Origin of the sequence: Massilia sp. BSC265, assembly GCF_000740675.1 — a bacterium.
In the GTDB taxonomy this organism is placed as follows: Bacteria; Pseudomonadota; Gammaproteobacteria; order Burkholderiales; family Burkholderiaceae_D; genus Telluria.
In genome coordinates, this window is sequence record NZ_JPXI01000002.1 from 1 (window position 1) to 56,759 (window position 56,759).

The following is a 56,759-nucleotide window of genomic DNA, read 5'->3' on the forward strand; positions in this document are numbered from 1 at the left end:
GTCGATGTCGACACCGATGACGAGAGCCCCACGATGCTTCCTTTAGCGAGGACGGACCAGCTGGAATGCGCGGCCCAGGTAAGTGACGGCGCCGAAGCCGCTCCACACGTGCACCAGGCGGGTGAACGGGAAGATGACGAACAGCGAGATGCCCATGAACAGGTGCAGCTTGAACACCAGCGGCGCATCGATGATGAAGCCGGCGGCGTCGCCACGGAAGGTGACGATGTGCTGGGCCCAGGTCATCAGGAGCACCATCATGTGGCCGTCCATGTGGCCGGCAGAGACAAAAATCGACGACAGGCCCAGCAGCAGGGTGCCGAGGATCCACAGCAGGACGATCTTGTCCTTGAAGGTGGTGGCGCGGCGCAGGCGGTCGTTGGCGATGCGGCGTGCCAGCAGCATCAGGATGCCGACCAGGCACAGGGTGCCCATGATGCCGCCCGCGACCATCGCGAACAGCTGCTTGGCGCCGTGCGGCACGCCGAGGGTGTCCCAGACCCAGACGGGAGTCAGCAGGCCGACTGCGTGGCCGAAGAACAGGCCGATGATACCGACGTGGAACAGGGGGCTGCCCCAGCGCAGGCTGCCGCGGTGCAGCACCTGGGTGGACTCGGACTTCCAGGTGTATTGCTCGCGGTCGAAGCGGATCAGGCTGCCGAGCAGGAAGATCGCGAGCGCGATGTAGGGATAGATCCCGAAGGTGAATTGGTGCAGGTAGTTCATGATGGTCTCCAATGCGTGCCAGGCGCGGCCGAACCCGTCGCTTCAGGCTGCGGCGCGCGCCGCGCGGTGCGTGCCTTGCGGGTAAAAATTGATCGGTTGCGGGCCGTTCGAGGCCGGCTTGAGCAGCGGTTCGACGCCGTCCACGCCCGGCCCGAAGGTTTCCAGTGCCTCGTCCATGTCCTTGACCGGCGGCTCGGAGAGCTCCTCGGCCTGCACAGGCGACAGGCTTTCGAGCGCGTCGAACACGCCGGCATAGATGCTGCCGTTGGCGGCCAGCTTGCGGCCGATATGGGCCAGCACGTGGACCGCGTCGCCCAGCAGGCGCCCGGCCGCTTCCTCGCTGTCGAGCTGGGACAGGAACTCGAGGAACAGCGGCACGTAATCCGGCAGCTCGTCCGGGCACATCTCCAGGCCGTGCTTCTTGTACTCTTCCATCAGGTCGACCATGGCCTGGCCGCGGTCGCGTGACTCGCCGTGGATGTGCTCGAACAGGTGCAGCGAGTGCGAGGGCGTACGGTCGAAGGTCTGGACGTACTCCTGCTGCAGCGTGATCAGGTCGTTCTCGGCCAGGTGGGCCAGCAGCGAAGCCACGCGGGCGCGCATCGGCACGGTCAAGCCGGCTTCGAGCTCGGGCAGGGCGGCGACCAGGTCCGGTTCCGGGTAGGTCAGCAGCGCCGATAGAATTTGGTAGTGTTGCATGTCGATTCCTCGTTTTCCTTGGCCCGCCCCCGTGGCCGGGGGCGGGTGGGACGCGTCAAGCGTCCGCGATCTCTTTCTTCTTGCGCGACTTCGGCATCGAGACGAAGTGCACAGAGCCCTGTTTCTTCTTTCCGAACAGGGAGGCGTCGCTGACGCCGTCCGAGCAGCCATTGCCGAAGGAGAAGCCGCACGAGCCCTTCTCGTTGAAGCTGTCCTCGACCATCTCCTTGTGGCTGCTCGGGATCACGAAGCGGTCTTCATAGTTGGCGATGGCCATGATGTGGTACATGTCCTCGACCACCGCTTTGGACAGGCCCACCTGGCGCAGCACGTCGAGGTTCTCGACACCGTCGACCGACTTCGAACGCATGTAGGCGCGCATGGCCAGCATGCGGTCCAGCGCATGGACCACCGGGGCTTCCTTGCCGGCGGTAAGCAGGTTGGCCAGGTAGCGCACCGGGATGCGCAGGCTGCTCGTGTCCGGGATGATGCCGTTCATGCCCATCTTGCCGCTTTCGGCTGCCGCCTGGATCGGCGACAGCGGCGGGATGTACCACACCATTGGCAGCGTGCGGTATTCCGGATGCAGCGGGAAGGCGATCTTCCAGTCGACCGCCATCTTGTAGACGGGCGAGCGCTTGGCCGATTCCAGCCACGAATCCGGAATGCCCTGGCGGCGCGCTTCCTCGATGACCTTGGGGTCATGCGGGTCGAGGAACAGGCCGAGCTGGGCTTCGTACAGGTCCTGCTCGTCGGCGACCGACGCGGCGGCCTCGATCTTGTCCGCGTCGTACAGCAGCACGCCCAGGTAGCGGATCCGGCCCACGCAGGTTTCCGAGCACACGGTCGGCTGGCCGGCCTCGATGCGCGGGTAGCAGAAGGTGCACTTCTCGGCCTTGCCCGAAGACCAGTTGTAGTAGATCTTCTTGTACGGGCAGCCCGAGATGCACATGCGCCAGCCACGGCACTTGTCCTGGTCGATCAGCACGATGCCGTCGTCTTCCCGCTTGTACACCGAGCCGGACGGGCAGGAGGCCACGCAGGCCGGGTTCAGGCAGTGCTCGCACAGGCGGGGCAGGTACATCATGAAGGTGTTCTCGAAGGTCGAGTACATCTCTTTCTGCACGTTGTCGAACAGCTTGTCCTTGCTGCGCTTGGCGAATTCGCCACCCAGGTCGTCCTCCCAGTTCGGGCCCCATTCGATCTTGTCCATCTTCTTGCCGGTCAGGACCGAGACCGGCCTGGCGGTCGGCGGCGTCTCCGACAACGGCGCGTTCTGCAGGCGCTCGTAGTCGTAGGTGAACGGCTCGTAGTACTCGTCGATGGCCGGCAGGTTCGGGTTGGCGAAGATGTTGGCCAGGATCTTCAGGCGCGAGCCCTGGCGCGGTTCGATCTTGCCGTCAGCCTTGCGTCTCCAGCCGCCGTTCCACTTGTCCTGGTTTTCCCACTCCTTCGGGTAGCCGATGCCCGGCTTGGTCTCGACGTTGTTGAACCATGCGTACTCGACGCCGTCGCGGCTGGTCCAGACGTTCTTGCAGGTCACCGAGCAGGTGTGGCAGCCGATGCACTTGTCCAGGTTCAGGACCATGCCGATTTGTGCTCTGATTTTCATTTCAATTCCTCATTCATCCTGACGGGCGCTTCTAGGTACCTGGCGCCGCGTTACGCATTCTTCGGTGCCGGCGTCAAGGCCAGCGCGGGTTCGCGCGCATCGATCGGCGCCTTCGGCTGCATGGCCGGTTTGCCTGGCGCCGGGGTCGGGCCGCGCGTGATCTCGTCGCTGTTCGGACGCGATTCGTCGCGCGCGCCTTCCATCCACTGCACGTCGCGCATCTTGCGCACCACCACGAACTCGTCGCGGTTCGAACCGACCGTGCCGTAGTAGTTGAAGCCGTACGACAGCTGGGCGTAGCCGCCGATCATGTGGGTCGGCTTGGTCACGGCGCGGGTCACCGAGTTGTGGATGCCGCCGCGCTTCTTCGACATCTCCGCGCCCGGCACGTTGACGATTTTTTCCTGTGCGTGGTACATGATCGTCATGCCCTCCGGCACGCGCTGGCTCACGACCGCACGGGCGGTCAAGGTGCCGTTGACGTTGAAGACCTCGATCCAGTCGTTGTCCTCGATGCCGGCCGCTTTTGCGTCGATCTCCGACAGCCACACGTGCGGGCCGCCGCGCGACAGCGTGAGCATGCGCAGGTTGTCCGAGTAGGTCGAGTGGATGCCCCATTTCTGGTGCGGGGTAATCCAGTTCAGCGCCAGCTCCTTGTTGCCGTTCGGGCGCTTGTCCATGATCGCCTCGGTGGTCTTGGTGTTGATCGCCGCCTTGTACACGCACAGTCCCTCGCCGAAGTCGCGCATCCAGGCGTGGTCCTGGTAGAACTGCTGGCGGCCGGTCAGGGTGCGCCAGGGGATCAGTTCGTGCACGTTGGTGTAGCAGGCGTTGTAGCTGACCTCTTCGCTCTCCAGGCCCGACCAGGTCGGCGAGGAGATGATCTTGCGTGGCTGGGCCTGCACGTCACGGAAGCGGATGCTGTCGTGCTCGCGCGGGATCGCCAGGTGCGTGTGGTCGCGTCCGGTGATCTTGGACAGCGCATCCCAGGCCTTCACCGCCACGTGGCCGTTCGTCTCCGGCGCCAGCGTGAGGATCATCTCGGCGGCGTCGATTGCCGTGTCCAGGCGCGGTTGGCCCTGCGACACGCCTTCTTCCAGGACGGTGCGGTTGATGCCGCGCAGGACGTCGACTTCGTGCCCGGTCTTCCAGCCGATGCCCTTGCCGCCGTTGCCGACCTTCTCGAGCAGGGGACCCACCGAGGTGAACTTCTTGTGGATGTCGCGGTAGTTGCGCTCGACGACCGTCATGCTCGGCATCGTCTTGCCGGGGATCGGTTCGCATTCGCCGGCGCGCCAGTCCTTCGGATCGAACGGCTGGCCCAGTTCGCCCGGGGTGTCGTGCATCAGGGGAGTGAGCACGAGGTCCTTGCGGGTGCCCAGGTGCGCGCCACCGATTTCCGAGAACTTGGCCGCGATGCCCTTGTAGATCTCCCAGTCCGACTTCGATTCCCACAGCGGTTGCACGGCTTCCGACAGCGGATGGATGAACGGGTGCATGTCCGAGGTGTTCAGGTCATCCTTTTCGTACCAGGTCGCGGTCGGCAGCACGATGTCGCCGTACAGGCAGGTGGTCGACATGCGGAAGTCGAGCACCACCAGCAGGTCGAGCTTGCCCTCGGCGGCCGGACGCACCTTGACGTCACGCGGCTTGATGCAGTCGGTCTCGTCGCTCATCAGGGCGTTCTGGGTGCCGAGCAGGTACTTCAGGAAGTACTCGTGGCCCTTGCCCGAGCTGCCCAGGATGTTCGAACGCCATACGAACATGTTGCGCGGGAAGTTCGCCGGGTTGTCCGGGTCGTCGCAGGAGAAATTCAGCTTGCCGGCCTTGATCTGCTCGACGGCATACGCGGCCGGATCCATGCCCGCGTTTTCCGCCGCGCGGGTGACTTCCAGCGGATTGGTCTCGAGCTGCGGCGCCGACGGCAGCCAGCCCATGCGTTCGGACTTGGCGTTGTAGTCGATCAGGGCCATCTCTTCCAGTTTGCCGTCCGCCGTCGGGCACAGGATTTCCGAGGTGTGCAGCTTCTCGTGGCGCCACTGGCTGGTATGGGCATAGAAGAAGGAAGTCGAGTTCATCTGGCGCGAAGGACGGTTCCAGTCCAGCGCGAAAGCCAGCGGGGTCCAGCCGGTCTGCGGGCGCAGCTTTTCCTGGCCCACGTAGTGCGACCAGCCGCCGCCGCTCTGCCCGATGCAGCCGCACATCATCAGCATGTTGATGATGCCGCGGTAGGTCATGTCCATGTGGTACCAGTGGTTCAGCGCCGCGCCGACGATGACCATCGACTTGCCGCGGGTGCGGTCGGCGTTGTCGGCGAACTCGCGCGCCACGGTGATCACGTCCTGCGCCTTGACGCCGGTGTGCTTGACCTGCCAGGCCGGGGTGTAGGGGACGTCGTCTTCATAGCTCTTGGCCGCGTTCGGGCAAATGCCGCGGTCAACGCCATAGTTGGCCATCGACAGGTCGAACACGGTCGTGACCAGGGCTTCGGTGCCGTCGGCCAGGGTGATTTTCTTCACCGGGACGTTGCGCAGCAACAGGTCGTCGGCATCCTTGCCACCGAAGTAGGGGAAACCGACCGGCACGATGCCGTCGTTGCCGTCGATGAGCGACAGCTGCGGATCGATCGGGTTGCGCGTCGCACCTTCCTTCTGCTCGAGGTTCCACTTGCCCGACTCGCCCCAGCGGAAACCGATCGAGCCGCTCGGCGCGACGATCTTGCCGGTGCTTTGGTCGAGCACCAGGGTCTTCCACTCGGGGTTGTTGGCTTCATTCAGGTTGTCGGCCAGGTGCGAGGCGCGCAGGAAGTAGTCCGGCACCAGGGTGCCGTCGCGTTCCTTGAGCATCACCAGCATCGGGAAGTCGGTGTACTGCTTGGCGTACTCGTTGAAATAGGCTGACTTGCCGGTCGCGTGGTACTCCTTCATGATCACATGGCCCATGGCCATGGCCAGCGCGGCGTCGGTACCCTGCTTGGGTGCGAGCCAGATGTCGCCGAACTTGGCCATCTCGCCGAAGTCGGAGGACACTGCCACGGTCTTGGTGCCCTTGTAGCGCACCTCGGTGTAGAAGTGGGCGTCAGGGGTGCGGGTCATCGGGACGTTCGAGCCCCACACCATCAGGTAGGTCGAGTTGTACCAGTCGGCCGATTCCGGCACGTCGGTCTGCTCGCCCCATACCTGCGGGCTGGCCGGCGGCAGGTCGCAATACCAGTCGTAGAAGCTCATGGCCACGCCGCCGATCAGGCTCAGGTAGCGGGTGCCGGCGGCGTAGCTGACCATCGACATGGCGGGAATCGGCGAGAAGCCGATGATGCGGTCCGGGCCGTACTTGCCGATCGTGTAGGCGTTGGCGGCGGCGATCATCTCGTTGACCTCGTCCCACTTGGCGCGCACGAAGCCGCCCTGGCCGCGGATGGACTTGTAGCTGGCGGCGCGCGCCGGATCCTGGGTGATGTACTCCCAGGCGCCGATCGGATCGCGCGTGACGCGCGCCTCGCGCCACATCTGCATCAGGCGGCCGCGCACCATCGGGTGCTTGACGCGCTGCGCCGAGTAGACGTACCACGAATAGCTGGCGCCACGCGGGCAGCCGCGCGGCTCATGGTTCGGCAGGTCCGGGCGTGTGCGCGGATAGTCGGTCTGCTGGGTTTCCCAGGTGATCAGGCCGTTCTTGACATAGACCTTCCAGCTGCAGGAGCCGGTGCAGTTCACGCCGTGGGTCGAACGCACGATCTTGTCGTGCTGCCAGCGCTGGCGGTAGGCGTTTTCCCAGGTGCGGTCCTCAACGACCACCTCACCGTGGCCGTTCGAGAACGTTTGCTTGGCTTTGCCGAAAAATTTCAGTCGGTCCAGAAAGTGACTCATGGTTTCTCCATCGACGCGCCGGCGGCGCGCTTCGCTTGTGTGGTTTAACTGCTGCCAGTCTACGGACCGGCTCGTCCATTGAGTATTCGTAAGAAGTCGGTCCTGCGCCGGATTAGGGACTAGTGCGCCTACTCCTTTCGAACTAGCGCTCTGCATCGGTCCGCAAAGCACGAAGGCCGCTGCCCGGTTCACAGGCAGCGGCCTTCGCCGCGGCGCGCCGGGCGAGCCGGTGCGCCATTCCTCCGATCGTGCGATCAGCAGGGCATTTCCGCGCCCTTGCGCGAGTAGAACCACCAGGTCACGGCGATGCAGCTCACGTAGAAGCCGATGAAGCACCACAGGGCGGCGTCGGCGCTGCCTGTCAGGGCGATCGAGGTGCCGTAGCTCTTCGGGATGAAGAAGGCGCCGTAGGCGGCGATGGCCGAGGTGAAACCGAGCACGGCGGCAGCTTCCTTGTTGGCGCTGGCGACAGCCTGGGCTTTCACGGCTTCCGGCTGGTTGGCGGCGGCGCGCTGGTGCAGGGTGAGGAAGATCACGGGGATCATCCGGAAGGTCGACGCATTGCCCACGCCGGTGCAGGCGAACAGCACCAGGAACATGCCGAAGAAGCCGGCGAAGTTGCCGGGATTACCCGCGCCCGGCAGGAAGTGCAGCACGCCCAGCACGGCGCCGATCATGGCGGCGAAGGTCCAGACGGTCACGCGGGCGCCGCCGAGCTTGTCCGAGATCCAGCCTCCGGCCACGCGCGCCAGGGCGCTGACCAGGGGGCCGACGAAGGCGTACTGCAGCGGATTCACCTCCGGGAACAGGGTGCTGGTGAGCAGCGGGAAGGCTGCCGAGTAGCCGATGAAGGAACCGAAGGTGCCGATGTACAGCCAGCACATCAGCCAGTTATGCTTGCGCTTGAAGATCACGGCCTGCTCCGAGAACGAAGCCTTGGCCGATGCCAGGTCGTTCATGCCGAACCAGGCGGCCAGCGAGCTCAGGAGGATGAACGGCACCCAGATGAAGCCGGCGTTCTGCAGCCAGACCTGCTTGGTCTGCGCGGCCCCCTGCACGACTTTGTTCCAGGTCTGCGGGTCGCCGCCGAACACGGCGGCGGTGATCACCAGCGGCACCACGAACTGCACCGCCGACACGCCCAGGTTGCCCAGGCCGGCGTTCATGCCCAGTGCGTAGCCTTTCTGCGCCTTCGGGAAGAAGAAGCTGATGTTGGACATCGACGAGGCGAAGTTGCCGCCGCCGAAGCCGCACAGCAGCGACAGGACCAGCATGGTCGGGTAGCTGGTAGTCGGGTCCTGGACGGCGAAACCGATGCCCAGCGCCGGGATCATCAGCGAGGCGGTCGAGATCGCGGTCCACTTGCGGCCGCCGAAGATCGGCACCATGAACGAATAGAAGATGCGCAGGGTGGCGCCGGACAGGCCCGGCACCGCCGCCAGCCAGAACAGCTGGTTGGTGCTGTACTTGAAGCCGATTGCCGGCAGGTTGACGACGACGACGCTCCAGACCATCCAGATCGCGAAGGCCAGCATCAGGGCCGGGATCGAGATCCACAGGTTGCGGTTGGCCGTGGACTTGCCGCGGCTTTGCCAGAAGGCGGGGACCTCGGGCTCCCAGGTTGATATCAGGTAGCTGCTCACAATGTTCTCCTGTGTGCGTTTTCTTAATTGAATGAAAGATTGGTGAAATCAGGCTGCCTTGCGCAGCGTTTTGGCCCGTGCCTTCGGCGCAGCCGGCGCTTTCGGCGCGGTCGACGCCGGCAGCGTGCGCTCGGGCTTGAACGAGAAGTGCATCCAGATCAGGGAGACGCACACCGTGCCGTAGAGCAGCATGAACGAGCTCGAGCGGATGCCGGTCAGGTCGACGATGGCGCCGAACAGGATCGGCAGGATGAAGCCGCCAAGGCCGCCGGCCAGGCCGACGACGCCGGAGACCGCACCGATGTTGTCGCTGAAGTCGTCGGCAATGAAGCGGAACACCGAGGCCTTGCCGATTGCCATGGCCACGCCGACCACGAACAGCAGGGCGGTGAAGGCCACCGGGCCGAGGCCGATCTGCAGGTCCATGACGCCCTCGACGGTCTTGACGCTCATCGTGGTTTGCGGATACGACAGGATGAAGAAGCAGACCCAGCACACCCACATCACCCACCAGGTGACCTTGTAGGCGCCGTACTTGTCGGAGATCCAGCCGCCGAGCGCGCGCAGCACGCCGCCGGGGAGCGAGAAGCAGGCAGCCAGCAGGGCGGCCAGCTTCAGGTCGAAGCCGTATTCGCCGACATAGTATTTGGTCATCCACAGGGCCAGGGCCACGTAACCGCCGAACACGACCGAGTAGTACTGGCAGTAGCGCCAGACGCGCGGGTCCTTCAGCACGCGCATCTGCTGGGCGAAGGATTCGCCGGACGGCGTCTTGTGCGACGGGTCGGAATACGAACCGAACCAGAACAGCAGGGCGGTGGCCACCATGACCAGGGCATACACCTTGGGCAGGAACTGCCAACCGGCGGCCGCGATGATGGCGGGGGCGGCGAACTTGGTCAGGGCCGAGCCCGAATTGCCGGCGCCGAACACGCCCATGGCGAAACCGCGGCGTTCCTTGCCATACCAGCGCGCCACGTAGGGCGTGCCGACCGAGAACGAGCCGCCGGCCAGGCCGACGAACAGGCCGAGCACCAGGAAGTGCCAGTACTCGGTCGCGTAGCTGATCAGGTAGATCGGCAGCGCGCAGGCCATCATCAGGGTGAAGAAGACGATGCGGCCGCCGAAGCGGTCGGTCCAGATGCCGAGCGGCACGCGCGCCAGCGCGCCGGTCAGCACCGGTGTGGCGATCAAGAGACCGAACTCGGTCTCGTTCAGGCCCAGCTTGGCCTTGATGGGGATGCCCAGGACTGCGAACATCATCCAGATCGCAAAGCAGATCGTGAATGCAAAGGTACTGCTGACGAGGACCGCAAACGGTCTCTTATCGGTGCTCATGGTTTTCTCCTGAAACGCACTTTTCGATAGGTGGAAGCGTACGTGGAAGCGGCGTGCCCAACTATTGGCCGGAGGGCGGTTTTCGAGTGGACAAGCGAGCTAGGGCCGCACGCCGGATGGGCTAGGGCAGCTAGTCATAAAGGTGTAGCGGGCCGTCCGGCAGGCGCGCCGCGATCCGTCCGACCTGAGCCGGCGCAAGCGTGTACGATGGCGGCATCTCCACGAAGTCCAGACGTATGCCATGCCGAACCTGTTGAGCCCGCAACAACTGAGAAGCATCATCGATATCGCCGAGAACGCCGTTGTCTGCACCGACGAGGCGCAGCGGATCGTGCTCTTCAACCAGGGGGCGGAACGGGTGTTCGGCTGGACCGCCGAGGAGGTGGTCGGCCGCGACCTGGCAGTCCTGGTTCCCGAACGTTTCCGCCCGGGGCACGGCGAGCGCGTCGCCGGCTTTCGCAATGGCGTGCGGCCGGCACGGCGGATGGGCGAACGCGGCACCATCTACGCGGTGCGCAAGGACGGCAGCGAATTTCCGGCAGAGGCCACGATCTCGAAATCCGAGGCGGACGGGCGCGTCATCCTCACCGCGATCCTGCAGGATATTTCTGAGCGGACGGCCTACGAGCGCGAACTGGAAGCGGCCAGGGACAAGGCGGAGGCCGCGATGCAGGCCAAGAGCATGTTCCTGGCCAATATGAGCCATGAGATCCGTACGCCGCTGAACGCCGTCATCGGCATGACGAGCCTGCTCCTGCACACCGACATCAACGAGGAACAGCGCGATTACACGGAAACCATCCGTTCCAGCGGCGAAGCGCTGCTGTCGATCATCAACGACCTGCTCGACTACTCGAAACTGGAGGTGGGGCGCCTCGACCTCGAGCGCCATGCTTTCGAGGTGCGGCGCTGCGTCGAGGATGCGCTCGACCTGCTGGCGCCGGCCGCCAGCGAAAAGAACCTCGACCTGGCCTACATGCTGGAGCCGGGCGTGCCGGCAACGATCCTGGCCGACGCCACCCGCCTGCGGCAGATCCTGGTGAACCTGCTGTCGAATGCAATCAAGTTCACCCATCACGGCGAAGTCGTGGTCACGGTGTCGGCCACGTGGAACGAGGCGGGCGGGGCGGGCGCGGCAGGTGGGGCGGGCGCCACAGGCGACCGCCGGCTGGCGTTTGCCGTACGGGATACCGGCATCGGCATCCCGGCCCACCGCCTGGAGGATATCTTCAGTTCGTTCACCCAGGTCGATGCCTCCACCACGCGCAAGTACGGCGGGACTGGGCTGGGCTTGACGATCAGCCGGCGCCTGGCCGAGATGATGGGGGGCAGTCTCACCGTGGAGAGCGAAGTAGGGCGCGGCTCGACCTTCACCTTCACCATCGAAGCCGAAGCCTTCGACGAGCAGCTGGCCGAGAACGTGCTGCGCGACCGCGCCACGCACGTGCGCGGCCGGCGCATCCTGATCGTCGACGACAACGCCACCAACCGGCGCATCCTCATGAAACAAGCATTGCTTTGGGGAATGGAGCCGTTGGCGGCGGCATCAAGCGTCGAGGCGGTCGACCTGGTCCGCGATGGGCATCCCTTCGACGTCGCCGTGCTCGACATGCAGATGCCCGACATGGATGGCGCCCGCCTCGCGGTCGAGTTGCGCAAGCATCGCGACCGCAAGGCGCTGCCGCTGGTGTTGTTGACCTCGGTCGGCCAGCGCCAGCGCGCCGGCGCCGATGCCGAGTCCATGGGTGCGTTCTCGGCCTGGCTCAACAAGCCGATCAAGCCGGCCGCGCTGCTCGAGGCGCTGCAGCAGGTTCTCGGAGAACGTTCGGGCGGCACGGATCGGGCACAGTTCCCAACGGCGCAGGAGCCGAGGGCTGCGGCACAGGTGGACATCCTGGTCGCGGAAGACAATACGATCAACCAGAAGGTCATCAAGCAGTTGCTGCGCCACCTCGGCTACCGGGCCGACGTGGTCGCCAACGGCCTGGAGGCGCTCGAGGCCCTGGAGCGCCAGGAGTACCAGGTGATCCTGATGGACATGCAGATGCCGGAGATGGATGGGCTGGAGGCGACGCGCCGGCTGCGCCAGCGCTTCCGCGGTGCGAATGCGCCCTACATCATCGCGATGACCGCCAATGCCATGCCGGGAGACCGCGAACGCTGCCTGGACGCGGGCATGAACGACTACGTGCCCAAGCCGATCGAGCTCGAGGTGCTGGACGGCGCCCTGGCGGCGGCGGTCGAGCACGTCGCGGCGCGCCAGCGCGACGAGGCGGTCATCAACGCGTCACGCATCGACCAGCTGCGGGCGATCGACGACGGCGCTTCGCTGCTGCAAGAAGTGATCGGCTCCTTTGTCGGCGAGGTGCCCCAGTTGCTGGACAAGCTGGCCCATGCGGTCGAGACGCAGGACGGTCCGCTGCTCGCATCGACGGCGCATTACTTGCAGTCGAGTATCGACTTCGTCGGCGCCAACCGCATGCGGCTGCCTTGCACCAATCTCGAGCTGATGGGCAAGGGCGAGAATTTCGAGGACGCCGGCGCGCAGCTTGCGGAGTTGACGGGCGCCTATGAAGAAGCGAGAACGGCCTTGCTGGCGCTGCGCGCGCAGGCCGGCGCTTGAGGCCTGCAACCTGGGCCGGCGCCCGGCATCGCGCAGCTCACGGCTGGCGTTCGGAATTCCCGCTCAGTCCCTGCTCGACGGCGAATACCGCCGCCTGGACCCGGCTGGACAGGCCCAGTTTCTTGAGGATGTTCTGCACGTGGATCTTGACCGTGCTTTCGGCGAGGTCGAGCACGCGGGCAATCAGCTTGTTGCTTTCGCCACGCGCCAGGCAGGCAAGGATCTCGCGCTCGCGCGGCGTCAGCTTGTCCAGCTCGGACGGCGGGGCCGGGGCCTTGGGCTCGCGCTGCTTCTGCAGTTGCGCCATCAGCTTGCCCGTCATCGATTCGGCCAGGACCGACTCGCCGGCGGCGGCGCGTTCGATCGCACGCACCAGGTAATCGGCGTCGATGTTCTTGATCAGGTAGCCGCGCGCACCAGCCTGCAGCGCGGTGGCGAGGTCTTCGGCCTCTTCGGAAACGGTCAACATGATCACGACGGCCTCGGGCCAGCCTTGCAGGATGAGCTGCAGCGTTTCGACCCCGGACATGCCCGGCATATGCAGGTCGAGCAGGATGACGTCGGGCTTGAACTGCATCGCCCGCTTGACCCCGTCGACGCCGTCCGAGGCCTCGCCCACCACGGCGAAACGAGGATTGCGTTGTAGCAACGATCGCACGCCGCTGCGGAACAGCGGATGGTCGTCGACGAGCAGGACTTGAATTGGCTCGCTTGATTCGGCCATGCAATTACTCCAATTTACTCAGGCGACCCGCCGCTGCGCACTCGGCACGTGCAGGCGGACGGTGGTTCCGGCGCCGGGCCTGGACTCGATCGCCAGGTTGGCGTGGATATGCTGGGCCCGCTCGTGCATGATGTGCAGGCCCACGTGCTCATCGGTTACGGTGGACGCCACGGTAGAGTCGAACCCGATGCCATTATCGCTGATCGAGAGCGAAAAGTCTTGGCTGTCCCGGACGCGGACCAGCACGCTGTCGGCGCGCGCGTGCTTGCGGATGTTCGACAGGGCTTCCTGTACGATGAACAGGATCTGCAGCTGCTCCTCGCGCGCGAAGGGCGGGCCGCCGCTGCCTTCGGCAGAGAAGCTGGCGTCGAGTCCGGTCTGGTCGCGGAACTTGCGGACCGCCTTGCGTAGTGCGCCATTCAGGTCTTCTTCTTCCAGGCGGCTGCGGAAATTCTGCAGCAGCTCGCGCACGTCCTCGTAGCTTTCCTTGACGCCGGCACGCAGGGCGGGCACGATCTCGGCCGCCTCCTGCTGCTGGCCGCTGCGCAGCGACGATTCCAGCATCTGCACCTGGAGGTTCAAAAAATTCAGGCCTTGGGCGATGCTGTCGTGCAGGCCACGCGCAACCATGTTGCGCTCTTCCGAAATGGCCATTTCGCGTTCACGGGCAGCCAGGCGAATATTCTCGATCGCCGTGCCGAGCAGCCGGCCGAGGGTGTCGAGCAGGGCGGTTTCATGCGGGCCGAAACGTCGTTCGCTCCGAAAGTGCAGGCTGAACACCCCGAGGTGCTGGTCTTGCGCGAAGATCTGGAACAGCGACACAGTGCTGAAACCCTCCGCCGCGCATTGCAATCCGGGCGGCGAGGTGGACGCTTGCGGCAGGCTGCCGAGCCAGTGCACCACCGCTTCCTTGTGTTGTGCCGCCTCGCCGCACAGGCAGTCGCCCACCGGCATGCAACGTTCGGCTTCGGCGATCGCGTCGGACAGCCCGTGCTGCACGACCAGGTGCACCTTGTCGCTGCCCGCGTCCACCAGCCGCACTGAGCCGGCGTCGGCGCCGAAATAGCGGACGATCCGTTCCAGGAAGCCTTCGCACATCGGCTCGAGCGTCTGGCGCACCTGCAGGAAGGCGGCGCTGTCGTAGAGCAGTGCCAGTTCGCGGTTCTGTTCTTCAAGCGCGGCCGTCTTGTCCTGGACCTTCTGTTCCAGGTTGCCGTATACCTGCTGCAGGCGGTCGGCCATCTGGTTGAAGCCGGCCGCCAACTGGCCGAATTCGTCCTTGCTGTCGACATCCAGGCGCACGCCGAACTCGGTATCCGCCATGCTGCGCAGGCCTGCATGCAGGCGTTCGACCGGGGCGACGATCAGGCTGAACATCATGTAGACGAGAACAACCGTCCCACCTACCGCCAGCGCCATCAAGGCCAGCTGCGAGGAGCGCAGCCAGAAGGTGCGAATTTCGTTATCGCGTTCGATCAGGCGTACGACTTCATCGATCTTGCTCACATAGGCGTCGGTCCTGGCCAGGAAGCGGCGCAGGACCGTCACTCTTTCGGCGCCCCGCGCGGCGAGCACCTGCTGCGCCAGCGGGCGCATGTCCTGATGCCAGCGCAGCGCCAGCAGGTCGAAGCCGGTGCGGATGGCGGCCGTCGGGGGCAGCCCGAGCGGGCGCTGCGGGTCGCCGCGCGCAATCAGCTCGAGGGTGGAATCGATCAGGGCGATCTGGCGGCGTGCCGCCTCGTCGAAGCCGGCCCCGGGAGTATGGACGTCGCGCCCGAGCAGCATCGCCAGGCGGTATTCATGCTTGCGCAGGCTGCCGGTCTCGTTGATCGCGGCGGCGGCGCCTTCGAGTTGCCAGGACAGCCACAGCGTGGCGCCGATCGCGGCCAGCGCCAGCAGGAGGAAGCCCACCAGCGCGCCGGCGATCCGGGTGGACAGGCGCAGCCGAACCGGAATCGGCGGGTAGTCGGGCATGCCGGCCGGCGTGGTCGCGCTCATGCCGCGGCGTCGACCGGCTCGACCAGGCTCAGGAACTCCTGCTTGCGCGGAGAATAGGCCAGCAGCGAACCGGTACCGATGTCGAAATACCAGCCGTGCAGGGCGAGCTTGCCGGCTTCCACGCGGCGCCTGATCCACGGATAGGTCATCAGGTTGTCCAGCGAGTGCAGGATGCTGGCCAGCTCGGCCGCGCGGCAACGGCCTTCCTCGTGCTTGTGCGATAGTTTGCGTAATACTTCCTGGCGTACCGGTTCGGCGATGTGCATCCAGCGCGCCACGAAATCGGTCTCCTCGGTGACCCTGGTCTTCGACATCAAGGCCCGGATGCCGCCGCAGCGGGCATGGCCGAGCACGATGATGCGCGAGACTTCGAGGCCGCATACGGCGAACTCGATGGCGGAACTGACGCCGGGGGGCGCGTCCGGCGTGCAGGGCGGCACCAGGTTGGCGATATTGCGCACCACGAAGATGTCGCCCGGGTCGCTGCCGGTCAACAGGGCCGGGTCGACCCGCGAGTCGCAGCAGCCGATGACCAGCGTGCCCGGATGCTGGCCGCTGCGCAGGCTGTCCAGGGCGGTCGGCTCGCTCAGGTACTGTTGCTGGAAGCGGCCGAAGCCACGGATAAATTTTTCGATGTCCTGCATGTCAGCCTCCGGTCTGGGCCATGAAGCGGATGATCTTCTCCGGCCGTTCGGTGAATTCGTGTTTCTGCGGTTTGAGTTCGATCGCCGCCCGGATCGCCGCCTCGAGTTCGGCGTCGCTGGCGCCGCCGCGCAGCAGCGGGCGGAACTCGAACTTCTGCTCCTGGCCCAGGCACAGGTACAGCGTGCCGTCCACGGCCAGCCTGACCCGGTTGCAGGTCGCGCAGAAGTGCTGCGACATCGGCGTGATGAAGCCGATGCTGGTGCGGCCGTCGCGGGTGGCGAGGTAGCGCGCCGGGCCGCCGCCCAGTTCCACGGCCTGGGGCACCAGGTCGTAGCGCTCCTGCAGGCGGGCGCGGATCGGCTGCAGGTCCAGGTAGGACGTATTGCGGCCGGTAGCGCCCATCGGCATCACCTCGATCAGGCGTAGCACGAAGCCGTGTTCGATGCAGAACTCCGCCATGCGATCGATTTCGCCCTCGTTCACGCCACGCATGGCCACCATGTTGATCTTGATCGGCTCGAACCCGGCTTCCTTGCCTGCCATGATGCCGTCCATGATTTGGGCGTGGCTGTCGCGGCCGGTAATCGCCTGCATGCAGGCACGATCGAGCGTGTCGAGGCTGACGTTGATGCGGCTGACGCCCGCCGCGCGCAGCGCGCCCGCGTGACGCCGCAGCTGGGTAGCGTTGGTCGACATCGACAAGTCGTCGATGCCCTCGATGGCAGAGATGCGACCCGCGAGCTCGCTGACGTGGCGGCGCAGCAAGGGTTCGCCGCCGGTGAGGCGGACGCGGCGCGTGCCGAGACGGGCGAACGCGCCCAGCAGGCGTTCGATCTCGTCGAAGCTGAGCCAGTCGGCCGGTTCCTCGAAACCCTTGAATCCGGTCGGGATGCAATAGGTGCAACGCAGGTCACAGCGATCCGTCACCGACAGGCGCAGGTACTCGATCGTTCGACCAAATCGGTCATGCAACATGCAAGGCTCCAATCAACATGAATGTCGTCATTGTATGGGGCTTGGGCGGGCGGGACAGTCGGCATGACGGAGGAAGGGGAGTAGTCACTTCGGCGTATTCGTCGTCCGGGACACCGCCAGTACACTGTTCGTATTGCAATGGTGCAACATATCTCGCGCAAATTCACCGCTGCATCGTGCAGTGGCGCCTCAAAAACAGAACAGTCAATTATCGTGAAACTCTCCAAGCTCAAAATCGCCACCCGGCTGGGTGCAGGCTTCGGCCTGGTACTTCTTTTGCTCACGCTGGTGCTGTCAATCGGCATGCAACGCTTCCATGCGATCGGCAACTCCACCGCGACCCTCATCAACGAGGATTGGGTGAAGGCCGACGCTGCCGCTACGGTCAATACGATGACGCGCGCCAATGCGCGCCGGACGCTCGAACTGTTCCTGGTGTCCGGCGCGGACGAGCGCGCCCAGATCCGTGAAAAGATCGAATCCAACAAGAAGGAAATCACGCAGGCCCTGCAGACCCTGGAGCGCCTCGTCACGAGCGAAGCCGGCAAGGAAATGATGGCCGACGTGGTTGAACGGCGTGCTGCTTACGTCGCATCGTTCTCCTCGGTGAGCGCATTGGTCGAGTCCGGCCAGCGCGAGCAGGCCCAGCAACTGGTGCTGAGCGAGACCATGCCCAGGCTGGACGCGCTGCAGGAAAGCGTCCAGTCACTGAACGCATCCCAGAAACAGCAGGCCGAAGACAGCGCCAAGGCAGTGGCGGCCATGATTTCGTCCGGCAGCACCCAGATGCTGGTGCTTGGCCTGGTTGCGCTGGGCGCCGGAACCGCGTTCGCGTTCTGGCTCGCACGCTCCATCGTGCGGCCGCTGCGCGAGGCGGTGCAAGTGGCGCAGGCCGTGGCCCGCGGCGACCTGACCAGCCGGATCCACGTGCTTTCAAGTGACGAACTCGGCGAGCTGCTGCAGGCGCTCAAGACCATGAATGACAACCTCGGCAACATGGTCAGTGAGGTGCGGCAGGGCACGGACACGATTGCCACCGCGTCGAACCAGATCGCCAGCGGGAATCTCGATCTTGCCGCACGTACGGAAATGCAGGCGGGCTCCCTGCAACAGACCGCCTCGTCGATGGAAGAGTTGACCTCTACCGTGCAGCAGAACGCTGCCAGTGCCCGCCAGGCGAGCGCACTTGCGAACTCGACCTCGCGTATCACGGCCGAGGGCAGCGATGCGGTGGCATCCGTCGGCGCGACGATGACGTCCATCAGCGAATGCGCACGACGCATCGAGGACATCACGGGCATCATCGACGGCATCGCTTTCCAGACCAATATCCTCGCCCTGAATGCGGCAGTCGAGGCGGCGCGGGCAGGCGAACAGGGCAAGGGCTTCGCGGTCGTGGCATCCGAAGTGCGCAATCTCGCCCAACGCTCCGCAGCGGCGGCAAAGGAAATCAAGGTCCTGATTGGCGATTCCGTCGAGAAGATCTCCGACGGGACGCGCCTTACCGGCGAGGCTGCAGAGACCATGCGCCAGGTCTTGAGCAGCGTGCAGCGGGTGACCGACCTCATGGCGGACATCAGCGCCGCAAGCGATGAACAGCGCAGCGGCATCGAACAGGTGAACCAGGCCGTGACCCAGATGGACGCGGTCACCCAGCAAAATGCGGCGCTCGTCGAGCAGGCGGCCGCCGCCGCCGGGGCGCTGCAGGACCAGGCCAAGGCCCTGACCCGCACGGTCCACATGTTCAAGCTAGCCAGGCACGACGCGGATGGACGGCCGGCCACTCCAGCCGCGGCTACGGCGGCACGCGGGCCGGCCGGCGCGCGTGAGCGGCTTGCCGCCAGCCCCGCCAGGTTCCTCCAGTTGGACGCCACCCGGGAAGAGGAGCCGGCATGGACGCGCTTCTGAACCGGGCGGGCACGATGGATCAGGCAATTCCCGCCTCCGGCAAGGAGCTGCTCGCCGATCGCGTGAGCTACACGAGGTGCACAAGCTGGAGCCGCTGTTCCCGGCCTGAGGCGGCACGCCCTTGCGTCAGCGCCGGCGGCCGGCGCGGCGCCGCGGCGGGCGATCGGTCCTGGCCTGTATCAGCGCAACGCCGCCGGCCATGACCAGGGCCGCGCAAACGACGCCAGCCCAGGCCAGAGGACTATCGCCCGGCACCTGGAACGTGCGCGCCAGGTGGTGCAGCGCCAGCATGACCGTGATCGGTACCGCCATCGCGACCAGCAGCCAGGCCTGGCGCGCGCGTGCCGAGTCGGGGCGCTTGCGGCGCTGCGGGTCCGGTTCAGGGCCTGCGGCGGGGAGCAGATCGTTGAACTTCAGGGCTTCCATTGCTTGTTCCGAGTGGTGAGATGGCGGGCTCGAACATTGTAGTGACCCACATCCGGCGCGCCTGTCTGCACGATGGGCTACGCCGGCTAGTCATTCCGGACTATCCCAGGCCCGCCGGACCGGCCTGGGCGAGCGTGCTGGCGGGCCGCCGACGCTGCGGCAGTGCCATGCGCGCGCGGGGCGTAGTGCGTTCGAACGATTGCAGGGCCACGGCTCAGCCGCATACCATGCGATGAACATGACACGCGCAGGAGATCCGTCCCCCGGTACCATGCGGGCCGGCGGCAGCGCGGATCAATCCAACTTGGGAACCATGATGCATTCCACTATCGATTTCGACCCTGAACTGATCGCCCGCTTGAGCCAGCGTGGGCCGCGCTACACCTCGTACCCGACGGCCGACCGGTTTACCGAGCACTTCACGGCCCGCGACTTCACGGCCGCCGCAAGCTCGGCCGGGGGCGCCCGGGCACTGTCCCTGTACCTGCATGTCCCGTTCTGCGAGTCGCTGTGCTACTACTGCGCCTGCAACAAGATCATCACCCGCGATCGTACCAAGGCGAGCCGTTACCTGTCGTATCTCATGCGCGAGGTCGATATGCAGGCGCGCCTGTTCCCGGCCAACGTCCTGGTGGAGCAGCTGCATTTCGGCGGCGGCACCCCGACCTACCTGAGCGACGCGCAGATGGACCAGCTGATGGGGCATTTGCGCAGCCGGTTTGCTTTCGCCCCCGACGGGGACGGCGAGTATTCCATCGAGATCGACCCACGCACGGTCGATGCCGCGCGCATACGCTCGCTACGGCGCCAGGGTTTCAACCGCCTGAGCCTCGGGGTGCAGGACTTCGACGAGGACGTGCAGCGCGCGGTCAACCGGTTCCAGCCGGAATCGATGACGCGCGAAGCCGTCTCCGCCGCACGCGAGGCTGGATTCCGCTCGGTGAGCATCGACCTGATCTACGGATTGCCGCTGCAGGACACGACGACCATGGCGCAAACACTGGACAAGATCATCGACATCGCCCCTGACCGCATATCGGTCTACAACTACGCGCACATGCCGCAGCTCTTCAAGGCGCAGAAGCTGATCCGCGACGAGGACTTGCCCGACAGTGCGACCAAGCTGGCCATGCTCGGGCAGTGCGTCGAGCGCCTGTGCGCAGCCGGCTACGTGTATATCGGCATGGATCACTTCGCGAAGCCGGACGACGAGCTGGCCCGGGCGCAGCGGGACGGCACGCTGCACCGTAACTTCCAGGGGTACTCGACCCGTGCCGATATCGACATGCTCGCCTGCGGCGTGTCGGCCATCAGCGCAGTCAACGGCACGTACAGCCAGAACGAGAAGTCGCTGGAAGCGTATTATGCGCGCATCGACCGGGGCGAGTTGCCGGTCGTGCGCGGACTGAGCTTGTCGGACGATGACCTGTTGCGTCGCGACGTGATCCAGAGGCTGATGTGCGACTTCGCGCTCGATACGGTGGCGCTTGCCGACCGCTGGCGCATCGACGTTGCGGCCCATTTCGCTCCCGAGTTCGAGCGGCTGGCCGGGCTTGAACGGGACGGCCTGCTGAGTATGGCGCCCGGGCGGCTGGAGGTCACCGCGAAGGGACGCCTACTGATCCGCAACATCTGCATGGTCTTCGACAACTACATCGGCAGGCCCGCCGAGCTGCCACTGCAGCGAATCCGGTATTCGCGGACAATCTGATCCTGTGCCGTCCAGGTGACGGCCGGCCGTTCTTGAATCGAGCGGCGGGACTGTCATCGCGGCTTGGCAGGGCGGCTGGCGGCGGCCTTCGATGCGGCGCATGACCTGGGCCACGTGCAGGCCGAAACGGTTTTCCACAGGAGGCTCAGCAAGCTGCCATCGCACCTCCTGCGTCATCAGCGCTTCGATACGCGCATCCTCATCCTGGCCGGCGACGCCCTCGTGCACGGAGTGCCTGAGCGGACGGGCCGCGTGCTGGTGGTGTGGAAGCTCGCATTCGATGACGCTGCCGTCGATGTCGACACCGATGACGAGAGCCCCACGATGCTTCCTTTAGCGAGGACGGACCAGCTGGAATGCGCGGCCCAGGTAAGTGACGGCGCCGAAGCCGCTCCACACGTGCACCAGGCGGGTGAACGGGAAGATGACGAACAGCGAGATGCCCATGAACAGGTGCAGCTTGAACACCAGCGGCGCATCGATGATGAAGCCGGCGGCGTCGCCACGGAAGGTGACGATGTGCTGGGCCCAGGTCATCAGGAGCACCATCATGTGGCCGTCCATGTGGCCGGCAGAGACAAAAATCGACGACAGGCCCAGCAGCAGGGTGCCGAGGATCCACAGCAGGACGATCTTGTCCTTGAAGGTGGTGGCGCGGCGCAGGCGGTCGTTGGCGATGCGGCGTGCCAGCAGCATCAGGATGCCGACCAGGCACAGGGTGCCCATGATGCCGCCCGCGACCATCGCGAACAGCTGCTTGGCGCCGTGCGGCACGCCGAGGGTGTCCCAGATCCAGACGGGAGTCAGCAGGCCGACTGCGTGGCCGAAGAACAGGCCGATGATACCGACGTGGAACAGGGGGCTGCCCCAGCGCAGGCTGCCGCGGTGCAGCACCTGGGTGGACTCGGACTTCCAGGTGTATTGCTCGCGGTCGAAGCGGATCAGGCTGCCGAGCAGGAAGATCGCGAGCGCGATGTAGGGATAGATCCCGAAGGTGAATTGGTGCAGGTAGTTCATGATAGGGAAAGATTCAGTCGGTTCAGAAAAAGACCCATGGTTCGTCCAACGGTGCCCGCCATGTAAAAGCGGGCACATTGCGTGGGGTGCATCCGGGTCAAGTGTAGAACCCGGGCATGCGCTTGAATACCCGTAAGAAGTCAGTTTCGCGTGGGATTAGTGACTAGTCCGCCTAGTCATTTGGAACTAGGGTGCATCCCGGCGCCTTTGCGCGAGCAGCAAGGGACGAGCAAGCCGCGCCCGCTTCGGGAGCGGGTCCAGGCTCAGGAAAGGAGTTCGGCGAAGGGCAGGTAGGCGACGGAATCGCCGGGCGCGATGGACTGGCCAGGCGGGCGCAGGGCCAGTCCGCTGCCCTGGACCGCAGACGTCATGACCGCCGATCCCTGGCTCCCGGACAGCACGAGATTGCCGGCTTCGTCGACCCGCACCCGGAGGAATTCGAGCCGCTCGTCAGGACGCTCGACGCTGAAGCCGGCTCGCATCGACAGTGGCCGGGGCAGCACGTCGCGCGTACCCTGAAGACGCAGCAGGAAGGGCCGTACGAACAGCAGAAAGGCGACGAAGCAGGCCACAGGGTTGCCCGGTAGGCCTATGAAATGCGTGGTGCCGCCGTCGCGCCGGCGCAGCGCGCCGAACGCAAGGGGCTTGCCCGGCTTCATGGCGATCTTCCACATGTCGAGCCTGCCTTCGGCGGCGACCGCCGGCTTCACGTGTCGGCATCGCCTACCGAGGCCCCGCCGCAGGTCAGCACCAGGTCGTGGCCGGCGGCCGCGTCGCGCAGCATGGCGCGGGTGGCATCGAGACGATCCGGAACGATGCCGAAGTCGCTCGTTTCACAACCAAGCGCGCACAGCGCCGACCCCAAGGCGTAGCGGTTGGCGTTGTAGATCTGGCCGGGCCCCAGCGCTGCACCCGGCATGACCAGTTCGTCGCCGGTGAAGAGCAGGGCAACGCGCAGCCGGCGTGTCACCGGCAGGAAAGCCAGTCCGTTCGATGCCGCGTACGCCAGTTCGGGCGCGCGCAGGCGGGTGCCAGCCTCCAGCAGCGGGGTACCGGCGCGGATGTCCTCGCCGGCGCGGCGAATGTGCTCGCCTGGCGCCGGCGGCCGGACGATGGTGACCGTGCGGCCGTCGTCGGCGCCATGGCAGCGCTCCTGCATGACGACGGCATCGGCGCCGGCGGGGATCCCTGCGCCGGTGAAGATGCGGGCCGCGCTGCCGGGTGCCAGCGGCTCGGGGGCTTGTCCAGCCGCAATGCGCTGGCTGACCGGCAGCACGGCGCCCGGGCGGCATTCGGCGCTGCGCACGGCATAGCCGTCCATCGCTGCGTTGTCGGCGCGCGGGACATCGATTGTGGCGTACTGCGTCGTCGCCAGCACACGGCCCGCGGCGGCCAGCGTGTTCACGGTGTCGGTCTGCGTCACCGGATGGGCCCGGGCCAGGATGAGGTCGAGTGCTTCCTGCACGCTCAGCATATGGGTACTCGTATGGCAGTTGATCAAGAAACGAATTGCCGTCCCGGTTGGGTGGCCTCTGCATTGTGGGGAGGAAAGCGGAAGCCGACAATACGCCGGAATGACGAGGGCGGGAACATCAAGCGGCCCATGGATGGCGGGGCCTGCAAGCGACACCACGTTTGCCTGCGGTGTGCCGGCGCCACGCTCGCGTCCGTACGATGGACTAGCACCTGTACGCACTAAGAACTACAGCCTCGGGGCTGACAGAAGTTTATGATCTGAACCGTTCTTATTGAGGTACAACGACGCGCCCATTCACGCCTGCGACCGCCATGCCACGACACCGTATCGAACCCCGCCAATTCCTGAAACGCCTGCCCTTGTTTGCCGATTTGTCGGCCGAGCAGCTCGACACCGTGGCGGCGGCCACCAGCGAACTGCACGCGACGCGCGGCCAGGTCATCTTCAAGCGCGGCGATCCGTGCAACGGTTTCCATACGGTCATCTACGGCAACGTCAAGCTGTGTTTCGTTTCCGCGCAGGGAGACGAGAAGGTGGTCGAGCTGATTGGCCCCAACCAGAGTTTCGGTGAGGCGTTGATGTTCATGGACCGCCCATACATCGTGCAGGCGGAGGCCCTGGCCGACTGCATGCTGCTGCACGTCCAGAAGCAAGTGATCTATGACGAGATCGAGCGTAGCCCCGCTTTTTCGCGGCGCATGCTGTCCGGCATGAGCCGCCGGCTGCATGGCCTGATCTCGGACGTCGAATCCTACTCGCTGCGTTCGGGGAGCCAGCGGATCGTCGGCTATCTGCTCAAGGACGATCCGGTACAAGGCGAGGAAATGACCTTCTCCGTCAGCAAGAAGATGATCGCCTCGCGCCTGAACCTCTCGCCGGAATATTTTTCGCGGGTGCTGCACGACATGGCCGACCAGGGCCTGCTGTCCATCAACGGACGCAGCGTCACGATCCTCGACACCGAACGGCTGCGCGCCTATGAAGCCTGATCCGCTACCACATCCATCCAACACGGGACTACCATCATGTCACTGCTGCGCATCGAAGACCCGGCCGCCCCTCGAGTGAGGGGCTCCTTGCAGGACCATCCTTTCCTGGCCCTGGGCTTCCGTCCCTTCTATCTGCTCGGCGCCGCCTTCGCGGGCGTGGCCGTCCCAGCCTGGACGGCAGCGGCCCTGGGCTGGATCGCGTCTCCGCGCCTGAACCTCCTGTGGCACATGCACGAAATGCTGTTCGGCTTCGTGATCGCCATCGTCATCGGCTTCCTGTACACGGCGGGACGCAACTGGACCGGCCTGTGGACGCCGCGCGGCCGGCATCTCGCCGCGCTGGCCGGACTGTGGCTGGCCGGTCGCGCTGCAATGGTCGCGCTGCCCCCGCCGCTGGCGGCCGCGGTCGACCTGGCCTTCCTGCCGCTGGCGACGCTGCCCCTGTACCGCGTGATCCGGCGCGCGGGCAATACGCGCAACCTGATCATGGTGGTCTTGCTGGCGATCCTGGCCCTGGCCAACGCCGCCTTCCATGCCAGCGTCTCGGGCCTGCTCGCGGTATCGCCGATGCAGCCGCTGTACGCGGCAATCGTGGCCATCATCGTGATCGAATCGGTGCTGGGCGGGCGGGTGATTCCGAACTTTACCGCCAATGCCGTGCGCGGAGTGCGCACCACTTCCCATCCCCGTCTCGAGAAAGCCAGCCTGGTGCTGACCGCGGCCACCGGCCTGGCCTGGGCCGTGCTGCCGCTGTCGGTACCGCTGGGACTGCTGGCGCTGGCCACGGCGGCGGCCCAGGCCCTGCGCATGGCCGGGTGGAAGCCGCTGTGTACGCTGCGTCAACCGCTGCTGTGGGTCCTGCACCTGTCCTTCGCCTGGATTCCGGTCGGTTTCGGAGTGCTGGCGCTGGCCTGCTTCGGCGTGGCGCCGCACAGCGCCGCGGTACATCTGCTGGCGGTGGGGGCGATGGGGGGACTGATCATCGGCATGATCACTCGCACCACGCTCGGCCATACCGGCCGCATGCTCAAGGCAGGAAAGGCAGAGACCGCGATGTACCTGCTGCTACAGGCCGGGGTGCTGGCGCGCCTGGCAGCGGCACTGGGCGATGCCGGGCTGCGCGAATGGGGCCTGGTGGTGGCCACGGTGTGCTGGAGTCTGGCCTTCGCGCTGTTCTGCGTGGTGTATGGCCCCTATCTGATGCGGCCACGCGTCGACGGACGCGAAGGCTGAGTACAGGATGATGCCCAGGCCGGGCGGGCGCCCCAGGGGGGCGCTGCCGGGCTGTCGACCGAAGCGCATCGAGGCCCGCGGGCCAGAAAGTGTCCTTTGTCCCTTTCTTGAACGAAGCCGGCGGGCGGCGTGGCAGACCGGCATACGCCCTGCACGCCGCGCGGCCGTACAGGTCGATCTCGATGTGGAGCCCCGTTGCGTCGGTCTCAATCCGCCGGCACCCCATGCGCAAGGCACCTGTTCCGAATTCTTGAACTAAGCTATCGAAAAGATGCATGTTGTTTGCATCATTTGATGCCGAGACCTACGATACCGGAGGGAAAAACGCAAAAGCGTTCCATTCACCTTCACAAGGACAATGTCATGCAAGCCACACGCAAACTCTGGACATGGCTGGCCATCATCTGTGTGATCTCGTTTTCCGTACTCGGCTGGGTCGGCAGGGAGATCTACCTCGAGGCGCCGCCGATACCGCTCACCGTGACCGATTCGAAAGGTCAGGTGCTCTACGAAGGGCCGCAGATCCAGCATGGCCAGCAGGCCTGGTTGGCCGCCGGCGGACAACAGCTGGGCAGCGTCTGGGGCCACGGCAGCTACCTGGCGCCGGACTGGTCGGCCGACTGGCTGCACCGCGAGGCACTGGCGCTGCAGGCAGCGCTGGCCGCACGCGATTTCAGGCGTCCATACGCCGACCTCGACGCCGCCAGGAAAGGCCATGTCGACGCCGCCGTGCGCGAGGAGTTGCGCAGGAATACCTACGATCCGCAGACCGGCGCCCTGGTGCTGTCCGATCTGCGCGCCGAAGCAGTGCGCCAGGTGGCGCGTCATTACGCCGGCCTGTTCGGCAGCGACGGCCGCTTCGACGCGCTGCGCGAGCAATATGCGATGAAGACCGGCTCGCTTCCGGTCGAGGCTGACCGTACGGCCCTGACCGGTTTTTTCTTCTGGTCGTCCTGGTCGGCAGCGGCCGACCGTCCGGGCCAGCCGGGCCTGAGCTATACCAGCAACTGGCCGCATGAGCCGCTGGCGGGCAATACGCCGACCGCGGGCGCCGGCATCTGGTCGATCGCCAGCGTCATCCTGATGATCGGTGCGATTGCGGGCATGGTGTTTGTCCATGGCAAGCACAAGGAAGAGGAAGATCCGCCGGCGCCCAGGAGCGACCCCTTGGCCTCCCTGCGCATCACGCCATCGATGCGCGCCACCCGCAAGTACTTCTTCGTCGTGGTCGGGCTGATCCTGGCCCAGGTCGGCATGGGCGTCATTACCGCGCACTACGCGGTCGAGGGCAGCAGCTTCTTCGGCCTGCCGATCGGCGACATCCTGCCGTTCACGGTCAGCCGCACCATCCATACCCAGTTTGCCGTGCTGTGGATTGCCACCGCCTGGCTGGCGACCGGGCTGTACATCGCGCCCGCCATCTCGGGATACGAGCCGAAGTACCAGAAACTGGGCGTCAACGTGCTGTTCTATGCGCTGCTGTTCATCGTGGTCGGCTCGACCGCCACCGGCTGGCTCGGCACGCTGCGCGCCGCCGGCCTTGATTACTCGTTCTGGATCGGCAACCAGGGCCTGGAGTTCACCAGCATGGGCCGGGTATGGCAGGTGCTGCTGTTCGTCGGCCTCCTGTTCTGGGCCTTCCTGCTCGGCCGCGGCCTGTGGCCGGCGCTGCGCAAGCCGTCCGAAAGTCGCGGCCTGATCGCCATGGTGTTCCTTGCGGCGGTCTGCATCGGTGGTTTCTACGCCACCTCGCTGACCTGGGACCGCGGCACGCATTACTCGATGGTCGAATACTGGCGCTGGTGGCTGGTGCACCTCTGGGTGGAAGGCTTCTTCGAAGTGTTCGCCACCGCCGTGATCGCGCTGCTGTTCACCCGCCTGGGCCTGATCCGCGCTGCTTCCGCCAATAGCGCAATCGTGCTCGAGACCATCGTGTTCCTGTTCGGCGGCATCCTCGGCACGCTGCACCACCTGTATTTCACCGGCACCCCGACCTCGGTGATCGCCATCGGCTCGATGTTCTCGGCGCTCGAAGTGGTGCCGCTGTCGCTGATCGGCATCGAAGCGTATCGCAACTACCAGCGCACCAAGGCAGCGCCCTGGGTGCGCAATTACAAATGGGCGATCCTGTGCTTCATCGCCGTCGGTTTCTGGAATACAGTCGGCGCCGGACTGCTCGGCTTCTCGATCAACACCCCGATCGCACTGTATTACATGCAGGGCCTGAACATGACCGCAGCGCATGGTCATGCAGCCCTGTTCGGCGTGTACGGGATGCTCGGCATCGGCCTGATGCTGTTCTGCCTGCGCGGACTGAGCGCCGGCATCGGCTGGGCCGATGCGCTGCTGCGTCCGACTTTCTGGCTGCTCAACATCGGCCTGTCGATGATGGTCTTCATGTCCCTGGTCCCGGCCGGCGTCTATCAGGCCCATGCCAGCATCACGAAGGGCATGTGGTACGCCCGCTCGGCCGAAGTGGTCCATTCGAACTTCATGGAGACCATGGTGTGGCTGCGGGTGCCGGGCGACATCGTCTTTGCCATCGGCATCCTGTACCTCAGCCTCTTTGCACTGCGCCTGATGCGCGGCAAGCATGAACCACGGGCCGGCACCGGCACGGTGGTGGCGCGGGCCTGAAGCACGCAACCCGGCCGCCGCCGCGGCCGGTCACATCCACGAAAGGAGTACGACATGTCACACGATCGTTCCACCCCGGCTGTTCCGGGCCGAACCTATCTGTTCGACGCCCGGGGCGTTGACCGCCGCTTCCGCCATGCGGCCATCTTTGGGGCGCTGCATACCCTGTTGCCCGGCGAATCGATGAGGTTCTGCAACGACCACGACCCGGTCCCGCTGCTCAACGAAATCGAAGACATCTTTGGCGAGCGCGTCAATGTCGTCTACCATCGCCGCGCCGTCGGCGATGTCGTCATCGACTTCAAACTGCGATCCTGAGGTGACGCCATGCGGCTGACCGAATTCACCGACCATGCCTTGCGCCTCCTGATGTATCTGGGCGCCCGCTACGGACGGATGGCGACGATCGACGAGGTGGCCAGGCAGTACGGCATGTCGCGCAATCACCTGGCCAAGGTCGTCAACGAACTGGCGGAGGTCGGCGTGATCATGACCGTCCGTGGCCGCAGCGGGGGCATCTGGCTGGCCCAGGATCCGCGCGACATTCGCCTGGGCGAGGTCGTCCGCCGCACCGAACCCAATTTTCACATGGCGCAGTGCTTCGGAGGCGGCGACGCTGCCGGCTGCCCCTTCGGCACCGCCTGTCTCCTGCGTTGGTCTCTCGCCCAGGCAACCGAGGCTTACCTTGCCGAGCTGAATCGGCTGAGTCTGGCCGAGCTGCTGGCCACGGCCAGGACACCGGCGCCGGACCGGCACCAAGCCACTCTTGCCCCTTGTATCAAGGAATCCACCTCATGAGCGCATCCACTTCCGCTGCAGCATTTCTCGATGTTTCCGGGTTGCTTCCACCCGAACCGATGGAGCAGATCCTCGATGCCCTGTCGGCACTCGGGCCGGGCACAGGCTTGCAGGTCCTGATCGACCGCGAACCCTTCCCCTTGTACCGAGTGCTCGAGCGCCACGGTTATTGCCACCGGCTGACTGCCCGCGACGACGGCAGGTTCGACTTGTCCATCCAAAAAAGACCATGCAGCGAACACTGAACTATGGCGCAATGCCTTCGATCTGGGTGCCCTTGCCGTTTCTGCTCACTGCTCCCTGTTTTGTCTTTGCCGCGGCGTTCTTGCTGATGTGGCAGGGCGAAGCAGCGCTGGCCTCGCGCTGGACGCCGGTCACACTTGCCATGACCCACCTGTTGACCCTCGGTTTCCTGACGATGACGATCGTCGGGGCGCTGTTTCAGATCCTTCCGGTCGTCGCCGGAACGGCGATTGCGCTGGCCCGCCCCGTGGCCGCGTTGTCCTGGACCGGTCTGGCAGGAGGCACCGTCGTGCTGGCCTGCGCCCTCGGTTTCGGGTTGAGCCCCGGATTCTATGTGGCGGCCGCCAGCATGCTCGGGCTGTCCGGATTGGTCGTGCTGGTTGCGGTGGGAGCGGCGATCTCGCACCGGATCGTGCCGGCCGCAGAGCCGCTCGTTGCGGGCGTGCGCCTGGCAATCTCCGGGCTGGCCGTGACGATGGGCCTGGGCGGTGCGCTGGCCATGGTCCTGGCCGGTCTCGGTACGCTGGACGTGGTGCTGTTTACCGACGTTCACGCATCCTGGGGTCTGGTTGGATGGATCGTGGCCTTGACCGCCGCGGTGTCTTTCCAGGTGATTCCCATGTTCCAGGGCACGCCAGCCTACCCGCGTTCGCTGGAACAAGGCATGCCGGCAGTGTTGTTCGCGCTGCTGCTCGCCTGGAGCGCCGCAGCGCTGCTGGACGTGCCCAGCTTGCAACTGGCGGCCGAGATTGGCGTGGGCGCGCTGCTGGCGAAGTACGTCGCAACCACGCTCCTGTTCTTCTACAGGCGCAAGCGGAAGGCCGACATCGGCACCTGTTACTGGAGCCTGGCCATGGGTTGTCTGGCGCTGGCGATTCTCGTGCATTTCCTCCCGTTCGAGCGCGACCAGCGCGCGCTGCTGACCGGAGTGCTGGTCATTGCCGGCTTCGGCATGTCGGCCGTTAACGGAATGCTCTACAAGATCGTACCGTTCCTTGTCTGGTATCACTTGCAGTGCGATGCCCGCCTCGGGCGCGAGCGGGTGCCGGGTGTGAAGTCGATCGTGGAAGAGGCGCGGGCGCTGCGTCAGTTGCGCTGGCACGTGGTTGCGCTTGGCCTGCTGCTGGCGTCCCCATTGGCACCCGCCATTCTCGCCAGGCCGGCTGGGCTCTTCATGATGCTGGCCATGTTCCTGCTGATCCGCGACCTTGGCGGGGCATTACGGCTCTTCCTGCGCTTGCGCCAACCCTGAACCCGCGAACCGGTCTTGTTTCGCTATCTTTCCCCTTCATTCATGCGCTCATTCGACAACGCCGACCCGAACCTGACGTATTCCGCGATGTTTGCGCCGATGCGGTTTCTACGGGTCCAGGCGCTGGGTGCAGAACTGGCGTTTGATGCGGCCAGTCTCTGTGACCTGCTGGATCTGGCAGACACGCATGCTCCCGTGCGCTTTGGCAGGGGTCTTGTGATGTTCTACGAAAGCCGCATCATTCCCCTTGTCGACTACCGTTCTCCCCCGAGCAGGGGGACAGCGCTGACGGGAGCCCAGCTGGTGATCGCGCAGGTCCAGCGTCGCCGGTTTGCCCTGGTAGTCGACTGCATCAAGGAACAGGTCAGCGTCGACTATGCCGAGATTTGCGTACCGGAGCGGGCGCTGGCCGACTGGTGCCCTGCATATCTCGTGGGATGCATATGGCGCGAAGGGAGCGAGGTTTACCTGATCGATCTGGAACGTCTTTTGGGGCCGGCGATCAGGACATACCTGAACCCAAGCAAATGATGCGTTCCGCGCCGGACGGTACTACCGTCCGGCCTGGCATCATCGGAAGTCCGCGTTCATGGCGAGCCAGAGGCGCCGGCCCTCCTGGCTGTTGACGAAACGGTTGCCGTAGGTGGGCGCAGCGCTGGCCGAGCTGCGGTAGGGCTGGTAGTCGACGAAATCACGACCGAGAAGATTGTAGATGGCGGCATTGAGCGAAATCTTCCTGCTGATCTGGTAGCTCCCGCCCAGGTGCAGGAGTGCATAGCCGCGATAGTCGCCGAGCGCGGCCTTCGCGGCGCGGGTGTCGGCCGAGGTGCCCGGATCGCGGAAGCGGTCGCTGCGCAGCTCGGCGCGTACCCAAGCCTTCCCCGCGGCCGAGACGTTCCAGCCCAGGCGCGCATTGGCCGCATGGCGTGGCGTGTCGGTCAGGGGCATGCCCGCGTTACGGCCATTTTTCTGCTCGCTGTGGGTATAGGTGTAGTTCAGGTTCGCGGACACCGACCTGCTCAAGGGGAAACCCGCAGCCAGCTCCAGGCCGCGCGTATCCGCCTTTTCCACATTCACAGATTGGCCAAAAGCGTCCGCAGACGGCCAGTGGCCGATGTCGAGACAGCCCGGGCGGTTCGGCGCCTGGGCGTAACTGCAGTTGGGCAGGCCGGTGCCGCTGGTGATCTTGTCCTCGAAGCGGTTATGAAACACCGTCGCGTTCGCCACCAGACCGGCCTGGTTGTCGAAATATACGCCCAGCTCGGTGGCAATACTGGTTTCCGGGCGCAGGCCTGGACTGCCGACCAGTGGAATCGTGCCCTGGCCGCCGAAACCGACGATGCCCGGGGCGAGCTGCTCGACGCGCGGTGTCTTGTACCCTTTGCTGACCCCTCCCTTGACGGTCCAGTGCGGCGTCGCCAGCCACACTGCGTAGATCCGCGGACTGAATTCCCCGCCGAAGACGCTGTGCCGATCGTAGCGGGTACCAAGCGTCAGGGTCACATCGTCGAGCAAGCGCCACTCGTCTTCCACGAACAGCGCTTTCTGGTCGAAGGCGAAACCTCGTGGAGCCACGCCGTCACGCATGGCCGCGTCCCACCACTGTGCGCCGATCGTGGACCGGTGGCTTGCCCACGGAAGCACGAACTTCGTATCGAGCACCTTGCTTTCCGCCCGTAGCTGGCGCGCGCTGCCTGCCGCAGCCCCAGGCGTGCCCGGGGGGATGGTGCGTCCGAGCGTCTCCGTCCGGTTGACCATGTAGCTGCTGTCCCAGGTGCCATACGCCGTCCGCGCCCGATAGGAGAGGGCAAGCTGGTCGCGCGTGTATTCCTGTTCCGGGCCGTAGCCGCCGCGCATGCCGAGCGTTCCCAGTTGGCCACGCGAGTTGTCATAACGCTGGCGGGCACTGTCGGCATCGAGCATTACCGTATGCTGGCTGTTTGGCGTGAATGCCAGCCGCAGGCCCAGGTTGTCTACTTCGGACCTTACCGGATTGGCGCCCATCGCGGGACTGGCCTGGGTGCCATCCTGTTTCAGGTAATGGATGTCTGCCGCGGCCCGGCGCAGCGTGCTGCCGCGCACGGAAAGTCCGAGCAGGTCCTCGCGCAGCGGACCGCTCAGGTAGAACCTGGCCGAATGCTGGTCGCCGAAACGTTCGTCTTCCTGGACCGTGTAATCGCCCGATAGCGAGGCCATCCAGCGTTTGCCGGCCTTGCGCGTGATGATGTTCACCACCCCGCCCATTGCGTCCGACCCATGCAGCGTGGACATGGGACCGCGGATGACCTCGATGCGTTCGATCGCGCCCAGTGGGGGCATGAAGCTGGTCTGGGTGCCGGTGAAACCGTTGGGAGTGACGTTTCCCGCAGCGTTCTGGCGGCGACCGTCGATCATGATCAGTGTGTAGTCGCTCGGCATGCCGCGGATAGCGACCTGCATGCCGCCCGTCTTGTCCGCAGCGGCACCGACATCGACCCCTTCAAGGCTTTCCAGCGCCTGCGTCAGGTTGGCGAAGCGTTCCTGGATCAGCTTCTCGCGCGTCAGGATCGACACCGATGCGGGCGCTTCACGGGACGCTTGTTCGAAACCTGCGGCCGTGACGACAACGGTTGCGATCGAAGGGGGCGCTGCGGCAGTGGCGACGGAGCTAAGGCTGAACAGTGTACTGAGCGCGACGGCGATGCCAGTGTAGGGGAGGGGAACAGGGGACATGAATGCTCCATCAAATGAGTATCGATAGAAACATTCTAAGTCAAATGAGAATGATTCTTATTCTAAAAATTGATGTAGATCAATTGTCCGCAAAATAAGACGGCTAAACGGCGTAGCTAAAACCGCTGCCAAGGGCGGTAACGCTTCAGTTCTTAATACAAGACAGCTTTTTTAAATATATTTACAGAAAGGTAATGTTCTGTCTGGTAACTTGTTATGCTTGTGAGGTTTCTTATCCGCGTACCCGGTATGGACCTTCTTCTCGAGCGTGAGCAGCCTTCGACGCTGCCGTTGCAGCAACGTGCCGAAGCCGACTTGACGCATTTCCTCCCCCGGCTCGGTCCCGTGCTCGCGATTCTCCTTGTTGTGTACTCTGTTTGGGATCTGTCCTTGGATCCGGCGCATGCGCTGCAGTCAGGAACGACCCGCGTGGTTTTTGCGGGGCTGGCCGCCTTTGCGTTCTGGCCAATCATTCCCAATTGGTCGGCACACCACCGCGCAGCATGGGCACACTGGATGCTTTCCGGTGGAGTGATCCTGGCGAGCGCACAGCTCGACGGGGGATTGGTCCACGGGATAGGCGGCATCATCATTGGCTTGTTCCTGGTTCCGTTTATTGCGAATGGAACAGCTAATTTCGTGTTGGTAATCACGCCTCCGGCTCTGCTTTTCCTTCTATGCATGGCGATGCGGTGCACATTGCCTGAGTTCGTTCGGGGTGCGCTGCTGTATGGCTCGGCAGCTGCGGTGGCATTCGTTCAGATGCGGATCGCACTGCTGCTTCGCCATCAGGCTATGTCAGTCGAAGCAAAGCTGATATGGGATGCCACGCATGATCCGCTCACCAATCTTCATAATCGCGCGTGGTTGATGCAGGAAGCTGCGCGGGCCTTTTCCACTGCCCGGCGCTACCGCACGAATCTCGCGTTCGCCATGTTGGACATCGATCATTTCAAACGGGTCAACGACACATACGGGCATCAGACCGGCGACCAGGTACTGAAAGCAGTAGCGCAGGCTGTCCAGGACTCACTCCGCGAGACCGATCGTTGTGGCCGACTGGGAGGGGAGGAGTTCTTCTGCATCTTTCCTCATGCTTCGCAAGAGGCGGCTTGGCAATGCGCCGAACGCATAAGACAAGCTGTAGCAGCGGCCGAGGTCGCTGAAGGTGATGCTACCGTGCAGGTAACGATCAGTATCGGTCTTGCCCATATGTCGGATGTACACCTCGGCTGGGAAGATCTGCTTAAACGTGCGGATGAAGCTCTCTACAAGGCCAAAGCGGCAGGGCGGAATTGCATCATGGCATTGTGACCGTTTTCGCCGGGTGGTACGAGACTAAAGTCGAGCCGGTTCGCTTGAATGGTATCGACTATGGTAGTGATCCGGTTGGAGGTGATGAAACTCTCATCTCTTCAATGGGTCGGCTCATCGATCGATCATCGAGTGTGGAATTCACAGCTCAGCGATAATTCGCACAACGTGATCCTAAGCCCCTGATTTCAGGGGCTTTTTTAAAAGCAGTATTTCCAGCTGCCCTCGGGTGTCTAAAAGAACTGAGGCGATCCACGCACGATGCGTCGGTCGGGCAGTCGGCTAACGCATCATCTACAAGCAGGCGCAGTGTTATCGCATCGCGCACGGCTCTTCAGGACCGCACATGCATCTGCACTCCCAGGGCAATGTCTGCCATGACCTGCTCGATTGCTGGCACCGCCGGCATGATCTGCACGATCCGGTCGGTCATATCCTGTCCGTTGCAGTGCTCGACCAGCATCAGTGCGAGCTGCACCGGTGAGGATTCGATCTGGCTCATGAGCGCCTTGTAGACAGGATGGCGCTCAAACAGCAGGGCATTTAGCGCTTCTGCTTGCGGACCACCTGTGTCCGCGACAAGGTATTCGACCTGTAGCAGCCAGTGCGCGGCGAACTCGTTCCCCAGTTCCGCCACGTGCCGGCGCCGTGTGCCAAGTTGTACCAGCGCGACCGAGCAAATAAAGATGCCTGCTTCGTATGGACGCGCTACAGGACCGGAAACTGCCTCCAGGCTGTCGAGCAGGGTGCGCCAGACCGGAAGCATCGCAGCGGCGAGCCCGCTGGCCTGCTGTTCCGGCGACGGCGCCGCTCTTTTCAAGAAACCGAACACGATTCTCGCTCGTTGCGCGCAAACATCAGGCGATTTCGTTGCCCAAAGCCCGGCTGATGTCGGTCATCACACCGTTTGCGCACACATCCGTCAAGCCGCCGGCGATTTTGTGCGAAACGCCGCCCGCCTCGATCGTGACGAAATAGCTGATGCGCGCCATGGCGCGCCGCTTGTTGTTGGCCACGGCTGCAACTGCGTTGGTCATCGCATTGGCGGCCACGGCAGTGCCCACCGCCATCGCGCTACCGGTGGCAACATAGCCGGTCATCGGCAGTTCATAGGTGTTGTCGAATGCGTTTTTAATGACAAAGCGATGAATATCGTCGGCGTGAAAAAATTTTTTCGAACCGACAACCGTGACACCCTGGGTATTGACCAGCAACTCGACGTCATAGGCGTGCCGTCCCTCAGTCTGCTTACGCAGGAACCAGCGGCTGAACCACCGATACGACTTGTACCATCCATAAAAGAATGCGGCCGCGACAGGTACCGTATAAAGCGTCACCAAGAACCCGTTCAGACCGATGCCAAGCATCGAGAGAAGCGAGCCGGCAATCGTGGTGATGACGGCACCGACGAGCGAAGCGAAGATCCAGGCGGGAATCGTGCACAGTAGCAGGCGTGCGATCGAAAAGCCGGCGTCTGGGGAAGTGGCCGGAGTGATCTTGAGTGTAACGCCGTTAGGCCCCACGGACTTGCTGTAAGACGCTTCGATGTTTCGCATATTTATTCTCCTGAATTGAGCAACTTAGCGCCGGTCACACCAGCAAGGCATAACTTGCTTATTGGTAATATCAACATGATAACTGTAGTCACGGCTCAGATTCTCTCCAATTATTGCGATAACCCCTCTGCACGCGCCTTCACCCAAAACGCCCGATCTCAATTTTTTTTTAAGAAAAAAAGAATGCCGCGGAAGGGGAGGGTCGTTTGGCTAGCGACATTTATGCACATTGACTAAAGGTATCGATTGCCCATGTACAAAACTTCGCCGCTAAGCTATCCTCGATTTCGTTTCAAAACAACAACATCACCGCCCGACTGAAGGTAATGCCGAGTGCAAGCAAGCCGTACCTATGAGTGACCAGGACAAGATCGTCGAATTCTGGAATCGACGTGCCAGTGGATTGAACGAAACCGAGTGGACGGAGTTCTATCGGCTGCTGGTGCCTCTCCTGATGCGTACTCGCCTGCCGGCCGAATTCGCGGATGGCGCCAAACGCCGAGATCTCGTCAATATTTTTTTTCAGGACAAGGTCTTCCTCAATGCCGCGACGACAAAGGCAGGCCCTTTACTACACGCCCATGCCTTGCACGCCTACTTCAAGCGCTTTGCACTGGACCTCTTGAGCGAGCCGACGGCCACCACATCGTTGGACGGACTCGGATCACACGAGCCTGCGGCGCCCGACATCCCGGCCCATGAAAGGCTGTTGAGGGAAGCCGGCATCGATATACGCGAAGCGATGCTTCGCGCCGATGAGCTCCTCGGAAAGCTTGATCAGGCCGAAGCCGCCTATCTCGCGTACAACACCTGCGTGGAGTCGCAGGACAGGGAACCGATTTCGTCTATTGCAAGGCGCATGGAGATAGGCACGGCCTTCCATTTCAAGGCGCGAAAGCTTGGTATTACGCGCAGCAAGGGCGAGACTTACCGGGGCTACGGGCACACCAGGATAGGGCGTTGGTTGACCGATGTCGGGGCGCGGCTCGAATCCGACTGGCGTGAAGAGATCGCGGCCCTGCTCGTCCTGTTGTGCGAACGCGTGCGCTCGCAATTGCGGAGAGCCGCGTGAGGCCTCTTCTCTATCCGCCGCTTGCGATGATCGAGGCCGACCTGTTCGGCAAAGCCGATCGCCCGCATGACGATGGCGCGGCGGCATCGGTTCCTGCGGCTATCGCAGTCTGCCATGCCGATATGCCGGCCTTCCTGGTTGACATGGTGCGCCGCCGCATCGCTGCGGACGCTGCGCACCCTCCCCAGGCGCCCGCAGTGGGCCAGATCCGGAGGCTCGACTGCATCGCCTTGCCGCACGGTCCATCGCGCCAGTTCGGCCGCAGCTTTGCGGTTCTTCTCGGGGCCTGCGTCGGGGGAACACGTTGGAGCGGCTGGATGGTTGCCCAGGAGTCCGACTACGCTGCCGACCGCGACCTGGTGTTGCAGGAGGAGGATGGCGCGATCGCGCCCGAGGCCGCGATGGTGCAGGCATGGAACCCGGTGGTGTGCCAATTGCGCGGCGACGAAGCGATACTTGGCAGCTTGTCGCCGCAAGCGCTTGGGGCAGTCATGCACCTCGCCGAAGCGCGGCGCGCCGACCGGACATGGCTTGCTTCCCGGCCGGGTCGCATCGGCGCCTGGGACCTCGACGGACGTATTCCGGTAGTCACCGGCACGCCCCTGGGCGCAGAAGACGATCCACGACGCGCCTACCAGGCGCTGTATGGGAGGCTGGCGCAGGAGCTTCGCACCGCTGCCGCCGGGCAGGGCCGAACAGCCGGGCGCGCCGGGTGGCGCGACCTGTACGAGAGGCTGGGTGCAAGGCTGGTCCGGCCGGCCTGGACTTTCGCCATGATGGCCCTGGCCGCAGTTCAGGGCGCGTGGATTCTGGGCGTGCACCATTCGCCGGCGGACGACCCGGCGGTTTATCGGAGTGGAACGCGAACGCCTGGCACGGATGCCTGCGCGCCGCGCGTGCGCATCGTGTTCCGCACGGATGCGCCCTATGCCGAGGTCGTACTGGCTTTGCGGCGCGTAGGCGCGACGGTAGTGCAAGGTCCATCCGAAGACGGGGAGATCTGGGTGTTGCCGGAAGCGGGTAGCGACGCCGGCCAGTTGGCGGAGGCGCTGGCCGGCGGTCCGCTGGTCGAGCGGGCTGACCTTGTCGTACCCGACAGCCATCCTTGTATCGAATGATGCGCGCACTCGTCCTCTGCGCCGTGTGCCTGGTCTCTTTCGTCGGCGGCACTTTGCCTGCCACCGCCGGGGGGGCGAAGGTGGCCTTGGTGATGGGTAATGCGCGATATGGAGCGGGCAACGCGCTGGCAAACGCGGGCAACGACGCACGCCTGATGGCCAGGACACTGGCGAGCCTCGGATTCGCCGTGGTCGAAGCCTATGACCTCGATCGAGACCGGCTGACCCGGACGGTCGCCGACTTTACCGCGCGGATACCGGCAGGCGCGACGGCCTTTGTCTATTACGCGGGACACGGCATGCAGATTGGTGGCGCGAGCTACCTGACCCCCGTGGACATGCCGGTGACGGGCGAGCATGGCGCGCGCCTTCGTGCGTATCCGCTCAAGAACATGCTCGAACGCCTCTCGCAGGCCCGGTCGACGGTCAACATCGTCGTTCTCGACGCCTGCCGCAACAATCCGTTCCAGCCCCTGGGCGCTGTCCGCTATCGCAGCCTGCGCAACCTCGGCCTATCGAGGATTCAGGCTCCGCGCGGTAGTTTCATTGCTTATTCGACCTCGCCCGGCCAGCTGGCCGCCGACGGCAAGGGGCCCAATAGCCTTTACACCGCGACGCTTGCGCAGGCTCTCCAGGGGTCGGACCAGGAGCTTGAGATCATTTTTCGCAAGGTAGGGCAGGAGGTAAGGCGCAAGACCCTCGACGATCAGATTCCCTGGTATGAATCGTCCCTGGCTGGAGCGGTCCATGTCGGGAAGCACGCCGCGCCGAATGTGGCGCCGGATGTTGCGAGCGTAGGAAGCCGTGAGCCGTCGGGCAGCCGTGGCCTGGGAGCCCATGATGTCAGCCGACAGTGGTACCGGCAGATGAGCGCGGACGAATGGCAGCAGGTTGACTGGGAAATCAGGCAGCGGGTACGCCACCTGACGCCGGACGAAATCCCGGCCCTGGTGCACGTGGCGAGCGGCGGCAGCGTGCTCGCACAGACCGTACTCGGCATCGCGCTGCGCGACGGCGTGGACCGGGTCCGGCTTGCCGACGGCGGATCGGCCACACGGCTGCGCGCCAACAATACGGCGGGATGGCGTTGGCTTCGCCGGGCGGCCCAGGCCGGCTTTCCGGTGGCGCAAGCCGAGATCGGCGAGATGTATTACCGCGCGCATGGCACGGCACGCGACGTGCGCGAAAGTCGCCGCTGGCTGGAACAGGCTGCCATCGCGAATTATCCGCGCGCCAGGCTGGACCTGGCGCAGCTCGCGCTGGAAAGCGGGGGCGAGGGAGCGGCTCAGGATGCTGCGCGGTCGCTGCTCGAGATCCTGCGGGCGCCCCCGGGCGCGCCCGCCGCGCGATGAGCCCTGGCGCCGAACATGCGTGACGAATTCAATTTCGGCGCGACCGGACGTTTTACAAGAAAGCTGCCGTCCACCCATGCGTGGGCGACGGCATGTGTCAACCCTGCAGGAACCGCATGACATGACCCGGATGAACTTCGTTTTGCCCGCCCTTACGCTCCTTGCCGCGACTGCAACCGGTTGCGCGGTGCAGGGTACGCCCGGACGCGACATGCGCCTGGCGATCGACAATGCAGCACTGTTCGGCCGTACGGTCGAGGAATTCGTACTGCCAGACGGCAGTGCGGCGTCGTTGCGCGAGCTCGACCGGCGTTTCTCGCTCAGGCTCGGCGCCTACTCCCGGGTCGTCGAGATCGACAAGGCGACCGCGGTGCGCTTCCGATCGACCCAGGAGGTAGATGGCTTCACCCTGATCGTGCTCGACAAGTCGGAGTCAAACTGCCGCCACAAGATGCATTTGCTGGCGGTAAGAGGCGCTGAGGTACGCGCTTGGGACCTCGGCGATTGCAAGGCGCCCCCGGTGGCCTCCATCAGCGGCGACCTTGCGAATTTCGACGTGTCGACAGGTACGAGGACGACCCGCTACCAGTTTTCCGGCGGGCGCCTGCTGTACGGCGACCTCGCCCCGAGGATGGCGCCCGTCTCGGCCAGCGCAACAGTCGGCAGCGGGGGGCGGACCATCCCGGTGGCTGTGGTGCCCGCCCGGGTTGCGCCGGCCGACTCTGTCGTCCGGGACGAACCGGGCGGCAAGCCGCCCGGTTCGGGCACCAATGCCGCCCATGCCGCCGTCGGCTCTGCCGCCGTCGATGGAAAGCCGGCACGCCGCGTTTCCACACTGCCGCGCGCCGAGCTCGATTTCGAGCGTAAAGAACAGGCGCCGCGCACCATGTACCTGAACCGCTGATGTCGACCCGCGCAACTATCTGGCTGGCGATCCTTACCGCCGCCTATCTCGCCCTGGAGCTTGGCTTCAATGCCCGCCTGGTCGATGCCCTGGGCGGGCACGTGAGCCTCGACGAGGTACATCATCTGGAGAACCACGGGCGCGCGTTGTCGGGGGCCGCCGTTGCGTTGCTGCTGCTCCAGCTGGCCGTGTATTTCCGCCGCCGCGTTCGCGCGTTCACTCATGGCATGGGGGCCTTCGGTTACTGGATCGCGACCACTGCGCTGTGCGGCGCGGCGGCTGTGGGCGTATCCAACTCGCTCGAAGACCTGGCGGAGCGCCTTGTCGACCGCAGCAGCGGCGAGTTCCGGCGCGCAAGCATGACGGCAGTATTGGCCAAAGCAGCCATGGTCGACGGCGTGGTTCGCCTTGGTGGCCTCTCCAGCGCCGACGAGGTGGCGAGCAAGCCCGAAGGGAAGGCATTCCTGGCGCTGTTCCCTCTGTTTGCCGGATCGATGGCGTCGCTCGAGTCCGCGTTCGCGCCCGAAAAGAAGCGTCAGGTGCGGCGCCTGGTGGAACAGGAGATGGGCGGGGCCGCCGCCTACTATGCGGGTTACCGGAAGGCGATCGAGAAGACGCATGCGCGCTGGCGCGACTATGACCGGGCCGACCACACAAAGGTGCAGGCAAGGCTCGCGCAGTCCATCAGGGCGGAGCAGGACAAGGCATGGGCGCAGTACCTGCGCGACCTCGGGCGCCGCGGGTGGTCGCCCTATACCGTTCCCTATGACGCGCAGGATCGCGTGCGTGCGAAAGTCCGCGCGCGGGTGCCCGTCCCGGATGACTGGGACCTGGGCGACGAGGACGGGTTCCGCCAAGCGGTGGCGCGCAAGGCGCAGGACGCGGCCGGCAGGCGGCTCGATACGCGCGCGGTCAGGATCAATGGCGGCGCGGTGCCGCTTGGCCTCGGCTGGGAGCAGTTTCTGGCCCATCCGGCCGTACAGGCCGAACTGCGCGAGGGTTTGCGACTGCCGCGCAACGTCGTGGTGCAGCCGCGCTACCCGACCGGCGAGGCATTCCGCCGCATCGTGTTCGACCCGGCCGTGGAGCTGCAATTCAGGAAGCAGTGGATCGCCTATGAAGCCGACGGCGCGCAGCTCGGCAATGGCGGCCGCTACGAGAAACAGGGACGCGAGGCCGCGCAAGCCGTCATCGTCCCGCCGCTGGCCCTGCTTTTCTCGCTGCTCGGGGCGCTGACGCACATGACCAAGCTGGCGTGCATGCTCAGCAGCGTCGCATTGCGGCAAAGCGCTGACGGGAGTCGATACATCGGGCGCGTCATGGCGGGCATCGTAGCGATGGCCGTCGCCGGCACCATCTCGCTTTGCTATCTCGATAATGAATTTACCCGCAGCCCGGGCTATCTCCTTCTCGAAAACAGGATCGCGCATTCCGACCATGCTCCTTGGAGGGCATGGGCCATGGCCCGAACGCTGCACGGTGTCGCGGTAGGGCAGGGACTGTTCTTCCCCGTGAACGAAGCGATACGGACCCGCCTGCTGTTCAACCTGACCTACGGCTTCGACCCCCAAGACCATGTTAAAGATTGAAACCTTGACCTCGACCTCGATCGCAGTCGTGCTGGCACTGACCCTCAGCGGCCTGGCACACGCCCAGGAAGCCGCCCCCGGGCACCTTGCCGACCTCGAGGCGAACGGTGTGGTCTTCATGGACGACATCAATACCCCGCTGCTGCACCATGCCGCGACCGGCGCGGCCTACAATCCCCGGGTGCTGGCGCGCGGCGATCGGCATACCAATGTCCCGCGTCCGGAAGCCCGGCTGAGGGATCGGCTCGGCGACCGCGACGAGTTCGTCCGCCAGGAGGCGATGCCGCTCTGGCGCAGCTTCCTCGACGGGCGTATCGCGGCGCTGCGGCAGGCCCGCGCCTACCTGATTCCGGTCAAGGTGCGCTGGATGGACTACGATTTCGCACGCGCGCGTTATCCCATTGCGCTGGAGATGAACAAGCGGGCTTCTCTCAATGCCGGGCCGACCTATCACTGCGCCGGGACCTTCGATGTCGGTCCGCGGGATTCGTTCAGGACGGCCTGCCTGCACGCTGTGAATGAGGACCAGAACGACCCCTTCCTGCGTTTCTTCCCGGTCGAGGACCAGGTCCTGGCGCGCCAGTTGCGGCATGACCGCGACAAGTACCTGATGTTTGCGGTGGCCGAACCTGCGGGCAAATACCGCGTGCTGCGCGGCACGGAGATTCGCTACATGCCGCTGGAGATCTATGCGGCCGCGGGTTACCAGCCGGTACGGATCACGCAACTGGTCCTGGCCACGCCAGAGGGCGAAGTCATCGCCGTGGCGCGCAAGGCTTCCATGGAGCCCCGTGCGGACGGGCCCCAGGCAGGCCCGGCAACGCGGCCTGCGCAGTCGAGCGGAGGCGCGCCTGTCCCGGCAGCCCCGACAGCCCCGACAGCCCTGACAGCCCCGACAGCCCCGACAGCCCCGACAGCTCCTCCTGGCTGGACGCTGGTAGGACGCGACGCTACGTCGGCCCTGTATGCCGATCCGGACAGCGTCCGGCGCGAAGGCGCGGTTGTCATGCTCAGGACGCTGATGGACTTGGGCGAGCAGGGCGGCAACGGCATGAAGTCGGCGGTGTCGCTGTATGAGAGCGACTGCGGCCGGCGCACCACCCGGCTGTTGCGCAACAAAGGCTTCGTCGGCCGCTTCGGCAAGGGCGGCGTGTTCGCCGAGGTGCAGGAGCCGCAGCCGGCCACCACCCCGGTTAAGGGCAGCATCGGCGAATCGCTTTTCAATTACGCCTGCAACGCCGGCCCCGCGCCACGCTAACGCGCGGCTTTCCTGAACACAAATTCCATCGAACCTCCATGAAAATCACGCGCTCCGCCCTGCTTGCCGCCGTGCTGTGTATCGCCGCCTTGCCCGTTGCCGCTGCCCCCAGCCTGGAAGGAGGGCAGGGAGCGCATGTGGTGCTCGACGACTTGAATGTCTTGCTGCTGTACGGCGCGCGGACCGGCGCGGTCTTCGACCCGCTGGCACTGGTCGAGATGACCGATGGCCGGTCGTCGCCGGACCTGCAGGAGGCGCTCGCGCGCTACCGGCAGGCGCGGGATGCACGGGAGCGTTTCGAGCGCAAGACGCTGATCGAATATGCGTTGAAAGAACGCCAGGACAGCCTGGGCGGCGAACTCCCTTACGTCCTTCCGCTGGCATCCGTCCTCGGACCCTTCGATGCGGCACGCCGGCTGTTTCCGCTGCAGCTGCGGCTCGATGTTCAAGGACGCGACCGCGAACCCGGCAAGCAATGCCTCGCACCCTACCCGATCGGCGGACTGAACGTCATGGCCTGTCTGGCTTCCGAGAGCCTGGCATCGGGAGACCCGATCTTTTCCACGCTTCCGGTCGAGAACCCGGCCACTGCCGCGCTGATTGCCGAGCGCCATCGCCAGGGCAGGCTGCTGTTGTACGCGCTGGCGCGCGATGCCGGGCCCCACGTCCTCACCGACGAGGTGCAGGGCAGGACCGGCCCCATCCGCAACTGGACCCAGCCCTTGCACTTGACGGGCCTGATCATGATCGACAGCGACACGCACCAGGTCCTCGGTGTCGCGCAGGCACAGGGTGTGCCGCAGCAAGGCGCCAGCCCGATCACGCCTGCGGGTTTCCCCGCAAGCCCGAGCGCTTCCGGCACCGCGGGCAGTGCCGGTCGCCCGGGTCATCCGACCGGCGGAATCCTGGCAGATGCGGGACCGGCGGCCCGCGACCAGGCGGGACCTACCCCGCATCATGGGCCGAACGCAAGCCCGCGCGACGCGATGAATGCACCGGAGTCGGCAGGGCAACCGGGGCCGGTCGAGGGCGGCCCTCCGCCCATGGTGGCCGAGGCACCGCCACCGGACCTCGACCGCCTGCTCTCATTGCTGTCCCTCGCGGTCTATAGCGACCACGACAAATACCTGAGGACTAGCGAGGAAATCGAGGAACTCGGCGCCAAGATGGCCCGCATCGAGGCGGATCCGGGCAGGAGCCCCGGCATCAGGGCGAAAGAGCTCAAAAGGCTGGCGCGGGCGCTGGAAGACAAGCAGCGCGCGCTTGCCGAGCACGCCAAAATGCTGGCGGAGAAGGAAAAGCTGCCGACAGTGCATGGGCTCACTCCGGTTGAAAAGGACCGCGCCCGCACGAGCGACCGGATGTTCTACGAGCATTACCGGAGCAGGCAGGGACATCACATCATCGTCTTCCGCGGGACCGACAACCGGGCCGACTTCGAGACCGATTTCCAGCTCGCCACCACGCCCGAGATGCTTGGCGAGATCGCAGACAAGCTCAAAGGTGGTTCAGCCGGAGGCATGCGCACGGCGCTGGGTGGGTGGGTGCAGGAGCGCGCCGATCGCCAGGTAGCCGCGAATCCGGCCGCCTTCGTGTTGGCCGACACCCTAGTGCAGTCACTGGTACGCACTGGCGTCAAGCCGGCGGACATCATCCTGACCGGGCACTCGCTGGGTGGCGGGTTGGCACAGTACGCGGGCCGTCGCAACGGCGTGGGACTGGTGGTGACCTTCAATCCCGCGCCTTTGAGTCCACGGCAGCTTGAATTATTGCCCGTACGGGAGCCGGGCAGGCAGGCGGTCACCCGCAATTATATTGCTTTCGTTCCGGCGCCAAATGGCGATGGCGGCACCTTCGATCCGGTGTCGAGTGCGCTGGCGGATGTCACCACGCTACGCAACCCGCGCAGTCTCCGCGTTTTGGGAGACCGGCACATCGTCACGGTGTGCAATGACCTCGAGACCGAGCACTTCAAGGCGTTCGAGGACAGAGCGCAGGCCGTGGTGTCGACCCTGACATTGGCGACGATGTCGGCCGGGCGAGGGCGCGTCGTGAACGGCGCAACGGCGCTCGGCGCCGCGGACGGCGCCAACAGTGCCGGCACCGAACGGACTTCGGCCATTGTCCAGGGCGGGCTATCGGGGCGCAAGACCGGGATGGGTGTGGGCGCTGTCATGAACTGCATGCGCAATCCTTTCCTGTGCAGCGCCGTTGCCGTAGGCGGCGGCTTCGCCAGTATCGGTGCGCGCATCAAGACAGCCGAGTACTACACCATGTATACGGCGCACAGCATGAAGCGGATGTACGAATCGCTGAACGGGATCGGCCAGAACGCGTGCAACGCGCCGGCACCTTCCCTGGTACCGGCCGGCCTTGAAGCCGAGGAGCCGCACCTGGATCCGATAGGCCGGAACGCAACGCAGGTCACAGGCGGGTAGAACTGCCTCGGCGGAGCAGGCCCAGCCGTACAGCCCTGCCCCGAATATCAAACACTTTTTTATCTTTCAAACCATCTATCCATGAGCAAGCGTAAAGTTGGCTACGGCCTGTTTTCTCCTCGAACACTCGGCGAAGCCCTGCAAAAAGTGCGACCGGGAGACGTCCTGAGCGTTGCTGGCGACCACCGGCCGGGCGGAGCACCCCTGACCGTGGCCACTGCCCTCACCGTCGAGCCCCGGAGCCCGGAAGACAAGGTCGTACTGGCCGAACGGATCAACATTATCAAGGGCGCCCGCGTGGTATTTCGCGACCTCGCGATTGCGGCGCCGGTGTCGCTCGAGGGTGCATGCGAAGCCGTGTTCGAACGCTGCGTGTTCACGGCGGGCGGTGAGGCCCTCAGGATGTCCGCCAATGCACGGCTGGTGATCCGGCAGGGGCAGGGCAAGGGCAGGATCGTGGTGGCTGGCGAGGCCGGGGCGCCGGCCACGCTAGAGATGCACAATGTCCGTTGGGAAGGAAGCGACGAGGGCGCCTTGGCGCTTTCGAATGCGAACGCCGAGCTGAAGTCGCTGATCGTGACGGGCGGAGGCATTGTTGCGGACGGGAATGGCAGCCTGTCGTTCGACCAGTTGGTCGTCGACGGCACGGCCAAGCACGGCTTGGCGCTCCGGGGCAAAGTACGTGCCGAGGTCACCGGATTGGCGATGAACGGTTGCGGCATTTCCATGGACGGTAGTGTGACGCTCTCACTCCGCCAGGCACGCATCGATCGGGCGGCACAGGCGGCGATGACGCTGAAAGGCACTGCGCGCGCCGAAGTGGAGGCGGTGGAGATGACCGGCAATCTCGACAGTGGATTCGCCATCCAGCAGCAGGCCAGCCTGAAGGCAAGCAATTGCAAGATCAGCAATGGGCAGAAAGGCTGTGTGTGGGCGATCGACACGGCCCAGGTCGCCCTCGTGGACTGCGAGTTCCTGGGGGGCGGTCCCAAGTTTCCTGCGATTGTCGCGGCATCGAAGGCGCGCGTCACGGTTCATGGCGGCCGCATCGCCGATACCAACTCCAACGGCCTGTGGTTGCGCGATGAAAGCGTGACCGAAGTCGTGGGGACGACCATCGAGTACACCCAGGCGGCCAACGCCGAGACCGAGGACAGCGCGCAGTTGAAGCTGGTCGACTGTACTCTGAGCGGCGGAAAATCTTACGCGCTGCAGGCCGAAGGCCGGTCGCGGATACAGGCGACCCGCTGCCGCATCCATGGCCATGCAAAAGGCCGCATGGTGCGCGATCCGGAAGCGGCGATTGACCTGCAGGGCTGCAGTCTGCGCGATGATGTCGCCCTGGCGCTGGCGCTCGCCGAACTCAATTCACTGGAGGGGCTTGCCACCGTCAAGTCCGAGGTAAGCAAACTGATCGACCTGGTAGAGGCGGAGCGCCGGCGTGCCGAGGCTGGAGTGGCAGGCAGCACGATTGCCTTGAACCTCGTTTTTACTGGTAATCCAGGGACTGGGAAGACAACGGTGGCACGCCTGGTGGGCAAGGTATTCTCGGCGCTGGGCCTGCTAAAGCAGGGACAACTCGTCGAGACCGATCGCAGCGGCCTGGTTGGCGAGCACATCGGACAGACGGCGCCGAAAACTCGGAAGGTGATCGATTCGGCCATGAACGGCGTGTTGTTCATCGATGAAGCCTATACCTTGTATGTGCCGGACTCCACGCGCGACTTTGGTCCCGAGGCGATCACCACGCTGATGAAGGAGATGGAAGACCGGCGTGGAGCGATGGCGGTAATCGTGGCAGGATACGAGAGGGAGATGAACAGCTTCTTCGATGCGAATCCGGGCATGCGCTCGCGATTCAACCGCTATGTTCACTTTCCGGATTACGACGCTGTCGAGTTGACGCGCGTCTTTTCCGCGCTGGCGGCGACGCGTCAATTTACACTGACCCCGGATGCACAGACCCGTGCAGGACATGTCTTTGAGCAAATGGTACGAACCAAGGGCAAGCATTTTGGTAACGCGCGTGACGTGCGAAGCTACCTGGACAACGCGATCGAGCGCCAAGCGCGTCGTCTGCGAGAGCAGACCCAGGCCGATCCGCTCGTCCTGGAAGTCGACGACTTGCCGCCGTTAGGCCGCGCCGAAGAGCTCGACTTCAATGCCTTGCTGGCCAAGCTTGACGCCCTGACGGGGCTTCGATCGGTGAAGGCGGAAATCCGCAAGCTGGCGAGCCTGGTGCGGGCGCAGGAGCGGCGCCGCGAAGCCGGGATGGCCTCCACGCCCGTGTCGCTGCATCTGGTATTTGCGGGGAGCCCCGGTACAGGCAAGACAACGGTCGCGCGCCTGGTCGGTGAATTGTACGCCGCCCTCGGCCTGCTGGAGAAAGGGCACGTCGTGGAAGTGCAGCGTTCCGACCTGGTTGCGGGATACATCGGTCAAACCGCCGCGCGCACGAAGGCCAAGATCGAAGAAGCATATGGAGGCGTGCTTTTCATCGATGAAGCCTACACGCTCGTCAACGGCAATGAGCGCGACTTCGGTACGGAGGCGATCGATACCTTGTTGAAGGAAATGGAGGACAATCGCAATCGTCTCGCGGTGATTGTTGCAGGCTATACCGGCAGGATGAAGGAATTTATCGGCTCTAATCCAGGTCTGGCTTCCCGTTTCACCCGGTACGTCGAGTTCGAGGATTACTCGGCCGAAGAACTTGCGCAAATCTTCAGGACATTCGCAAGCACCCACGGTTTCGAGCTCAGTACCGAGGCACAAGCACGGGTAGAGCGGGCGATCGACGATTTGCTCATGCTTGCTGACCCGCACTTCGGCAATGCGAGGGTGATGCGGACGCTGTTCGAGGCCGCCGTCGAGCAACAGGCGGTTCGGATCGGCGAGGACGCACTCGCGCCGGTAAATGCGATTGAACCCACCGATATCGAACTTGCATCCATGGCCTAGATACCGTAGCGGATTCGCGCAGACGGGACGTGATCCAGGATCCTGGCGCCGGCCTGTCGTCCCGCGCGGGTCAAGCTGCCCGGGTCGTGCTAGCATGGGACACGCCAAAGGCCGACAGGCCTGAGGAGCGCTGGTTCGAATGGACCGAAGCTCATGGGATAAGACGATTCGCCGAAGTCCCGGGTGGACGGCGGAGCCCCGGTGGATGCCGCCCTGCGCGGAGCCGACATTGCCGATCCTTTCGGCGATGGGTGACTTTCCCTGGGGGCAGAGGTCAAAGTCCTGACCGGCCGACTGCGCAGTACCATGTCGGTCGCTACGGCGACAATGCGCAGCGGCTACCGAGACACACGGCATGCGCCCTGCGCTTGCCGGGCCCTTCGACGCAAACGCGAACAGCCGGATGACTGCGGAGGAAATGTGGCAAACCGTGTCCTCGTTATCTCAGCCCGGCCGGACGATGTCCGCGCCCTCAAGCATGCCTTGGGCAATGCATCCGACGGCCCATTCTTCGTCGAGGATGCATCGACCCTGGCACAGGGCCTGGCGCGCATCCACCGCGGCGGGATCGATGCAATCCTGTTGGACATGATGCTGCCTGACAGCCGCGGCATGTCATCGTTCGACCAGGTTCACCAGCTTGCGCGCCACACGCCGATCATGACCTTGTGCGGGGTCGAAGAGGAAACGTCTGCGCGGGAGGCGGTCCAGCGCGGCGCACAAGGCTGGCTGTCGAGGGGATACTTCGACAATAGCCTGGTGCCGCAGTCCCTGCGCAGCGTCATCGAACGCATGAAGGTGGAGCAGGGCTTGTACATTGCCCAGGCACGTGCGCAGATCACGCTGAATTCGATCGGCGATGCCGTCATTTCGGTCGACATGCATGGGCGAGTCGACTATCTGAATGTCGCCGCCGAAGAGATGACCGGGTGGACCCGTGACGATGCCGGCGGACGGCCGGTCGCGGAAGTACTCGTCATCGTCGAGGGCGGCACCGGCAATCCGGTCACCAATCCAGTCGAGCACGTGCTGCGAAGCGGCCAGGTCCAGGCCCTGACGGGAGAAGTCATCCTGGTCGATCGTCATGGCAGGAGAAGGACGATCGCGGATTCGGCTGCACCCATTTTCGACTGGGATGGGCAACTCGTCGGTGCGGTCATGGTGTTCAGGGACATTTCCGATACTGTCGCGCTGACGTCGAAGATGCAGCACCTGGCGCAGCACGATTTCCTGACCAACCTGCCCAACCGGGTGCTCCTGAATGACCGTATCACGCAGGTCATCGCATCGGCCAGGCGCAGCGATACGAGTCCGGCGCTGCTCTTCCTCGACCTGGACAAGTTCAAGCACATCAACGACTCCCTGGGACATGCCGTCGGCGACCAGTTACTGCAAGCCGTCGCGCAGCGCCTGCTCGACTGTGTTCGCACATCCGACACCGTCAGTCGCCACGGAGGCGATGAGTTCGTAGTCCTCCTTGCCGACGAGCGGCGGCCGCAGGATGCGGCGCTGGCGGCTGAAAAAATCCTGATTGCCTTGTCGGCGCCTTTTCTGATCGAAGGGCAGGAACTGCATACCTCGACAAGTATCGGCATCAGCGTATTCCCGCTCGACGGCCCCGACGCCGCGACCCTGATCAAGAATGCCGATACCGCCATGTACCATGCCAAGGAGCGCGGGCGCAATAACTACCAATTTTTTCGCCATGACATGAATGCGCGCGCCGTTGAGCGCCAGTTGATTGAAAGTAATCTGCGCAAGGCACTCGAACGGCAAGAGTTCGCACTCCATTACCAGCCCAAGCTGGACCTGGAAAGCGGCAAGATCACTGGTGTCGAAGCATTGCTCCGCTGGGAGCACCCGGAATGGGGAATGACCTTGCCGGAGCGCTTTATCCGCATCGCGGAGGAGTGTGGCCTGATTGTTCCGATCGGACGATGGGTGTTGCAGGAAGCCTGCGAGCAGGCGGTGCGCTGGCGGGATAGCGGCCTGTCGCGGGTGTCGATCGCGGTGAACGTGTCTGCCTTCGAGTTCCGTCACCGTGATTTTTTCGACCATGCGCTGACCGTTCTCGCGTCGAGCGGCGTCGATCCGGCCTGCCTGCAGCTGGAACTGACCGAGAGCGTACTGATGCGCGACGTCGCCGCCAGCGCGGCATTGCTGGCCAAGTTCAAGGAAATGGGTGTGGAGATTGCCGTGGATGACTTCGGCACCGGCTATTCCAGCCTGAGTTATCTGAATCAATTTCCGATCGATGTGCTCAAGATCGACCAGTCCTTTGTCAGGGCGATCGATGGGCTGTCGGAAAGCAATGGCGCAATCGTGAGCGCCGTGATCGGCATGGGACGGAGCCTGCACCAGCGTGTCATTGCGGAGGGCATCGAAGACGCGACGCAACTCTCGTTTCTCAAGCTGCACGGATGCTGCGAGGGACAGGGTTACTTCTTCAGCCAGCCCGTCGAAGCCGCCCGGATGGGGGCCATGCTGCATGCCGACGCTTGACCGGCACCGGGCATAGAAGAGAGAAATTTTTACACTCTTTCTCCTGAACGCCGGACGATGAAGCGCATAGTGTCACGAGCTTGGCCAGCCACCGCGTTTATCTGCGCTGGAACAAGCCCAATCCAGTTTCCGCCGTGGTCCACGACTCCCTGTCATTCGGGAACATGGCGCATGACTGCCAGCCCACCTCGACCATGCGGAGGATGCGATGCAAGCAGTTCTGCAGTTTCCAAGCAAGATATTTATCCAGTGGGGAGCGATTGCACAAGAGATCGTTCCTTACCTGGCGCAACGCGGCGTCAAGAGGGAAGAGATCCGCGCCGTCGTCGAGCGGCTCAGGGCCAGGTGGGAGCAACTGGACCCGGCGCCGTCCGGCCAGGGTACGGAAAGCGAAACGTCCGATGCACCTGAAACAGCACAAGTACCCGGGAGCCTGGAGGAGGGCGCCATGTACATTTCGCGGCACTGGCGGTCGCAGCCGGCCAGAACCTTGATCGAGTCTGCAATGGCCGATTACCAGCGTCATACCCGGAGTTGACCGGGCAAATCAGGGCAGCGCAGGGTGGTTTCGGTCGACGTCGTCTGATCGACGCTGCATTCCTCGCTTAATAGGGAATCGGGCACATGTATTACGGCGAACGCTTCAACAGCATTTCCCATGCCGTGGGCACTGTCCTTGCAGCTTGCGGCGGTGCGCTCCTGATCGGCGTCGCCGCGCGCAGCGGCGACCCGTGGAAGATCGTGAGTTGCAGCGTCTATGCGGCCATGCTGCTGATCCTGTACCTGACATCCACCCTCTACCATAGCCTGCGCGGTGCGGCCAAGAGCGTGCTGCGGAAGATGGACCATTGCGCCATCTATCTCCTCATCGCAGGAACCTATACGCCGTTTACCTTGGTGACACTGCGCGGAAACATCGGTTGGACGCTGTTCGGCGTCGTATGGACGCTGGCGCTGCTCGGTATCCTCCAGGAGCTTTGGTACGCAAAGCGGGCACGCGTGCTGTCGCTCGTCATCTACCTGGTGATGGGCTGGCTCGCCATCGTCTGTACCGGACCCTTGATCGATGCGTTTGGTCGCGCCGGCTTTGCCTGGCTGGCTGGGGGCGGACTGTTCTATACGGTCGGTGTCGTGTTCTACGCCACCGAGCACAAGCTGCGTCATGGCCACGGGATCTGGCATCTGTTCGTCGTGGCCGGCAGTATTTGCCACTACATGGCCGTCCTGCTCCATGTTGCCTGAGACTGGACCGCAAGCCTCGCACGCAAGGACCCGGATCGCCGGTCTCGCCGCCGCGCTGAACATGTGCCGTTCCGCCCCAATGAACTTCATCGTGCCGGTGCCCGTCCAACGGGACATGCCGGCACCAGTGCTTCGAAGGTCGCGACGCCCTCCGTGTTCCCGTGACCATGTACCGAGGCGCATTGAATGCGCCTGAGCATGACCTTCCGGAGATTGCCATGTATAAGCGAATCCTCCTGCCCACCGACGGATCGAACGCCTCGCAGCGCGCCATCCTGTCCGGCATCGATTTTGCCAAGTCCATCGGAGCCGAAGTGGTCGCCATGACCGGTACGCCCGAATTCCACACCTTCACGGCCGACAGCGAGATGCTGGAGCAGACCCCGGAGCAGTATGCCGATGCGAGCAGGGTGCGCGGGCAGCGCCTGCTCGGCGAGGTGCTGGCGGTCGCGCGCGACGCCGGTGTTCCCTGTACCGGCGTGCAGGTAGTATCCGACGAAGCATACGAGTCCATCATCCGCAGCGCGCGCGAGCACATGTGCGACCTGATCGTCATGGCTTCGCATGGCCGCAAGGGGGTGAAGGCTCTGCTGCTGGGCAGCGAAACCCAGAAAGTCCTTGTCCACAGCGCGATTCCCGTCCTGGTGCTGCGCTAGACAGCCAGGCAAAGGAGATAGACCATGTACCGACGCATCCTGGTGCCTACCGACGGCTCACCCCTTTCCGAAGCTGCGGTCGATGCCGCCATCGACTTCGCACAGGTGCGGGGCAGCGAGATCGTCGCGCTCGGCGTCGCCGTGCCCGAGCCCTCCTTCCAGTCGCTCGAGGGCGCGATGGCTTACGACCCGGGCCTGCAGGTCGACGTGCTGCTCGACCATGCGCAGAAACACGTCGACGCGATTGCCGCGCGCGCACAGAAGGCCGGTCTGCCCTGCACCCCCGTCACCTACAGTGCGCTGGATGCGGCCGAGGCGATCGTCGAGACCGCGCGCCAGCACCATTGTGATCTGATCATCATGGGTTCGCACGGGCGCCGTGGGCTGAGCCGCCTGCTGGCCGGCAGCGTCACGCAGGCTGTCCTGGCACATGCGCCGGCGCCGGTGATGGTGCTGCGGCCTGCCGCGCATGAGGAGGGATCATAGACGGGGGCACATTCCCGGCCGCCGGACTTACCTGAACGACTATGCCTGTGTAGCGGGGCAATGGTCGCACGCGTCCGGAAATTCCTCACCGAAAGGTTGGGGCGTTAGGCCGGCTCGTTCAGGATTTGGCTTATCTCCAAAAAAGTAACTAACCCACGAGTGAATCACGAAAACAGCAATTCCTCAACGTTAACGACTACGGACAAACCAACGCTGTACTACCAGGCATCCAGGAAAGCCGGGGGCGGGTTGGCATGGCTGCCTGGGCGCGAGCCATGGCTCAGCGCAATTCCCCGAATGACGAAACTGCGCATTTCTGGCAGAGATCGTCCTTGCGCCCAAACCCGTGCTCGGTGCGGGAATGGTCGCGGTGATCGAATGCGCCGTCCGGCGGCGAACTGCGGCAAGCTTCCTAAAGTGCGTGATTTGCTATGATGGCCGGTTTGACACATCGACAAGCATGCATTCACAGGCACGCTTTTTCTTGAACACCTCATTACACGCTGCCTCCTGCAATGATTCCATTCACCTTCAACGACATCGAGGTAGGCGCGCGCCTGGTCGAGGCCCTGGCACGTCAGGCGGCGCACCTGCGCGGCATGCCGATCACCTACGGCGACCTGCTTACCTTGGCGCGTTCCCTGCATCCGAAGGACGAGGTGCTCGGCCGGGCGGTACCGGTAGGCCTCGGTCCCAAGCTGCAGTTCGTGCAAGGCTTTTGCCTGGTGCACGGCTATCCCAACCTGGCATGCCTTGCGGTGAACAGGGAAACCTTGCGTCCGGCGCCCGGGTACCAGGGCGACTGGGAGGCCGACCGGCGCGCCGTCGCCGGCTTCGACTGGAGCGTAGCCGATGCGCGCCTGCCGGCGTATGTGGACGCGATGCGCGCCGGGGTGCCGGCACGCTTCAAGCCGCGCAAGGAACGGCCGGCCGACGTCGCCTGGTACGCCTATTTCTGCTCGCACCGGGCAGCCTGCGGGAATCTCTTGCCGGAGGACAAGCAGGAGATCATCAACCAGATGATGGCCGGACTGGACCCGGAGACTGCGCTCGGGCGCGTGCTGGCAGCGAAGCACGACTTCGGCAACGCTTCCTGACGCGAGGCCTGGAGGGTGGGGAGGGATCATTGACCTGCTGCGCACGGACAAGCATTGAGGCTTGGTAACCGTCTTCAGCTGGATCGGCCCGCAGAGCCGCGACAGCCTGGCACCTCACGATTTCGTGCCGCAGCCTGTGCGAGCGTTTTCCCGACCTGCAGGCGGGCGCCCTGATCGCCGCCTGCCGAGAGAGTCGACGATCGCAGACTGGAGCGCCTCCGCAAGCGAATTGCAGGGGCTTGCAAGTCGCTTTAGGCTTTGCTATAGTTCGCGTCCGCTTCGGGAGTGACCGAAATGCTCAACAAAATCAAATGGTTAAGTTGACAAGGTCCGCAAAAATTTTTGCGACGAAGTGGAAGAGGGGGTTGACGATGATCAGGAAACGCTGCATAATCTCATTCCTCTGCTGCTGACGAACACAACGCTTCGCACGGTGCAGCAAGGTAGTACAGAACACTGGTTCTTTAACAATCAACAGTCGATAAGTGTGGGCGTTTGATGAAGGTGCCGCTGGCTTCGGTCAGTGATTACTTAAATTATCAAATGTTCACAAAAGTATTAACGTTGCTCAGCAATGAGCGACGGTCAGTATCTTGAGTGAGCGACTCCTGAGAAATCAGGATGGCAGCAATGCCAACAAACAGAGATTGAACTGAAGAGTTTGATCCTGGCTCAGATTGAACGCTGGCGGCATGCTTTACACATGCAAGTCGAACGGCAGCGCGGGGCAACCTGGCGGCGAGTGGCGAACGGGTGAGTAATATATCGGAACGTACCCAGAAGTGGGGGATAACGTAGCGAAAGTTACGCTAATACCGCATACGATCTACGGATGAAAGTGGGGGACCTTCGGGCCTCATGCTTGTGGAGCGGCCGATATCTGATTAGCTAGTTGGTAGGGTAAAGGCCTACCAAGGCGACGATCAGTAGCTGGTCTGAGAGGACGACCAGCCACACTGGGACTGAGACACGGCCCAGACTCCTACGGGAGGCAGCAGTGGGGAATTTTGGACAATGGGCGCAAGCCTGATCCAGCAATGCCGCGTGAGTGAAGAAGGCCTTCGGGTTGTAAAGCTCTTTTGTCAGGGAAGAAACGGCCGAGGCTAATACCTTTGGCTAATGACGGTACCTGAAGAATAAGCACCGGCTAACTACGTGCCAGCAGCCGCGGTAATACGTAGGGTGCAAGCGTTAATCGGAATTACTGGGCGTAAAGCGTGCGCAGGCGGTTTTGTAAGTCTGACGTGAAAGCCCCGGGCTCAACCTGGGAATTGCGTTGGAGACTGCAAGGCTTGAATCTGGCAGAGGGGGGTAGAATTCCACGTGTAGCAGTGAAATGCGTAGAGATGTGGAGGAACACCGATGGCGAAGGCAGCCCCCTGGGTCAAGATTGACGCTCATGCACGAAAGCGTGGGGAGCAAACAGGATTAGATACCCTGGTAGTCCACGCCCTAAACGATGTCTACTAGTTGTCGGGTTTTAATTAACTTGGTAACGCAGCTAACGCGTGAAGTAGACCGCCTGGGGAGTACGGTCGCAAGATTAAAACTCAAAGGAATTGACGGGGACCCGCACAAGCGGTGGATGATGTGGATTAATTCGATGCAACGCGAAAAACCTTACCTACCCTTGACATGGAAGGAATCCCGGAGAGATCTGGGAGTGCCCGAAAGGGAACCTTCACACAGGTGCTGCATGGCTGTCGTCAGCTCGTGTCGTGAGATGTTGGGTTAAGTCCCGCAACGAGCGCAACCCTTGTCATTAGTTGCTACGCAAGAGCACTCTAATGAGACTGCCGGTGACAAACCGGAGGAAGGTGGGGATGACGTCAAGTCCTCATGGCCCTTATGGGTAGGGCTTCACACGTCATACAATGGTACATACAGAGGGCCGCCAACCCGCGAGGGGGAGCTAATCCCAGAAAGTGTATCGTAGTCCGGATTGTAGTCTGCAACTCGACT

Annotated in this window: 41 protein-coding genes, 1 rRNA gene and 1 pseudogene; 27 read left to right on the forward strand and 16 right to left on the reverse strand. The window is 64.1% G+C overall.

Translation table 11 applies throughout. The features are described from left to right. Window positions 1-42: 42 nt before the first annotated feature. From narI (MA09_RS00015) to MA09_RS24955, 6 genes are all read right to left on the reverse strand, one after another. Window positions 43-726, reverse strand: a complete 684-nt coding sequence (gene narI / locus MA09_RS00015; protein WP_036244233.1) for a respiratory nitrate reductase subunit gamma — start codon at window positions 724-726, stop codon at window positions 43-45. Window positions 727-768: 42 nt separating this feature from the next. Next, window positions 769-1,425, reverse strand: coding sequence for a nitrate reductase molybdenum cofactor assembly chaperone (gene narJ / locus MA09_RS00020; protein ID WP_036244188.1), 657 nt, complete (start codon window positions 1,423-1,425; stop codon window positions 769-771). Window positions 1,426-1,480: 55 nt separating this feature from the next. Continuing rightward, entirely contained in the window at window positions 1,481-3,037 is a 1,557-nt protein-coding gene (gene narH / locus MA09_RS00025; RefSeq protein WP_036244190.1) for a nitrate reductase subunit beta, read from the reverse strand. 50 nt (window positions 3,038-3,087) lie between these two features. Continuing rightward, the gene (locus MA09_RS00030) at window positions 3,088-6,903 is read right to left on the reverse strand and encodes a nitrate reductase subunit alpha (protein ID WP_081897330.1); all 3,816 of its coding nucleotides are present in this window, start codon (window positions 6,901-6,903) and stop codon (window positions 3,088-3,090) included. A gap of 254 nt (window positions 6,904-7,157) precedes the next feature. Beyond that, window positions 7,158-8,546 (reverse strand): NarK family nitrate/nitrite MFS transporter, encoded by a 1,389-nt coding sequence (locus tag MA09_RS24950; protein WP_036244192.1) that lies wholly within the window; start codon window positions 8,544-8,546, stop codon window positions 7,158-7,160. Window positions 8,547-8,594: 48 nt separating this feature from the next. After that, window positions 8,595-9,884: a nitrate/nitrite transporter gene (locus tag MA09_RS24955; RefSeq protein WP_051933040.1), complete on the reverse strand. Its 1,290-nt coding sequence runs from the start codon at window positions 9,882-9,884 to the stop codon at window positions 8,595-8,597. A 241-nt stretch (window positions 9,885-10,125) separates the two neighbouring features. Between MA09_RS24955 and MA09_RS00045 the strand changes: the two genes are divergently transcribed. Beyond that, complete coding sequence (locus MA09_RS00045) at window positions 10,126-12,507, forward strand: response regulator (protein ID WP_051933041.1); 2,382 nt, start codon at window positions 10,126-10,128, stop codon at window positions 12,505-12,507. A 37-nt stretch (window positions 12,508-12,544) separates the two neighbouring features. Here the strand turns inward: MA09_RS00045 and MA09_RS00050 are convergent, their stop codons facing one another. The 4 genes from MA09_RS00050 to moaA are packed head-to-tail and all read right to left on the reverse strand — an operon-like array spanning window position 12,545 to window position 16,849. Further along, complete coding sequence (locus MA09_RS00050) at window positions 12,545-13,231, reverse strand: response regulator (RefSeq protein ID WP_036244193.1); 687 nt, start codon at window positions 13,229-13,231, stop codon at window positions 12,545-12,547. Between the two features lie 18 nt (window positions 13,232-13,249). After that, a complete protein-coding gene (locus tag MA09_RS00055) occupies window positions 13,250-15,229 on the reverse strand; it encodes a type IV pili methyl-accepting chemotaxis transducer N-terminal domain-containing protein (protein ID WP_229440499.1) in 1,980 nt (659 codons plus the stop codon). Continuing rightward, window positions 15,226-15,873 (reverse strand): carbonic anhydrase, encoded by a 648-nt coding sequence (locus MA09_RS00060; protein WP_036244195.1) that lies wholly within the window; start codon window positions 15,871-15,873, stop codon window positions 15,226-15,228. Before MA09_RS00060 ends, MA09_RS00055 begins: the two co-directional genes overlap by 4 nt. A gap of 1 nt (window position 15,874) precedes the next feature. Continuing rightward, window positions 15,875-16,849, reverse strand: coding sequence for a GTP 3',8-cyclase MoaA (gene moaA, locus MA09_RS00065; protein WP_036244197.1), 975 nt, complete (start codon window positions 16,847-16,849; stop codon window positions 15,875-15,877). A 138-nt stretch (window positions 16,850-16,987) separates the two neighbouring features. Between moaA and MA09_RS00070 the strand changes: the two genes are divergently transcribed. Then, the gene (locus MA09_RS00070; protein WP_152594500.1) at window positions 16,988-18,757 is read left to right on the forward strand and encodes a methyl-accepting chemotaxis protein; all 1,770 of its coding nucleotides are present in this window, start codon (window positions 16,988-16,990) and stop codon (window positions 18,755-18,757) included. Between the two features lie 126 nt (window positions 18,758-18,883). Here MA09_RS00070 and MA09_RS00075 read toward each other — a convergent pair whose 3' ends face one another. After that, the gene (locus tag MA09_RS00075; RefSeq protein WP_036244198.1) at window positions 18,884-19,183 is read right to left on the reverse strand and encodes a hypothetical protein; all 300 of its coding nucleotides are present in this window, start codon (window positions 19,181-19,183) and stop codon (window positions 18,884-18,886) included. Window positions 19,184-19,496: 313 nt separating this feature from the next. Here MA09_RS00075 and hemN point away from each other — a divergent pair, with 313 nt between their 5' ends. Beyond that, a complete protein-coding gene (gene hemN, locus MA09_RS00080; protein WP_036244243.1) occupies window positions 19,497-20,894 on the forward strand; it encodes an oxygen-independent coproporphyrinogen III oxidase in 1,398 nt (465 codons plus the stop codon). Between the two features lie 333 nt (window positions 20,895-21,227). Here hemN and narI (MA09_RS00085) read toward each other — a convergent pair whose 3' ends face one another. Next, window positions 21,228-21,911 carry a respiratory nitrate reductase subunit gamma gene (gene narI / locus MA09_RS00085; protein ID WP_036244199.1) on the reverse strand — a complete coding sequence of 228 codons (684 nt, stop codon included), beginning with the start codon at window positions 21,909-21,911 and terminating at the stop codon, window positions 21,228-21,230. 263 nt (window positions 21,912-22,174) lie between these two features. Next, a pseudogene (glp, locus tag MA09_RS00090) lies at window positions 22,175-23,385 on the reverse strand (gephyrin-like molybdotransferase Glp). Between the two features lie 314 nt (window positions 23,386-23,699). Between glp and MA09_RS00095 the strand changes: the two are divergent. The 8 genes from MA09_RS00095 to MA09_RS00130 all read left to right on the forward strand — a co-directional run bounded on the left by MA09_RS00095 (window position 23,700) and on the right by MA09_RS00130 (window position 31,071). Beyond that, window positions 23,700-24,377, forward strand: coding sequence for a Crp/Fnr family transcriptional regulator (locus MA09_RS00095; RefSeq protein WP_036244200.1), 678 nt, complete (start codon window positions 23,700-23,702; stop codon window positions 24,375-24,377). A gap of 36 nt (window positions 24,378-24,413) precedes the next feature. Then, complete coding sequence (locus MA09_RS00100; protein WP_036244202.1) at window positions 24,414-25,610, forward strand: NnrS family protein; 1,197 nt, start codon at window positions 24,414-24,416, stop codon at window positions 25,608-25,610. Between the two features lie 363 nt (window positions 25,611-25,973). After that, window positions 25,974-28,247: a nitric-oxide reductase large subunit gene (locus tag MA09_RS00105; protein WP_036244203.1), complete on the forward strand. Its 2,274-nt coding sequence runs from the start codon at window positions 25,974-25,976 to the stop codon at window positions 28,245-28,247. Between the two features lie 54 nt (window positions 28,248-28,301). Next, on the forward strand, window positions 28,302-28,565 hold the full coding sequence (locus MA09_RS00110) for a DUF2249 domain-containing protein (protein WP_036244204.1): 264 nt from the start codon (window positions 28,302-28,304) through the stop codon (window positions 28,563-28,565). Window positions 28,566-28,574: 9 nt separating this feature from the next. Further along, entirely contained in the window at window positions 28,575-29,045 is a 471-nt protein-coding gene (locus tag MA09_RS00115; RefSeq protein ID WP_036244205.1) for an Rrf2 family transcriptional regulator, read from the forward strand. Then, window positions 29,042-29,290 (forward strand): DUF2249 domain-containing protein, encoded by a 249-nt coding sequence (locus MA09_RS00120; protein WP_036244206.1) that lies wholly within the window; start codon window positions 29,042-29,044, stop codon window positions 29,288-29,290. Before MA09_RS00115 ends, MA09_RS00120 begins: the two co-directional genes overlap by 4 nt. Further along, a complete protein-coding gene (locus tag MA09_RS00125; RefSeq protein WP_036244208.1) occupies window positions 29,275-30,540 on the forward strand; it encodes a hypothetical protein in 1,266 nt (421 codons plus the stop codon). Before MA09_RS00120 ends, MA09_RS00125 begins: the two co-directional genes overlap by 16 nt. A gap of 15 nt (window positions 30,541-30,555) precedes the next feature. Beyond that, window positions 30,556-31,071 (forward strand): chemotaxis protein CheW, encoded by a 516-nt coding sequence (locus tag MA09_RS00130; RefSeq protein WP_036244209.1) that lies wholly within the window; start codon window positions 30,556-30,558, stop codon window positions 31,069-31,071. A 39-nt stretch (window positions 31,072-31,110) separates the two neighbouring features. On the opposite strand, the gene MA09_RS00135 is transcribed toward MA09_RS00130, so the two are convergent. Then, window positions 31,111-33,252 (reverse strand): TonB-dependent receptor domain-containing protein, encoded by a 2,142-nt coding sequence (locus tag MA09_RS00135; RefSeq protein WP_051933043.1) that lies wholly within the window; start codon window positions 33,250-33,252, stop codon window positions 31,111-31,113. A gap of 249 nt (window positions 33,253-33,501) precedes the next feature. On the opposite strand from MA09_RS00135, the gene MA09_RS23490 reads away from it, so the two are divergent. Continuing rightward, window positions 33,502-34,566, forward strand: coding sequence for a diguanylate cyclase (locus MA09_RS23490; RefSeq protein WP_161783180.1), 1,065 nt, complete (start codon window positions 33,502-33,504; stop codon window positions 34,564-34,566). A 334-nt stretch (window positions 34,567-34,900) separates the two neighbouring features. On the opposite strand, the gene MA09_RS00145 is transcribed toward MA09_RS23490, so the two are convergent. Further along, window positions 34,901-35,398 (reverse strand): hypothetical protein, encoded by a 498-nt coding sequence (locus MA09_RS00145; RefSeq protein ID WP_036244211.1) that lies wholly within the window; start codon window positions 35,396-35,398, stop codon window positions 34,901-34,903. Between the two features lie 25 nt (window positions 35,399-35,423). Further along, a complete protein-coding gene (locus MA09_RS00150; RefSeq protein WP_036244212.1) occupies window positions 35,424-36,122 on the reverse strand; it encodes a hypothetical protein in 699 nt (232 codons plus the stop codon). A 352-nt stretch (window positions 36,123-36,474) separates the two neighbouring features. Between MA09_RS00150 and MA09_RS00155 the strand changes: the two genes are divergently transcribed. From MA09_RS00155 to MA09_RS00225, 15 genes are all read left to right on the forward strand, one after another. Further along, window positions 36,475-37,194: a hypothetical protein gene (locus tag MA09_RS00155; protein WP_036244214.1), complete on the forward strand. Its 720-nt coding sequence runs from the start codon at window positions 36,475-36,477 to the stop codon at window positions 37,192-37,194. Continuing rightward, window positions 37,191-38,312 (forward strand): hypothetical protein, encoded by a 1,122-nt coding sequence (locus MA09_RS00160; RefSeq protein ID WP_152594501.1) that lies wholly within the window; start codon window positions 37,191-37,193, stop codon window positions 38,310-38,312. The genes MA09_RS00155 and MA09_RS00160 overlap by 4 nt, the downstream gene beginning before the upstream one ends. Continuing rightward, window positions 38,309-39,664, forward strand: a complete 1,356-nt coding sequence (locus MA09_RS23495) for a caspase family protein (protein WP_081897332.1) — start codon at window positions 38,309-38,311, stop codon at window positions 39,662-39,664. Before MA09_RS00160 ends, MA09_RS23495 begins: the two co-directional genes overlap by 4 nt. 121 nt (window positions 39,665-39,785) lie before the next feature. Then, entirely contained in the window at window positions 39,786-40,568 is a 783-nt protein-coding gene (locus MA09_RS00170; protein ID WP_152594502.1) for a hypothetical protein, read from the forward strand. Next, the gene (locus tag MA09_RS00175) at window positions 40,568-42,157 is read left to right on the forward strand and encodes a hypothetical protein (protein ID WP_036244217.1); all 1,590 of its coding nucleotides are present in this window, start codon (window positions 40,568-40,570) and stop codon (window positions 42,155-42,157) included. The genes MA09_RS00170 and MA09_RS00175 overlap by 1 nt, the downstream gene beginning before the upstream one ends. Then, window positions 42,144-43,415 carry a surface-adhesin E family protein gene (locus MA09_RS24960; RefSeq protein WP_152594503.1) on the forward strand — a complete coding sequence of 424 codons (1,272 nt, stop codon included), beginning with the start codon at window positions 42,144-42,146 and terminating at the stop codon, window positions 43,413-43,415. Before MA09_RS00175 ends, MA09_RS24960 begins: the two co-directional genes overlap by 14 nt. Before the next feature lie 38 nt (window positions 43,416-43,453). After that, a complete protein-coding gene (locus MA09_RS00185; RefSeq protein WP_036244221.1) occupies window positions 43,454-45,853 on the forward strand; it encodes a hypothetical protein in 2,400 nt (799 codons plus the stop codon). Between the two features lie 81 nt (window positions 45,854-45,934). Next, window positions 45,935-48,814 (forward strand): AAA family ATPase, encoded by a 2,880-nt coding sequence (locus tag MA09_RS23500; RefSeq protein WP_081897333.1) that lies wholly within the window; start codon window positions 45,935-45,937, stop codon window positions 48,812-48,814. A 420-nt stretch (window positions 48,815-49,234) separates the two neighbouring features. Then, the gene (locus tag MA09_RS00195; RefSeq protein ID WP_036244223.1) at window positions 49,235-51,316 is read left to right on the forward strand and encodes a bifunctional diguanylate cyclase/phosphodiesterase; all 2,082 of its coding nucleotides are present in this window, start codon (window positions 49,235-49,237) and stop codon (window positions 51,314-51,316) included. 208 nt (window positions 51,317-51,524) lie between these two features. Beyond that, on the forward strand, window positions 51,525-51,854 hold the full coding sequence (locus MA09_RS00200; RefSeq protein ID WP_036244224.1) for a hypothetical protein: 330 nt from the start codon (window positions 51,525-51,527) through the stop codon (window positions 51,852-51,854). A gap of 86 nt (window positions 51,855-51,940) precedes the next feature. Next, on the forward strand, window positions 51,941-52,558 hold the full coding sequence (locus MA09_RS00205) for a hemolysin III family protein (protein ID WP_036244225.1): 618 nt from the start codon (window positions 51,941-51,943) through the stop codon (window positions 52,556-52,558). A 218-nt stretch (window positions 52,559-52,776) separates the two neighbouring features. Further along, window positions 52,777-53,214, forward strand: coding sequence for a universal stress protein (locus tag MA09_RS00210; protein WP_036244227.1), 438 nt, complete (start codon window positions 52,777-52,779; stop codon window positions 53,212-53,214). A gap of 24 nt (window positions 53,215-53,238) precedes the next feature. Then, on the forward strand, window positions 53,239-53,700 hold the full coding sequence (locus tag MA09_RS00215) for a universal stress protein (RefSeq protein WP_036244228.1): 462 nt from the start codon (window positions 53,239-53,241) through the stop codon (window positions 53,698-53,700). 515 nt (window positions 53,701-54,215) lie between these two features. Next, window positions 54,216-54,797, forward strand: a complete 582-nt coding sequence (locus tag MA09_RS00220) for a hypothetical protein (RefSeq protein ID WP_036244231.1) — start codon at window positions 54,216-54,218, stop codon at window positions 54,795-54,797. A 649-nt stretch (window positions 54,798-55,446) separates the two neighbouring features. Beyond that, window positions 55,447-56,759, forward strand: a 16S ribosomal RNA gene (locus MA09_RS00225); the annotation flags it as partial.

What these genes read in the sequence shown, in the direction of transcription:
- narI (WP_036244233.1), bottom strand. Translation starts at nt 726, where the DNA reads ATGAACTACCTGCACCAATTCACCTTCGGGATCTATCCCTACATCGCG.
- narJ (WP_036244188.1), bottom strand. Translation starts at nt 1,425, where the DNA reads ATGCAACACTACCAAATTCTATCGGCGCTGCTGACCTACCCGGAACCG.
- narH (WP_036244190.1), bottom strand. Translation starts at nt 3,037, where the DNA reads ATGAAAATCAGAGCACAAATCGGCATGGTCCTGAACCTGGACAAGTGC.
- MA09_RS00030 (WP_081897330.1), bottom strand. Translation starts at nt 6,903, where the DNA reads ATGAGTCACTTTCTGGACCGACTGAAATTTTTCGGCAAAGCCAAGCAA.
- MA09_RS24955 (WP_051933040.1), bottom strand. Translation starts at nt 9,884, where the DNA reads ATGAGCACCGATAAGAGACCGTTTGCGGTCCTCGTCAGCAGTACCTTT.
- MA09_RS00045 (WP_051933041.1), top strand. Translation starts at nt 10,126, where the DNA reads ATGCCGAACCTGTTGAGCCCGCAACAACTGAGAAGCATCATCGATATC.
- MA09_RS00050 (WP_036244193.1), bottom strand. Translation starts at nt 13,231, where the DNA reads ATGGCCGAATCAAGCGAGCCAATTCAAGTCCTGCTCGTCGACGACCAT.
- MA09_RS00055 (WP_229440499.1), bottom strand. Translation starts at nt 15,229, where the DNA reads ATGAGCGCGACCACGCCGGCCGGCATGCCCGACTACCCGCCGATTCCG.
- MA09_RS00060 (WP_036244195.1), bottom strand. Translation starts at nt 15,873, where the DNA reads ATGCAGGACATCGAAAAATTTATCCGTGGCTTCGGCCGCTTCCAGCAA.
- moaA (WP_036244197.1), bottom strand. Translation starts at nt 16,849, where the DNA reads ATGTTGCATGACCGATTTGGTCGAACGATCGAGTACCTGCGCCTGTCG.
- MA09_RS00070 (WP_152594500.1), top strand. Translation starts at nt 16,988, where the DNA reads ATGGTGCAACATATCTCGCGCAAATTCACCGCTGCATCGTGCAGTGGC.
- MA09_RS00075 (WP_036244198.1), bottom strand. Translation starts at nt 19,183, where the DNA reads ATGGAAGCCCTGAAGTTCAACGATCTGCTCCCCGCCGCAGGCCCTGAA.
- hemN (WP_036244243.1), top strand. Translation starts at nt 19,497, where the DNA reads ATGATGCATTCCACTATCGATTTCGACCCTGAACTGATCGCCCGCTTG.
- narI (WP_036244199.1), bottom strand. Translation starts at nt 21,911, where the DNA reads ATGAACTACCTGCACCAATTCACCTTCGGGATCTATCCCTACATCGCG.
- MA09_RS00095 (WP_036244200.1), top strand. Translation starts at nt 23,700, where the DNA reads ATGCCACGACACCGTATCGAACCCCGCCAATTCCTGAAACGCCTGCCC.
- MA09_RS00100 (WP_036244202.1), top strand. Translation starts at nt 24,414, where the DNA reads ATGTCACTGCTGCGCATCGAAGACCCGGCCGCCCCTCGAGTGAGGGGC.
- MA09_RS00105 (WP_036244203.1), top strand. Translation starts at nt 25,974, where the DNA reads ATGCAAGCCACACGCAAACTCTGGACATGGCTGGCCATCATCTGTGTG.
- MA09_RS00110 (WP_036244204.1), top strand. Translation starts at nt 28,302, where the DNA reads ATGTCACACGATCGTTCCACCCCGGCTGTTCCGGGCCGAACCTATCTG.
- MA09_RS00115 (WP_036244205.1), top strand. Translation starts at nt 28,575, where the DNA reads ATGCGGCTGACCGAATTCACCGACCATGCCTTGCGCCTCCTGATGTAT.
- MA09_RS00120 (WP_036244206.1), top strand. Translation starts at nt 29,042, where the DNA reads ATGAGCGCATCCACTTCCGCTGCAGCATTTCTCGATGTTTCCGGGTTG.
- MA09_RS00125 (WP_036244208.1), top strand. Translation starts at nt 29,275, where the DNA reads ATGCAGCGAACACTGAACTATGGCGCAATGCCTTCGATCTGGGTGCCC.
- MA09_RS00135 (WP_051933043.1), bottom strand. Translation starts at nt 33,252, where the DNA reads ATGTCCCCTGTTCCCCTCCCCTACACTGGCATCGCCGTCGCGCTCAGT.
- MA09_RS23490 (WP_161783180.1), top strand. Translation starts at nt 33,502, where the DNA reads ATGGACCTTCTTCTCGAGCGTGAGCAGCCTTCGACGCTGCCGTTGCAG.
- MA09_RS00150 (WP_036244212.1), bottom strand. Translation starts at nt 36,122, where the DNA reads ATGCGAAACATCGAAGCGTCTTACAGCAAGTCCGTGGGGCCTAACGGC.
- MA09_RS00155 (WP_036244214.1), top strand. Translation starts at nt 36,475, where the DNA reads ATGAGTGACCAGGACAAGATCGTCGAATTCTGGAATCGACGTGCCAGT.
- MA09_RS23495 (WP_081897332.1), top strand. Translation starts at nt 38,309, where the DNA reads ATGATGCGCGCACTCGTCCTCTGCGCCGTGTGCCTGGTCTCTTTCGTC.
- MA09_RS00170 (WP_152594502.1), top strand. Translation starts at nt 39,786, where the DNA reads ATGACCCGGATGAACTTCGTTTTGCCCGCCCTTACGCTCCTTGCCGCG.
- MA09_RS00175 (WP_036244217.1), top strand. Translation starts at nt 40,568, where the DNA reads ATGTCGACCCGCGCAACTATCTGGCTGGCGATCCTTACCGCCGCCTAT.
- MA09_RS24960 (WP_152594503.1), top strand. Translation starts at nt 42,144, where the DNA reads ATGTTAAAGATTGAAACCTTGACCTCGACCTCGATCGCAGTCGTGCTG.
- MA09_RS00185 (WP_036244221.1), top strand. Translation starts at nt 43,454, where the DNA reads ATGAAAATCACGCGCTCCGCCCTGCTTGCCGCCGTGCTGTGTATCGCC.
- MA09_RS23500 (WP_081897333.1), top strand. Translation starts at nt 45,935, where the DNA reads ATGAGCAAGCGTAAAGTTGGCTACGGCCTGTTTTCTCCTCGAACACTC.
- MA09_RS00200 (WP_036244224.1), top strand. Translation starts at nt 51,525, where the DNA reads ATGCAAGCAGTTCTGCAGTTTCCAAGCAAGATATTTATCCAGTGGGGA.
- MA09_RS00205 (WP_036244225.1), top strand. Translation starts at nt 51,941, where the DNA reads ATGTATTACGGCGAACGCTTCAACAGCATTTCCCATGCCGTGGGCACT.
- MA09_RS00210 (WP_036244227.1), top strand. Translation starts at nt 52,777, where the DNA reads ATGTATAAGCGAATCCTCCTGCCCACCGACGGATCGAACGCCTCGCAG.
- MA09_RS00215 (WP_036244228.1), top strand. Translation starts at nt 53,239, where the DNA reads ATGTACCGACGCATCCTGGTGCCTACCGACGGCTCACCCCTTTCCGAA.
- MA09_RS00220 (WP_036244231.1), top strand. Translation starts at nt 54,216, where the DNA reads ATGATTCCATTCACCTTCAACGACATCGAGGTAGGCGCGCGCCTGGTC.